Annotated in this window: 53 protein-coding genes; 25 read left to right on the forward strand and 28 right to left on the reverse strand. The window is 56.7% G+C overall.

Features of this window, described 5'->3' with window-relative positions; genetic code table 11:
- Together SD626R_RS11080 and SD626R_RS11085 are read right to left on the reverse strand one after the other, a co-directional pair.
- A partial coding sequence (locus SD626R_RS11080) for a hypothetical protein (protein ID WP_255310154.1) occupies positions 1-331 on the reverse strand: 331 nt, incomplete at its 3' end.
- 79 nt (positions 332-410) lie between these two features.
- Entirely contained in the window at positions 411-641 is a 231-nt protein-coding gene (locus SD626R_RS11085) for a helix-turn-helix domain-containing protein (RefSeq protein WP_092566419.1), read from the reverse strand.
- Positions 642-1,045: 404 nt separating this feature from the next.
- On the opposite strand from SD626R_RS11085, the gene SD626R_RS17515 reads away from it, so the two are divergent.
- Positions 1,046-1,306: a hypothetical protein gene (locus SD626R_RS17515; protein ID WP_092566420.1), complete on the forward strand. Its 261-nt coding sequence runs from the start codon at positions 1,046-1,048 to the stop codon at positions 1,304-1,306.
- Between the two features lie 102 nt (positions 1,307-1,408).
- Positions 1,409-2,431 carry a tyrosine-type recombinase/integrase gene (locus SD626R_RS11095; protein WP_092566421.1) on the forward strand — a complete coding sequence of 341 codons (1,023 nt, stop codon included), beginning with the start codon at positions 1,409-1,411 and terminating at the stop codon, positions 2,429-2,431.
- Positions 2,432-2,790: 359 nt separating this feature from the next.
- Here SD626R_RS11095 and SD626R_RS17285 read toward each other — a convergent pair whose 3' ends face one another.
- Positions 2,791-3,810 (reverse strand): hypothetical protein, encoded by a 1,020-nt coding sequence (locus tag SD626R_RS17285; protein ID WP_241996805.1) that lies wholly within the window; start codon positions 3,808-3,810, stop codon positions 2,791-2,793.
- On the opposite strand from SD626R_RS17285, the gene SD626R_RS11100 reads away from it, so the two are divergent.
- Positions 3,715-4,509 carry an IS5 family transposase gene (locus SD626R_RS11100; protein ID WP_241996804.1) on the forward strand — a complete coding sequence of 265 codons (795 nt, stop codon included), beginning with the start codon at positions 3,715-3,717 and terminating at the stop codon, positions 4,507-4,509. The genes SD626R_RS17285 and SD626R_RS11100 overlap by 96 nt on opposite strands.
- Before the next feature lie 127 nt (positions 4,510-4,636).
- Here SD626R_RS11100 and SD626R_RS11105 read toward each other — a convergent pair whose 3' ends face one another.
- Complete coding sequence (locus SD626R_RS11105; RefSeq protein WP_092566423.1) at positions 4,637-5,656, reverse strand: tyrosine-type recombinase/integrase; 1,020 nt, start codon at positions 5,654-5,656, stop codon at positions 4,637-4,639.
- A 358-nt stretch (positions 5,657-6,014) separates the two neighbouring features.
- Here SD626R_RS11105 and SD626R_RS11110 point away from each other — a divergent pair, with 358 nt between their 5' ends.
- Complete coding sequence (locus SD626R_RS11110) at positions 6,015-7,214, forward strand: threonine synthase (RefSeq protein ID WP_092566424.1); 1,200 nt, start codon at positions 6,015-6,017, stop codon at positions 7,212-7,214.
- 17 nt (positions 7,215-7,231) lie between these two features.
- On the opposite strand, the gene SD626R_RS11115 is transcribed toward SD626R_RS11110, so the two are convergent.
- Positions 7,232-7,684: a DUF6653 family protein gene (locus tag SD626R_RS11115; RefSeq protein WP_092566425.1), complete on the reverse strand. Its 453-nt coding sequence runs from the start codon at positions 7,682-7,684 to the stop codon at positions 7,232-7,234.
- 110 nt (positions 7,685-7,794) lie between these two features.
- On the opposite strand from SD626R_RS11115, the gene SD626R_RS11120 reads away from it, so the two are divergent.
- The 4 genes from SD626R_RS11120 to SD626R_RS11135 all read left to right on the forward strand — a co-directional run bounded on the left by SD626R_RS11120 (position 7,795) and on the right by SD626R_RS11135 (position 10,313).
- On the forward strand, positions 7,795-8,001 hold the full coding sequence (locus SD626R_RS11120; protein WP_092566426.1) for a hypothetical protein: 207 nt from the start codon (positions 7,795-7,797) through the stop codon (positions 7,999-8,001).
- Positions 8,002-8,128: 127 nt separating this feature from the next.
- Entirely contained in the window at positions 8,129-9,127 is a 999-nt protein-coding gene (dhaK, locus tag SD626R_RS11125) for a dihydroxyacetone kinase subunit DhaK (RefSeq protein WP_092566427.1), read from the forward strand.
- Positions 9,124-9,903 (forward strand): dihydroxyacetone kinase subunit DhaL, encoded by a 780-nt coding sequence (gene dhaL, locus SD626R_RS11130; RefSeq protein ID WP_092566428.1) that lies wholly within the window; start codon positions 9,124-9,126, stop codon positions 9,901-9,903. The genes dhaK and dhaL overlap by 4 nt, the downstream gene beginning before the upstream one ends.
- The gene (locus tag SD626R_RS11135) at positions 9,903-10,313 is read left to right on the forward strand and encodes a PTS sugar transporter subunit IIA domain-containing protein (RefSeq protein WP_092566429.1); all 411 of its coding nucleotides are present in this window, start codon (positions 9,903-9,905) and stop codon (positions 10,311-10,313) included. The genes dhaL and SD626R_RS11135 overlap by 1 nt, the downstream gene beginning before the upstream one ends.
- 33 nt (positions 10,314-10,346) lie before the next feature.
- Here SD626R_RS11135 and ptsP read toward each other — a convergent pair whose 3' ends face one another.
- The 4 genes from ptsP to SD626R_RS11155 form a co-directional block, all read right to left on the reverse strand.
- On the reverse strand, positions 10,347-12,068 hold the full coding sequence (gene ptsP / locus SD626R_RS11140) for a phosphoenolpyruvate--protein phosphotransferase (RefSeq protein WP_092566430.1): 1,722 nt from the start codon (positions 12,066-12,068) through the stop codon (positions 10,347-10,349).
- Entirely contained in the window at positions 12,065-12,367 is a 303-nt protein-coding gene (locus SD626R_RS11145) for an HPr family phosphocarrier protein (protein ID WP_092566431.1), read from the reverse strand. Before SD626R_RS11145 ends, ptsP begins: the two co-directional genes overlap by 4 nt.
- A gap of 84 nt (positions 12,368-12,451) precedes the next feature.
- Positions 12,452-13,654 carry a redox-regulated ATPase YchF gene (locus SD626R_RS11150; RefSeq protein ID WP_092566432.1) on the reverse strand — a complete coding sequence of 401 codons (1,203 nt, stop codon included), beginning with the start codon at positions 13,652-13,654 and terminating at the stop codon, positions 12,452-12,454.
- 97 nt (positions 13,655-13,751) lie between these two features.
- Complete coding sequence (locus tag SD626R_RS11155) at positions 13,752-14,009, reverse strand: DUF5789 family protein (protein ID WP_092566433.1); 258 nt, start codon at positions 14,007-14,009, stop codon at positions 13,752-13,754.
- Between the two features lie 138 nt (positions 14,010-14,147).
- Between SD626R_RS11155 and SD626R_RS11160 the strand changes: the two genes are divergently transcribed.
- Positions 14,148-14,690, forward strand: a complete 543-nt coding sequence (locus SD626R_RS11160; protein WP_092566434.1) for a universal stress protein — start codon at positions 14,148-14,150, stop codon at positions 14,688-14,690.
- Positions 14,691-14,699: 9 nt separating this feature from the next.
- Here the strand turns inward: SD626R_RS11160 and SD626R_RS11165 are convergent, their stop codons facing one another.
- Entirely contained in the window at positions 14,700-15,662 is a 963-nt protein-coding gene (locus tag SD626R_RS11165; RefSeq protein ID WP_092566435.1) for a biotin--[acetyl-CoA-carboxylase] ligase, read from the reverse strand.
- Positions 15,663-15,778: 116 nt separating this feature from the next.
- Between SD626R_RS11165 and SD626R_RS11170 the strand changes: the two genes are divergently transcribed.
- Together SD626R_RS11170 and SD626R_RS11175 are read left to right on the forward strand one after the other, a co-directional pair.
- On the forward strand, positions 15,779-16,120 hold the full coding sequence (locus SD626R_RS11170) for a 2Fe-2S iron-sulfur cluster-binding protein (protein WP_092566436.1): 342 nt from the start codon (positions 15,779-15,781) through the stop codon (positions 16,118-16,120).
- 177 nt (positions 16,121-16,297) lie between these two features.
- On the forward strand, positions 16,298-16,867 hold the full coding sequence (locus SD626R_RS11175) for a hypothetical protein (protein WP_092566437.1): 570 nt from the start codon (positions 16,298-16,300) through the stop codon (positions 16,865-16,867).
- 43 nt (positions 16,868-16,910) lie between these two features.
- Here SD626R_RS11175 and SD626R_RS11180 read toward each other — a convergent pair whose 3' ends face one another.
- Positions 16,911-17,867, reverse strand: a complete 957-nt coding sequence (locus SD626R_RS11180; RefSeq protein ID WP_092566438.1) for a DMT family transporter — start codon at positions 17,865-17,867, stop codon at positions 16,911-16,913.
- 182 nt (positions 17,868-18,049) lie between these two features.
- On the opposite strand from SD626R_RS11180, the gene SD626R_RS11185 reads away from it, so the two are divergent.
- On the forward strand, positions 18,050-18,532 hold the full coding sequence (locus SD626R_RS11185; RefSeq protein ID WP_092566439.1) for an Lrp/AsnC family transcriptional regulator: 483 nt from the start codon (positions 18,050-18,052) through the stop codon (positions 18,530-18,532).
- Between the two features lie 7 nt (positions 18,533-18,539).
- Here SD626R_RS11185 and SD626R_RS11190 read toward each other — a convergent pair whose 3' ends face one another.
- Both SD626R_RS11190 and gatE read right to left on the reverse strand, forming a co-directional pair.
- Positions 18,540-19,064 (reverse strand): phosphate-starvation-inducible PsiE family protein, encoded by a 525-nt coding sequence (locus tag SD626R_RS11190; RefSeq protein WP_092566440.1) that lies wholly within the window; start codon positions 19,062-19,064, stop codon positions 18,540-18,542.
- 70 nt (positions 19,065-19,134) lie between these two features.
- Positions 19,135-21,018: a Glu-tRNA(Gln) amidotransferase subunit GatE gene (gene gatE / locus SD626R_RS11195; protein ID WP_092566441.1), complete on the reverse strand. Its 1,884-nt coding sequence runs from the start codon at positions 21,016-21,018 to the stop codon at positions 19,135-19,137.
- Between the two features lie 991 nt (positions 21,019-22,009).
- On the opposite strand from gatE, the gene SD626R_RS16425 reads away from it, so the two are divergent.
- Positions 22,010-22,537: a hypothetical protein gene (locus SD626R_RS16425; RefSeq protein ID WP_137782721.1), complete on the forward strand. Its 528-nt coding sequence runs from the start codon at positions 22,010-22,012 to the stop codon at positions 22,535-22,537.
- Between the two features lie 71 nt (positions 22,538-22,608).
- Here SD626R_RS16425 and SD626R_RS16430 read toward each other — a convergent pair whose 3' ends face one another.
- Positions 22,609-23,514: a hypothetical protein gene (locus SD626R_RS16430; protein WP_137782720.1), complete on the reverse strand. Its 906-nt coding sequence runs from the start codon at positions 23,512-23,514 to the stop codon at positions 22,609-22,611.
- Between the two features lie 341 nt (positions 23,515-23,855).
- Between SD626R_RS16430 and SD626R_RS11205 the strand changes: the two genes are divergently transcribed.
- On the forward strand, positions 23,856-24,464 hold the full coding sequence (locus SD626R_RS11205; protein ID WP_092566443.1) for a transcription initiation factor IIB family protein: 609 nt from the start codon (positions 23,856-23,858) through the stop codon (positions 24,462-24,464).
- 183 nt (positions 24,465-24,647) lie between these two features.
- Here SD626R_RS11205 and SD626R_RS16435 read toward each other — a convergent pair whose 3' ends face one another.
- On the reverse strand, positions 24,648-25,115 hold the full coding sequence (locus tag SD626R_RS16435; protein WP_137782719.1) for a hypothetical protein: 468 nt from the start codon (positions 25,113-25,115) through the stop codon (positions 24,648-24,650).
- A 399-nt stretch (positions 25,116-25,514) separates the two neighbouring features.
- Here SD626R_RS16435 and SD626R_RS16440 point away from each other — a divergent pair, with 399 nt between their 5' ends.
- Both SD626R_RS16440 and SD626R_RS16445 read left to right on the forward strand, forming a co-directional pair.
- Positions 25,515-27,014, forward strand: a complete 1,500-nt coding sequence (locus SD626R_RS16440) for a hypothetical protein (protein WP_141651435.1) — start codon at positions 25,515-25,517, stop codon at positions 27,012-27,014.
- A 378-nt stretch (positions 27,015-27,392) separates the two neighbouring features.
- Positions 27,393-28,118: a hypothetical protein gene (locus SD626R_RS16445; protein WP_137782717.1), complete on the forward strand. Its 726-nt coding sequence runs from the start codon at positions 27,393-27,395 to the stop codon at positions 28,116-28,118.
- A gap of 114 nt (positions 28,119-28,232) precedes the next feature.
- On the opposite strand, the gene SD626R_RS11215 is transcribed toward SD626R_RS16445, so the two are convergent.
- Both SD626R_RS11215 and SD626R_RS11220 read right to left on the reverse strand, forming a co-directional pair.
- Positions 28,233-28,904, reverse strand: coding sequence for a rhomboid family intramembrane serine protease (locus tag SD626R_RS11215; protein WP_092566445.1), 672 nt, complete (start codon positions 28,902-28,904; stop codon positions 28,233-28,235).
- A gap of 279 nt (positions 28,905-29,183) precedes the next feature.
- Complete coding sequence (locus tag SD626R_RS11220; protein WP_092566446.1) at positions 29,184-29,513, reverse strand: hypothetical protein; 330 nt, start codon at positions 29,511-29,513, stop codon at positions 29,184-29,186.
- A 185-nt stretch (positions 29,514-29,698) separates the two neighbouring features.
- On the opposite strand from SD626R_RS11220, the gene SD626R_RS11225 reads away from it, so the two are divergent.
- Positions 29,699-30,241, forward strand: a complete 543-nt coding sequence (locus SD626R_RS11225; protein WP_137782716.1) for a DUF8009 family protein — start codon at positions 29,699-29,701, stop codon at positions 30,239-30,241.
- A gap of 216 nt (positions 30,242-30,457) precedes the next feature.
- Here the strand turns inward: SD626R_RS11225 and SD626R_RS16450 are convergent, their stop codons facing one another.
- The gene (locus tag SD626R_RS16450) at positions 30,458-30,787 is read right to left on the reverse strand and encodes a hypothetical protein (protein ID WP_137782715.1); all 330 of its coding nucleotides are present in this window, start codon (positions 30,785-30,787) and stop codon (positions 30,458-30,460) included.
- A 147-nt stretch (positions 30,788-30,934) separates the two neighbouring features.
- Between SD626R_RS16450 and SD626R_RS16455 the strand changes: the two genes are divergently transcribed.
- The 4 genes from SD626R_RS16455 to SD626R_RS11235 all read left to right on the forward strand — a co-directional run bounded on the left by SD626R_RS16455 (position 30,935) and on the right by SD626R_RS11235 (position 33,482).
- On the forward strand, positions 30,935-31,417 hold the full coding sequence (locus SD626R_RS16455) for a hypothetical protein (protein ID WP_137782714.1): 483 nt from the start codon (positions 30,935-30,937) through the stop codon (positions 31,415-31,417).
- Between the two features lie 87 nt (positions 31,418-31,504).
- The gene (locus tag SD626R_RS16460) at positions 31,505-32,212 is read left to right on the forward strand and encodes a hypothetical protein (protein ID WP_137782713.1); all 708 of its coding nucleotides are present in this window, start codon (positions 31,505-31,507) and stop codon (positions 32,210-32,212) included.
- A 196-nt stretch (positions 32,213-32,408) separates the two neighbouring features.
- Positions 32,409-32,570 carry a hypothetical protein gene (locus SD626R_RS16855; RefSeq protein WP_176697314.1) on the forward strand — a complete coding sequence of 54 codons (162 nt, stop codon included), beginning with the start codon at positions 32,409-32,411 and terminating at the stop codon, positions 32,568-32,570.
- A gap of 162 nt (positions 32,571-32,732) precedes the next feature.
- Positions 32,733-33,482, forward strand: a complete 750-nt coding sequence (locus SD626R_RS11235) for a recombinase family protein (RefSeq protein ID WP_092566449.1) — start codon at positions 32,733-32,735, stop codon at positions 33,480-33,482.
- A gap of 44 nt (positions 33,483-33,526) precedes the next feature.
- On the opposite strand, the gene SD626R_RS16465 is transcribed toward SD626R_RS11235, so the two are convergent.
- From SD626R_RS16465 to SD626R_RS16475, 9 genes are all read right to left on the reverse strand, one after another.
- Complete coding sequence (locus SD626R_RS16465; protein WP_137782712.1) at positions 33,527-34,726, reverse strand: hypothetical protein; 1,200 nt, start codon at positions 34,724-34,726, stop codon at positions 33,527-33,529.
- 169 nt (positions 34,727-34,895) lie between these two features.
- Positions 34,896-35,732 carry a hypothetical protein gene (locus SD626R_RS16470; RefSeq protein WP_137782711.1) on the reverse strand — a complete coding sequence of 279 codons (837 nt, stop codon included), beginning with the start codon at positions 35,730-35,732 and terminating at the stop codon, positions 34,896-34,898.
- A gap of 225 nt (positions 35,733-35,957) precedes the next feature.
- Complete coding sequence (brxL, locus tag SD626R_RS11245; RefSeq protein ID WP_092566451.1) at positions 35,958-37,985, reverse strand: protease Lon-related BREX system protein BrxL; 2,028 nt, start codon at positions 37,983-37,985, stop codon at positions 35,958-35,960.
- A gap of 121 nt (positions 37,986-38,106) precedes the next feature.
- Positions 38,107-40,533 carry a PglZ domain-containing protein gene (locus SD626R_RS11250; protein ID WP_092566452.1) on the reverse strand — a complete coding sequence of 809 codons (2,427 nt, stop codon included), beginning with the start codon at positions 40,531-40,533 and terminating at the stop codon, positions 38,107-38,109.
- A 7-nt stretch (positions 40,534-40,540) separates the two neighbouring features.
- Positions 40,541-44,170: a BREX-1 system adenine-specific DNA-methyltransferase PglX gene (gene pglX / locus SD626R_RS11255; protein WP_092566473.1), complete on the reverse strand. Its 3,630-nt coding sequence runs from the start codon at positions 44,168-44,170 to the stop codon at positions 40,541-40,543.
- Between the two features lie 187 nt (positions 44,171-44,357).
- Positions 44,358-48,002, reverse strand: coding sequence for a BREX system P-loop protein BrxC (brxC, locus tag SD626R_RS11260; RefSeq protein ID WP_092566453.1), 3,645 nt, complete (start codon positions 48,000-48,002; stop codon positions 44,358-44,360).
- Entirely contained in the window at positions 47,995-48,564 is a 570-nt protein-coding gene (locus SD626R_RS11265) for a BREX protein BrxB domain-containing protein (RefSeq protein ID WP_092566454.1), read from the reverse strand. Before SD626R_RS11265 ends, brxC begins: the two co-directional genes overlap by 8 nt.
- Positions 48,554-49,363, reverse strand: coding sequence for a BrxA family protein (locus SD626R_RS11270; protein WP_092566455.1), 810 nt, complete (start codon positions 49,361-49,363; stop codon positions 48,554-48,556). The genes SD626R_RS11265 and SD626R_RS11270 overlap by 11 nt, the downstream gene beginning before the upstream one ends.
- A gap of 9 nt (positions 49,364-49,372) precedes the next feature.
- On the reverse strand, positions 49,373-50,020 hold the full coding sequence (locus tag SD626R_RS16475) for a BrxE family protein (RefSeq protein ID WP_137782710.1): 648 nt from the start codon (positions 50,018-50,020) through the stop codon (positions 49,373-49,375).
- 138 nt (positions 50,021-50,158) lie between these two features.
- Between SD626R_RS16475 and SD626R_RS17290 the strand changes: the two genes are divergently transcribed.
- The 4 genes from SD626R_RS17290 to SD626R_RS16480 all read left to right on the forward strand — a co-directional run bounded on the left by SD626R_RS17290 (position 50,159) and on the right by SD626R_RS16480 (position 56,968).
- A complete protein-coding gene (locus SD626R_RS17290; RefSeq protein WP_241996782.1) occupies positions 50,159-51,454 on the forward strand; it encodes a metallophosphoesterase family protein in 1,296 nt (431 codons plus the stop codon).
- A 236-nt stretch (positions 51,455-51,690) separates the two neighbouring features.
- Entirely contained in the window at positions 51,691-52,737 is a 1,047-nt protein-coding gene (locus SD626R_RS11285) for a hypothetical protein (RefSeq protein ID WP_137782709.1), read from the forward strand.
- A gap of 217 nt (positions 52,738-52,954) precedes the next feature.
- Positions 52,955-55,546: a DEAD/DEAH box helicase gene (locus SD626R_RS11290; protein ID WP_092566459.1), complete on the forward strand. Its 2,592-nt coding sequence runs from the start codon at positions 52,955-52,957 to the stop codon at positions 55,544-55,546.
- A gap of 423 nt (positions 55,547-55,969) precedes the next feature.
- Positions 55,970-56,968, forward strand: a complete 999-nt coding sequence (locus SD626R_RS16480) for a hypothetical protein (RefSeq protein WP_137782708.1) — start codon at positions 55,970-55,972, stop codon at positions 56,966-56,968.
- Positions 56,969-57,174: 206 nt separating this feature from the next.
- Here SD626R_RS16480 and SD626R_RS11300 read toward each other — a convergent pair whose 3' ends face one another.
- On the reverse strand, positions 57,175-57,588 hold the full coding sequence (locus SD626R_RS11300; protein ID WP_176697315.1) for a TRAM domain-containing protein: 414 nt from the start codon (positions 57,586-57,588) through the stop codon (positions 57,175-57,177).
- Between the last annotated feature and the right edge of the window lie 83 nt (positions 57,589-57,671).

Below are 57,671 nucleotides of genomic sequence, written 5' to 3' on the forward strand. Positions count from 1 at the left end.
ATCGTGAATGAAGCCAGACCAACCCCCCATCATACGCTTCAACCCATGCTGTCGGATCGTCCAACTCTCGCTGAAGGAGCTCTCGTTCACCGGAGTATACTCCGTGTTTGTCAAACCGGACGGCGACAAGAGATTTTGAGGCGGTCTCGTAGTATATCGCTCGCTCAGCCTCATGTCCAATACCGACAAGATCGCGACCGTTCTCGAACCTGAAGAGATTCTCAGCCATTTTCGCGCCGTGGACAACCGATCGTTGAATCTGGAGTTCCTCGGCAAGATTCACGAATGTATCGCGGCGCCGAATCTGCTCTTCCGAATTCGTCGTTGCCATATCAGAGAGCACGGTAATCCGTGTAAAAGGAGTGAGCCACGGGCACGGAGTGGAACTGGAAGTGGTACCGATGCGAGAGTTACTCCAAGTCGTCGTTGTCGAGGTCGCCGGCGAGATACGCGCGTCCGCGGTCGGTTATCTTGTAGTATCCCGAGTCCACCCTCTCGACCAGGTCGTTGTTTCGGAGCTTGCGGAGACGCTTGTTGACGTAGTTGCGGGTGTAGTCGGTGTTGTACGCTAAGACCGCGGGAGAGAGAACGATCCCACTGGATTCGAGAGTTTCGAGGATCCGGTCATCTCCCTGAGTCATCCACGAAACCCTTGGGCGCATGTGGAAGTGCTTCCGATACTGACCCTATATGTGTGACGAGTTAGTCCATTCAGATACACACTTAGATTACTGTAGGAACACAAACAATGTACTAAATATAAGTAGGGCCGGTGTTTTGGGTCGACTAACGGAAGCACTCTCGCGGACCCGTCGCTCTCTGATGGGTCCAGTTCGAAGGAAAGCGGACCTCGCTGTTGGAGCCAGCGGGCCCGCGTGGGCTTCCGTGAGGTAGCACGAAAGCCATGCTCGACCACCACGCGACGGGGTTTGAAACCCCCGATCGACCGAGGAACCGCAACACAATCGCCGCGCGCGACTACTTTCAGTTTCACTGCCCGCGTCAGGATCTTTTCTTTTTAACCACCGTCCGTCGGTCGGAAGCGATGCCTCCGAAAGAAGTTGTGCGGATCGAAGACCGGCAGGATAGGTGGCGGTTCGTGTGTCCCCGCGGCCACCGCTCGTGGGAACCGACGAATCACCATTTCTGGTGTCGCAACTGCGCCGCGAGCACTGACTACGACGGCGTGTTTCAGACCCTCCGCGACCGCAAGACTGGCGCCGAGTTGCCCCGCGATCGGGTGCGGCTAGTGACGCCGGTCGGCCCATACGACCGAGATCTCGACGGTAAGGAGGGATCCGCGTGAGCGACGAGAACGGACACGCCGGGCGGATCGCGGAACAGCTGGCGATGTACGACGATGAGAACGGCGAAGGCAAAGAGAGCACCGAGGAGCGCGAGAACACCGATGGGTGACGACGATCTACAGGACATCCCGCCATCGGTCGCTCGGGATCTCTACCTCGATCAACGGCGCGAGGAAGTGAGCACGTCGACGCTCAAATCGCACCGATACCGGGTGGATCAGTTCGTCGAGTGGTGCGAGGAGAACGGGATACGGAGCATTTCGGAACTCGACGGGCTCGATCTCCACAACTACCGGATCAAGCGTCGCGAGGAAGACGGGCTCAAGACGATCTCCCTACAGGGTCAACTCTCGACGATTCGCCAGTTCCTCCGTGTTTGTGCGAACGTTGAGGCCGTCGAAGAGGGCCTTCACGAGAAGATCATCCTTCCGTCCGTCCCGAAGTCAGAGCAGTCGAACGACGAGCTGCTTGCGAAGGGGGAAGCGGAGGCCGCGCTCGAATACCTGGACCAGTATCAGTACGCCTCGCGAGAACACGTCGAGCTGCTACTCCTGTGGCGTACGTCGATGCGTCGGGGCGGACTCCGGGCGCTCGACTTAGGCGACTTCGACCGCGAAGAGTCGGTTCTCGAAGTCCGCCACCGGCCCGAGAGTGAGACGCCGCTAAAAAACGGCGAGTGGTCGGAGCGCGACGTTCAGATTCAAGATTCGGTCCGGGACGCGTTGATCGCATTCATCGAAGGCCCACGGAAGGAAGTGGTCGACGACTACGATCGCGCTCCGCTATTGACGACGACGCACGGCCGCGTCGCCCGCGGAACGGTAAAACAGGACATGTACCGGGTGACCCGGCCCTGTATGTACGGGGTCGAGTGTCCCCACGATCGCGACCCCGACGAGTGCGAGGCGACCGAAGCGCGCAAGGCGAGCAAGTGTCCGTCCTCGCGGTCGCCGCATGCTATTCGGACAGGATCGGTCACGGCCTACCTCGACGAGGGGACGCCGAAAGCGGTCCTCGGCGACCGGGTCGACATGACCGAGAAGACGATGGAAACGCACTACGACAAGGCGAGCAAGCGCGAGCGGATGTACCGCCGGACCGACTACTTGCCGGAGGATTTCTGACCATGAACGCGACTATCGACGAGACAAATCCGATCCCGACCGACGAGGGGCATCACCGATCATTCAGCCGCTACCCGTGTTGGCCCACCTTAATTGAATTCGGGCTCCGCCCGAATGAATTGGTGGGCTGGGACTCCCCAGCCACCCAATTTCGTTGGACAACAAACTGAAGAGAGGTATCTTTCTCAGTTGATTTGAACCACAATACTCGCGAGGGTCTGCGCTGTCCAACGATTAGGGCATAGCCGAGCCTCGATGCGTTACGACGCTGGGTAGGCGTCATCAGGAGTAGACACCCAGTCAAATAGTTAGATAATTTACTGTGAATTAACTCATAAAGTTCATCGAATAACTATCAGTTATAATATTAAGAGTGTTAGGATAACACCAAGCGCGATAGGCAAGATCAGATCCAGCCCAGACCTCTCATTATAGAATCCCACGGCACCGTAGCGTGAATAAAGAAAATCAACCGGATACTGTATTATAATTGCAGAAATAAGGAACACAAATGCCTTGGCGACAGATCCTGTGGTTACTGCAAGGAACCCCCAGAACAGTCCATAAAAGATGGCAATACCCACAATTAAGAAAATTGTCATCGACTTACGATTACGTGGCTTTTCAAGTTCTTTCGGTTGTAATCTAGAAAGTACGTCGGGGATATTGTCAGCGTTTGAGAAATAAACGAACCGTCCTGTCGAATCAATTAGATAGTCAGATAGGGGTGAAAAAATAGTACCTTGAGCAGTTACCGCCGCATTATTAGCCAACATCGCAGCGTAGATGGCAAGGTCTCCAAACAACTCTTCCTGTATAACAACCCAGAAGATGAACATTAGAATAACAAAAGTAGTGACCACGAGTAAGTGAGGAACGCTACTCAGCACGTTGGAGATCATCTGACTAATTGAGAATATCTGTGCGAATATTAGCACATAACTCAAAGAGAGTATGAGAATTCGTGTTCCTTCAAAAATATTTGTGCTATCCTTCAAACTATTAGAAATCGCAATCCGTCTTAATAATGTTACAAATAGTAAGAGATATGCAAAAAACCTCAAAACGGACAGATATTGCGTGACTGGTGTAGTTCCGAGAGTGACCGTTGCGAGTAATGCTGTAAGTGTAATCTCAAAATCAACATCCGAGGTGCTATCTTCATCAAATATGGCTTTGGTGAATCGCTGTAAGGCGGCGGGATAGGTCGTCAAATCAAAGGAAGTGAAGCGGGAAATCGGCGATGATCTATGTCGAAGATCTCCCGCTTCACGAGCAAAGCGGTGTCGTTGGCTAAAAATGCTGTTGGTGGTCGAGGCGAAGCCGCCGCCCCCGAAGGGGGTGGGGGCTTCGCCGATTACGCCGTCGTTTCGCTCCACTGTCTCCGGATTTACCTAGAGAAATCCTACCGCGAGGCGCTTGATCTGCTGAGTGAGATGCCACAAATAGTGGCCGAAATTGGCTTTGGTCCGGGCGACCTCCCGCATCACTCGACGCTAGTAAAGGCGCTTGATAGGTTAGAAATAAAGATCTGGCGAGTGCTGCTGCGCCTTTCGGCGCAGCTGCACGACACCGCCGATCACGCTGCGATGGACGCGACGTTCTTCGACCGCGAAACCGCCAGCAAGCACTACTGCCGCCGGACAAACTACCGCGTTCAAACGCTGAAAACGACCGCGCTCGTCGATACGAAAACACAAGCTGTGCTCGACGTTCACTGTACGACCGAGAAACGTCACGACACCCAGATCGGCTGGCAACTCGCCCTCCGCAACGCGGGCAAGATTGCCAGCCTCGCCGCCGACAAAGGCTACGATTGGCAGCAATTTCGCGAGAAATTGCGCGAAGAGGGCGTGAGACCGCTGATCAAGCACCGTGAGTTCCGACCCATCGACTGCGCGCATAACGCGCGCATCGATGGGTCTCTGTACGGCCAAAGAGCACTGTCTGAGACCGTCTTCTCGACGATCAAGCGCACGCTCGGCCACACGGTGCGTGCCCGAGCGTGGTACCGCGAATTTCGTGAGATCGTTTTGATGTGTGCGGTCTACAACATCAAGCGAGCCGTGAAACCGTGAAGTCGAACGCCTTCTGGCGATTCACCAGAGCCTCAAATATTCTTTCAGGTGAAATTCTTGAAGCCGTGCCCATATCTGACGAAAGGCTGACGATAAGAAAATAGTTGTCGGCAGAAACTCAAGTCATTTAGATATCACTTAAATAGTCACGCCGTTGATTAGATTTCTCTTTCTCAGTGCGTCGATCGTAGTGTTTCTCTAAAACATCCAAACTGACATTCATCCGGTCACCAACCATCTTTTCGGGGACATCTTCTGTCAAGTGGTGCGTGATAGACCCTCTGCGGATGGCATGAGGACTAACGCTCGAAGGACATAGGCTGGCCTTGTATTGGCCCATGGCTTCACACTGGTCTATCTCGCGGTCGTGAGGACAATTGCCTGTATACACACAGGGACGCGTCGCACGGTAGATGCTATCTCGGAGAGAACTTTTGCTTACTCGCCCATACCTGCTGGTGAACAGAGGCTCGCGTCCGAAATCATCCTCCGCCTCGATGCGTTTGTACTCTATGTATACGTCTAAAGCATCGCATACACCATCTGATAACCCAACAAAACGTTCACCATCCTTCTTATTCTTCAGTCGCGTCTCTGTCTCTGGTCGGTGACGGATCTCGACATACTGCTCGTCAGGGTCGTAGTCATTTAGATCGAGTCCGTGTGCCGCACCAATACGCATTCCACCATACCAGAGGAGTTCTATCAGAGCGTGGGTGCGTGTTCCCCACTCGAACTGCCGCATATATTCGAGTAGTTGTTCAGCGTCTTCAGAATCGAGCATCGCATCACGTTGATCCTCGTGCTGGGACAAATCAGGGAGAATGATCTTGTCGTGAAGCCCGTCTTCCACGGCGTCGATGCGTTCACACCACTTGATGAATACTCGCAATGTAGACAGTTGCGTGACCATCGTGACGTTGTTCAGGTCACCATCCTCACGCCGCCACATCGAATATCGTTGGAGATCGCGTCCCGTTAGATTGTTCAGATTGTGTAGATCCTCTTGCTCTTCAGACCACCGGACAAAGTGCTTGAGACGGTAGTGGTGAGCCTGAATCGTTGACTCCGACACCTCCTGCTTACGCTGTTCGAGATACATTTCCTTTGCCTCAGCCACCTCGATGGGTTCGAGATCTTCGTTCATGTCTGATCGAATCCGGATCACAAAGATCGAGAGGCAAACACGGGAGCGCTCACACGCAGGATAGCCACTCGAATTGAGCCTCTCACGCGATAATGTCCGAAGCGCCGAAATGCCCGTTAGGGCACGCGAGAGGCGCTGAGGTCCACGCGTTCAAATCCGTGTTGGCCCACCTGCTTCGCGGGCGGCCTTCGGCCGCTCGGGATTGGTGGGCTGGGACTCCCCAGCCACCCAATTTCGTCGTTCTAATCTCCTAGTGACGCCGCTACATCATCGAGAGCGCGTTCGGGACGTGTCCAATCGAGACGGTCGCCCGTTCCCCGTGATCAGTCATTTGTAGGCCGCGCGCAGAGGAGACGGTATGGACCGACTGGCCTGTTACGACTGCGGCGAAACGTACGCGTTCGGCGACGCGGTCCGCTGTCGCTGCGGCGAGCCGCTCTGGTTCGAGGCCGACACCGCGGCGTTCGATTGGCCCGACGCGGGCGGAGCGCCGGAGAACGACGCGACGCTCGGCGGGGACACCCTCTGGCGCTACGAGCCCGTGCTCCCCGCGGCGGCGCCGACCGGGTTCGCCGCCGCTGCAGGGGGGACGCCGCTGTTCCGGGCGCCGTCGATCGAACCGCCGGACGGCCCGCGGATCCACCTCAAAGTCGAGGGGACCAACCCGACGGGGAGCTTCAAGGACCGGGGAACGGCCGTCGGTATCTGTCGGGTCGACGGCCCGGTCGGGACGGTCTCCCACGGCAACATGGCGCTGAGCGTCGCCGCTCACGCCGCCGCGGCGGACCGCGAAGCGGTCATCCTCGTGGCCGAGGACACGCCCGACTCCCGGCTCGCGATGATCGCCCAACACGACCCGCACCTGTTCCGGGTCCGCGGCGACTACGGGCGGCTCTATCACGACACCGTCGAACGCGACCTCGGCGCCGCGTTCCTCAACTCGGACGCCCCGCTCCGGGTGGCCGGGCAGAAGACGGTCGCGTACGAGATCTGCGAGGCGTTCGCCCCCGACGCCCCCGACGCGATCGTCTTGCCGGTCAGCAGCGGCGGGCAGGCGAGCGGCGTCTGGAAGGCGCTCCGAGAGCTGGACGCGGCCGGCCTGGTCTCGTCGGTACCGCGGATCTACCTCGCGCAGGCCGCGCGGTGCGATCCGATCGCGCGAGCCTACCGATGCGGGGAGTCACGCGTCGAACCGGTCGAGGGGGAGCCGACGGCGGCCGTCTCGATCAACAACGCCGACCCCCCGAGCGGGAACCGGGCGCTGGCCGCCGTCGCGGAGACGGGCGGGAGCGTCGTCTCCGTCCCCGAGGAGGCGATGATCGACGAGACGGACCGTCTCGCGGCCGACGCCGGCGTCTCCGTCGAGCCGTCCTGCGCCGTGGCCACGGCCGCCGTGCGGGAGCTCGCTGCGGCGGGCGAGTTCGACGCCGCGGACGAGGTCGCCGCGATACTGACCGGGTCGGGGTACAAGTACGGGCCGTCCGATCCCGACACCTCGTCGGTTCGGGAGGTCGACCGGGCGGACATCCCCGCCGCGGTCCGCGATGCGGTGTCGTGAGCCGCCGCAACCGGTCGCTATCGATCTTCCCGTCGGTTAGCGGCGTCGTATCGCCGGACTAGCGCGCCGACGAACCGGAACTTCAGCCCCATCGAAACCGCGCCTGCGAGGCCGGCTCGGAGGGGTCGCCGGCGATACGCGGCGACGAACGCGTACGCCGAGACGGGGACGTTGAGCAGGTTGAGCCGGTTCGGATGCGTGAGGTCGAAGAGGCCCGCCTCCCGTTCGCGGGTCCACCAGCGTTCGGCCAGCACCGCGCGAGTCATCCGCGCGTCGTCGGTTTCCGGCGGGGAGAACAGGACCGGGTTCACCGCGGCGAACAGGAGGGCGGCGCCCGCGAGCCGCGGCTTCCGGTGATAGACGGCGAAGAGGAGCACCGGCAGCAGGACCGCGCGGCTCCAGCCGCTCTTCGGATCGGAGTGGCGGCGCCAGAACCGCTCCTCGAAGTCGTTCGGCAGGGTCGGGGCCACGTTCGAACGTCTCCCCGGGTAACGAAATAACCGAGCTCCGAGAGGCGACCGATCCTCGACCGCCGAACTCTTTTACCGGCCGACAGTCATCGACGGACGCCCTCGAAACCATGCTCGACGAGGTGTTCGAAGTCGTCTTCGACGTTATCCTGGAGTTGGTTCCGACCGTCATCCTCAAGATCGTCCTCCTGCTCGCCGGACTCGTGGCGGTGGCGGTCGGCGTCCCGCTGCTCGCCGACTCGCCGCTCGTCGGCGGCGCGCTGACGGTCGTCGGCGCGGCGGCGGTGATCGGCGTCCTCGCGAGCTGGGTGCTCTGAGCCGCGGCGGCACGCTCCACGTCGCCGCGACTAGTGCGATCGCGGTCCGGTTCGTCCGCCGCTCTACGGTCGGTAGCAGACCCCTCCACTACGTTTAACCGGTCCGGACGAGATGTTACCAACGATCATGAAGAAGCTGATCAACGACCCGGACGACGTCGTCGACGAGATGCTCGACGGGATGACCGCGGCGCACCCGGACCGCCTCAGCCGGCTCCCGGACACGCAGGTGCTCGTCCGCGACGACGGGCCGGTCGGCGACAAGGTGGCGCTGGTGACCGGCGGCGGGAGCGGCCACGAGCCGACGCACGCGGGGTACATCGGCGACGGGATGCTCGACGGGGCGGCGGCGGGCGACGTGTTCTCCTCGCCGACCGCCGACGAGTTCGAGGAACTGATCGGCGCCTGCGACGCGGGCGACGGCGTCCTCGCGATCATCAAGAACTACGAGGGCGACGTGATGAACTTCGAGACCGCCATCGAACTCGCCGAGATGGAGGGCGTCGAGGTCGAGAGCGTCGTGGTGAACGACGACGTCGCGGTCGAGGACTCGCTGTACACCTCGGGGCGACGGGGCGTCTGCGGGACGATCCTCGTCCACAAGGCCGCGGGCGCGAAGGCCGCGCAGGGCGCCGACCTCTCGGAGGTGAAACGCGTCGCCGAGAAGGTTGTGGACAACGTCGGCACGATGGGCACCGCGCTCACCTCCTGCGTCACCCCCGAGAAGGGCGAACCCACCTTCGACCTCGGCGACGACGAGATCGAGCTCGGGATCGGGATCCACGGCGAACCGGGTACCGAGCGCACCGAGGCGATGCCCGCCGACGAGGTCACCGAAGAGCTGACCGACGCGGTCCTCGACGACCTCGACCTCGACGAGGGGCAGGAGGTGCTCACGGTCGTCAACGGGATGGGCGCGACCCCGCAGATGGAGCTGTTCGTCGTCAACCGCCGGCTCCAGGAGATGCTCGGCGAGCGCGGTCTGGAGACGTACGACGCGTGGGTCGGCGACTACATGACCTCGCTCGACATGGCCGGCGCGTCGATCACGGTCTGTGCGGTCGACGACGAGCTGAAGGAGCTGTTCGACGCGCCGGCCGACACCCCGGCGCTAACGGTCAAATGAGCGAGGACGACGCGGGGACCGCCGCCGGGGCCCCGGCGGGCGCGAACGCCGAGGGCGCCGCCGCCGTCGCGGCGGTCGAGGCCGTCGCCGAGCGCATCGAGGACGAGCGCGACCACCTGACCCAGCTGGACTCCGCGATCGGCGACGCCGACCACGGCGGGAACATGGCGCGCGGCTGGGCGGCGGCGGCCGACGCCGCGGGCGACCTCGCCGACCCCGACCCGGAGACCGTCGCGAAGACGGTCGGCAAGACGCTGATGGCCGAGGTCGGCGGCGCCTCCGGCCCGCTGTTCGGCGGGTCGCTCGTGTTCGCGGCCGCCGAGCTCGGCGACGGGATCACCCCCGAGAGTGCGGTCGCGTTCGCGGAGACGTACTTGGAGAAAGTCGAGGACAGGGGCGACGCGCGCGTCGGCGACCAGACGGTGGTGGACGCGCTGACGCCCGCGGTCCACACGTTCAAGAAGTCGATCGAGGTCGACGACCTCCCGCCGATCGAGGCGCTCGCGAAGGCGGTCGACGCCGCGGAGCGCGGCGTGGCGTTCACCGTCCCGATCCGCGCCCGGAAGGGCCGCGCCTCCTACCTCGGCTGGCGCTCGGTCGGCCACCAGGACCCGGGGGCGACGAGCGCGCTGTTCATCCTCGAAGAGCTGCTCGCCGTCGCCGCCGACCGCCTCGACGTCGAGATCCCCGAGACGGACGCCTCGTCGCCGACGATCCCGGACGACGAGGCCGCCGAGGACGACCCCGCCGAGGGGGCCGGCTCGGAGGACGGCTGATGGTCGGGATCGTCGTCGTCTCGCACAGCGAGCGCGCAGCGGAGGGGATCGCGGAGATCGCCGCCGAGATGGCCGGCGATACCCGGATCGAGCCGGTCGGCGGCGACGGGAAGGGCGGGATCGGCACCGTCCCGGACGCGATCGAGGACGCAATCGACGCGGCGGCCGGTGCGGGCGGCGAAGACGGGGGAGACGGCGACGCGGACGGCGTCGTGGTCCTCGTCGACCTCGGCAGCGCGGTGATGAACGCGGACGTCGCCGTCGAACTGAGCGACGCCGAGGCGGTCATCGCGGACGCGCCCGTCCTCGAAGGCGCGGTCAACGCGGCGGTCGCGGCCACCGACCCGTCGGCCACGGTCGAGTCCGTCCGCGAGCAGGCGGAGGCGGCGCGCGACATCGAGAAGCTCTGAGGCGGGGCCGTTCCGCTCTCCCCTCGGTTCGGGTTACGGCTCGCGGTCGTCGAGCCCCAGCACGTCGAGGACCTCGCCGCGGGTCTCGCAGGCGACCGCGTCGCTCGCGAGCGACCGGGCGTCCTCGGCGTCGACCTCGCGCACCCGCGTCTTCACCGCCGGCACGGTCACCGCGCTCATGCTCAGTTCGTCGAAGCCGAGCCCGACGAGCAGCTCGGTCAGCGCCGGATCGCCGGCCATCTCGCCGCAGATTCCCAGCCACGCGTCGCGCTCCTCGACGGTCGCGGCCGTGCGGTCGAGCGCGCGCAGCACCGCCGGATGGAGCGGGTCGTGGTACTCCGCGACCGCGTCGTTCCCGCGGTCGGCCGCCATCACGTACTGCGAGAGGTCGTTCGTCCCGACGCTCAGGAAGTCGAGCCGCTCGGCGAGGGCGTCCGCGAGGAACGCCGCCGCGGGCGTCTCGACCATCGCGCCCAGCTCCGGGATCGCGTGATCCACGCCCTCGTCGGCGAGTTCGTCGGCGAGCGACTCGACGGCCGCGACCGCGCGCTCGACCTCCTCGACCCGGCTGACGAGGGGAAACATCACGGCCAGCCCGTCGCCCGCCTCTGTCGCCGCGGCGCGCAGCAGCGCCCGGAGCTGCGTCTCGAAGAGGTCGGCGTGCTCGTCGAGCGACAACCGGATACCGCGCCGGCCGAGGAACGGGTTCTCCTCGACGGGGAGGTCGAGGTACGGGACCGGCTTGTCGCCGCCGACGTCGAGCGTCCGGACGACGACGCGGTCGTCGGGGAACGCCGACAGCGCGGCCGTGATCGCCTCGTACTGCGCCTCCTCGGTCGGCGGAGATTCGCGGTCGACGAAGAGGAACTCGGTCCGGAACAGCCCGACCCCGTCGGCGCCGCGCTCGGCCGCCGGTCCGAGCTCGGCCTCGCCGCCGACGTTCGCGGCGACCTCGACCGGCCGGCCGTCGGCCGTCTCGACGCGCTCGCGGATCGCGTCCGGACCAGTCTCGCCCGCTCCGGCGCGGCGCGACTCGTCCGGGTCGACGACGACCTCGCCGGCCTCGCCGTCGACGAGGACGGTCTCCCCGTCCGCGACCGATTCGAGCGCCTCGCCGACGCCGACGACCGCGGGGATCGCGAGCGACCTCGCGATGATCGCGGCGTGGGAGGTGCGACCGCCCTCGACCGTGGCGATTCCCGCGACCGCGTCCGGGTCGAGGGCGGCGGTGTCGCTCGGCGTGAGCCGCTCCGCCAGCAGGACCGTCCCGTCGGGGAGAGCTCCGAGGTCGACGCCGCCGGCCCCTCTGTCTCCCTCCGCGTCGAGGAGCGCGCGTAGCAGCCGGTCGCGCACGTCGCGCAGGTCGTCCGCGCGCTCGGCCATCCGGCCCTCCATCCCCTCGAACTGCGCGACCGCCTCGTCGAACCGGTCCGCGACGGCGTGTTCGGCGGGCGTCCCGTCGCGGACCGCGGCCTCGACGTCCTCGACTATCGTCGGATCGTCGAGGAACCCCTCGTGGGCCTCGAACACCGCCGCCTCCTCCTCGCCGACGCGCTCGGCCGTCCGGTCGCGGGCCTCGCGAAGGGCCTCCCGCACGTCGTCGCGGGCCGCCTCGAACCGCTCCAGTTCCGCGTCGGCGTCGATGGCGTCTGGGTCGGGGCGGTCGGGGAGCGTCAGGTCGGCATCCGGCCGGTACCAGCGCGCCGTGCCGACCCCCGCACGTGGCGTGCTGCCGACGCCGCTGAGCGTCCTCACGGCGCGTCCTCCGCGTCCTCGTCCGCGGAGCCTTCGACGGGACTCGTGAGCAGTTCACAAACTGCGTCCAGCGCCGGCTCGGCGTCCGGCCCCTCGGCGACGACGCGGACCGACTCGCCGTGCTCGACGTTCAGCCCGCTGACGGAGAGCATGCTGTCGGCGCGGACGAGGCCGTCGTCGCCGTCGTCGTCGCGTCCGATCGACACGTCGGCGTCGAATCGGTTCGCCGTCTGTACCAGCTTCGAGGCGGGGCGCGCGTGGAGGCCGGCCTCGGGTTCGACCGTCACGGTCCGTTCCATGAGGCCCGGTTGGACCTCGGCGGGTAATAGCTGATCGGGGGTCGCCCGGGGTGGGCGGTCCGACGACGACGCCGCTCCGCCCGCTCAGGGGGCCGCCTGCTTCGTGGAGACGAGCTCGATCACGTCGCGGTGGGAGAGCTCGCGGTCGGTCCCGACTTGGCGCCCGCTCCGGCAGTCGGTGCCGTGGAGGAGCCCCTCGCCGATGTCCGAGTGGATGTGGAACGCGAAGTCCTCGGTCGTCGACCCCTCGGGGAGGATGAAGCAGTCGCGGAAGACGCCCTTCTCGTCACTGCTCCCGTTCGCGGAGCCCGGGAAGACGGCGATACAGCCGAGCACGTCGAAGACGGCCTCCTCCAGCGCGCCCTGGACGCCGGTCCCGTCGTACTCGGCGACGAACTCGCCGATCCGGTCGAGACCGGCGGCCTGCTCGCCGGAGACGTCGCCGACGACCTCGAAGTCGCTCTCGCCGGGGGCGTAGTCGACGACGCCGGCGTCGTCCGCGTTCTTCAGCGCCTTCTCCGCGTGGGCGCTCGCGGGGACGAACGAGAGGTGGTCGTAGTCGGGATCGGTGGTGATCTCCTCCCAGTTCGCCTGCGCCTCGGGCGTGTCCATCTTGTTGGCGGCGACGACCATCGGCTTCGTTCGTTTGCGGATCTCACGGGCGAGGTCGGCCCGGTCCGTCTCGTCCCACGTCTCGGGGTCGAGTTCGAGCCCCTCGGCGAGGATCACCCGTTTCATCCGGTCCTTGTCGATGCCGAACGCGGACATCTGGTCGGCGAGCTCCGCCTCGATGGCCGCGTCCGCGCCGTGATACCGGGTTTCGAACTTCTCTAACCCCTTCTCTAACACGTCGAGGTACCACTCGTCGAGCTCCTCCTCCAAGAAGTCGATGTCCTCGCGCGGGTCGTGGCCCTCGGTCGCCTCGCCCTCGATGTCCGTCTTCCCCGAGAAGTCGACGACGTGGATGAGCACGTCGGTCTCGTTGAGGTCGGTGAGGAACTGGTTTCCGAGCCCGCGCCCCTCGTGGGCGCCCGGGACGAGGCCCGCCACGTCGACCAGCTTCACGGGGACGAACCGCGTTCCCTCGCGGCAGACGCCGACGCTCGGCGTGCAGGTCTCGTCGAACTCGGGCGCGGCGCAGTCGACGCGGACGTACGCCTCGCCGACGGTCGGGTCGATCGTGGTGAACGGGTACGCGCCCTCGGGCACATCGTTCATGGTCGCGGCGTTGAAGAACGTCGACTTCCCCACGGAGGGCTTGCCGACGAGGCCGATCCGATAGCTCATTACCACCGGTGGGCGACGCGGCGTAAAAAGCGATGCGAGACGCGGCGTGGCGTGGGTGTCGGTGACGAAGGAGACGCGGAGGCGGACGCGGGCCCGGTCAGGCGTCGCCGTCGGACTGTCCCGGCTCGCCGAGCGCCTCGACGGGGAGAACGTTCTGGAGCGCGGCGAACGCGTCTTCGGCGCTCTCGAACCGCTCCTGCTCGATCGACGCGAAGAGCTCGCCGAGGTCCGCGTCGCCGTCGGCGAACAGCACGGTCGTCCCGGTACACGACTCGGCGAGCGCCTCGCGGGCCACCGGGTACGAGTGGTCCTCGAACTCGTCTTGGACGTGCGAGAGGTTGACTTCGGATGTCATGGGGAAATATCGTCGCCCAGAGGCTTAAACACGCTCCACGGCCGAACGCGGATCGGCAGGGGAGCCGGACCGCCGCGAAAGAACCGGCAAACGCTGCAAAGAGTTATGCGCCGGCGGCTCCTTGTCCCATGTGAACAGATGACATTATACGACCGAATCCTGGTTCCGACCGACGGTTCGGCCGAGGGGGAGCGAGCGGTCGCGCACGCCCTGGACCTCGCCGCGGTCCACGGCGCGGCGGTCCACGCCATCCACGTGGTCGACTCGGCGCGGTACGCGGGGATGCCGATGGAGGCCTCGTGGGAGGGCGTCGGCGAACTCCTGCGGGGCGACGCCGACGAGGCCGTGGACGCGGTCGAGGGGCTCGCGGCGGGGACCGACGTCGACGTGGAGACGGCGGTCGTCGAGGGGTCGCCCAGCCGCGAGATCGTCCGATACGCCGAGGGCAACGACTGCGACCTCGTCGTGATGGGGACCCACGGCCGCGGGGGGATCGACCGGCTCCTCCTCGGGAGCGTCGCGGAGAAGGTCGTCCGGGGATCGGCCGTTCCCGTCCTGACGGTCCGGATCGACGGCGACGACCCGCCGGAGCCGGCCACCGCGGAGAGCGCCGGTGAGGAGACGACGCCGGGCGAGGCGTCGACCGACGACGCCGAGTCGGAAGCGACGGGACGGACGTAGCCCGCGGGGTCAGTCGTCGGCGTCGCGGAGGTGCTCGCAGTCGCCCGCGTGGACCCGTCGCGTCCCCTCGTCGGTGTCGATCACGAGCGCCCCCGGCGGCTCGACGTCGACCGCGGTCCCGGTCACCGCCCCCCCTGGGGTCTCCACCCGGACCCGCCGCCCGAGCGTGCTCGCCCGGTCGCGCCACGCTGAGAGGATCCGGTCGGAGCGGTCCGCCGTCCCCGCGAGCGACGCGAACCGTTCGAGGAGCGTCGCCGCGAACCGCCGCCTGTCGACGTCAGCGCCCACCTCGGCGCGCATCGAGGTCGCGTCCGCGGGCAGCCCGTCGGGGTCGAGGTTCGCGTTGACGCCGACGCCGACGACGAGCCACGACACCCGGTCGGCCTCGCCCTCCATCTCGGTGAGCACCCCGGCGAGCTTGCGGCCGCCGCGGCCGGAGCCCTCGGGTTCGCTCCCCACTAGCACGTCGTTCGGCCACTTGATGTGCGCGTCGACGCCGGCCTCGCGGCAGGCGTCGACCGTCGCGACCGCCGCGGCGAGGGTGAAGAGTGGCGCCCGTGCCGGCGGCGCCGTCGGGCGCGTGACGAGCGAGAGCCAGACGCCGCCGCTCGGCGCGACCCACTCGCGGTCCAACCGCCCGCGGCCGCCGGTCTGCTCGTCGGCGACGACGGCGACGTCGGCGGCGCCCTCGGCCGCCAGCTCGCGGGCGCGGTCGTTCGTCGACGGGAGCCGCTCGCGGTACTCGACCCGGTACGGCGCGTCCAGCCCGAACTCGATCCCGGCCGCGCAGTAAGCGGGGTCCGCGGGCGCGGCGTAGCCGTCCGGCGTCGACTCGACGGCGAACCCCTCCTCGCGGAGCGCCTCGACCGCCTTCCACACCGCGGCCCGGGAGACGTCGAGCTCGGCGGCGAGCGCCGGGCCCGAGACCGGCCCGTTCTCCAAGGCGTCGAGCAGCGCGCGACGCGTGTCCATATCGACGGGGTCGGCGCCGGCGTGCAAAGCCGTTCCGGGTCGCTCGCGGGAGGCCCTCCAGGAGCTCGCGCCGACCGCCCGACCTATGGGTCCGCGGACGTAACCACGGGCGTCATATGACCGACGCCGACACCGTCCCCGTGATCGTCGTCGACGGCGACGAACGCACCGAGCTGACGGTCGAGGTCGGACGGAACCTGCGACGCGTCCTCCTCGACGCCGACCTGTCGCCGTACGCGGCCGCGACGCGTCGCCTGAACTGCGGCGGGCGCGGAATCTGCGCCACCTGCGGCGTTCGGATCCGCGAGGGACCGCCGCCGGATCACTGGCACGGCGGGCTCGCGGCCCGCTTCGGCTACCCGCGGCTCTCCTGTCAGGTGACCGTCGACGGGGCGATGACGGTCGAGCTCGTCGACAAGCGCGTGTGGGGGTCGCGCGAGGCCGGCGGGGACGACTGAGGGCCGAGACCGAGCGTCGGAACCGACCGCGACCGAGAGCCGGGACCGCTCGCACCCTTCCTCGTCGCCGTCGCTCGCCCGCCAGACACCGCGTTTCCGGTGAAATCGGTCGGCGAGGCGGCGAACGGATCCGCCCGTGGGCACAAGACACAAGGTCTCACGGGCGAACGCTCCGGTATGCAACCCTCCAAGGAGGAGTCGTCCGACGGCGACCCGATGGACGACCTCGACGACCTCCTCGACGACGACCTCGCCGACGGCGAGCCGACCGCGTCGTCGGACGGCGCCGGGACCGACGCCGCGCCGGCGGATTCGTCCGAGTCGGCGGCCGTCGCGGACGGCGACAGCGGTCGCCTCGGGGCGAGCGGTCGCTGGTTCTCGGCGAAGGCGTTCGCCCTCTCGGTCGTCGCCGTCGCGGTCGGCGTCTTCGTCGGCGGCGCGATCCCCCTCATCGGCGGCACGATCGGCTCGGCCGGGGGCGTGTTCCTCGCCGCGTTCCTGATCGGGCTGGCCCTCTCCGCCCGCCGGTACGTCGAGACCGGGCTCGCCGGCGGCGCGGCCGGAGCGCTCGTCGCCGTGACGAACGTCCTCGGGGTGGGCTTCCTTCCGATCGGTATCGACTACCTCCAACAGTGGGGGCTCCCCTTGCTCGCCGTCGGCGGCGGGCTCGGGCTCGCCGTCGCGCTCCTGGGCCACTACCTCGGGCGCGACCTCCGCGCCGGGCTCACCGCGGACATCGACGGCTGAGAGCGGGTCGCCCCGACGGCCGTCGGTCGCTCGTGCGGGGCCGTCACTTCCGCCCGATCAGCGCGGGCCAGTGGTAGGCGTCGAACCCGACGTACGCGGCGATCTCGCGGCGTTCCAGCGCGAGGAAGCCGGCGAGGATCGCGACGAACCCGAGCACCGCCTCCGCCTCGATCAGGCTGCCGAGCAGGAGCCAGCTCCCGGCCGCGGCGACGACGGGTTCGGCGTACCCGACGAGGTGCAGCTGCGCCGGCCCGACCGCGTCGAGCAGCGCGAAGTAGATCAGGAACGCGAGGACGCCCGACAGCAGCGTGAGGTACGCGAGCGAGGCGATCGCGGTGTCGTTCCAGACGATCGAGGCGGGCGACTCGCCGAACAGGGCGGCGCCGACGAACAGGAGCCCGGCGCCGAGCACCATCGCCCACCCTTGGAGGGCGGCGATCGGGAGGTCGGTCCGGAGCGGCCGGAGCAGCACCGCCCCCAGCGAGAAGGCGACGGCGCCGGCGAACGCGAGTCCGACGCCGAGCAGGGCCGAGCTCCCGACGCCCGCTCCCGTCGGGTCGGCGATCACGACCACGCCCAGGATACCGAGCGCGAAGCCGCCGATCTCGACGGGTCCGAGCCGCTCGCTCGGGAGGAGGAGGGCGGCGAACACCGCGGTCAACACCGGCGCGAGGCTCACGACGACGGCGGCGACCGCCCCGGAGATACGGAGTTCGCCGACGTACAACAGCCCGTGGTAGGCGGCGATCACGAAGGTCCCCGCCACGGCGACGCCGAGCCACTCGTCGCGACCGCGGGGGACGGTCCGGCCGGACGCGATTGCGGCGATCCCCAACACGATCACCCCCGCGACCGCGTACCGGACACCGGCGAACAGCAGCGGCGGGAAGTAGTGCAGCCCGGCCTCGATGGCGACGAAGGAGGTTCCCCAGAGGACCGCGAGGAGGACGAACGCGACGACGACGGATTCCGGAGTAGAGAGGAGGTTCCGTAGCTTCATTGAGTGTTAGTTCGAAGATTTCTGAGACAGTTAAACTATTCTCTCAGAACTGGTGGTATTCAGGATGAACAATCACACATACGAACGAACTGCAATACGCTCTCGAATCGACCTCGATTCTTGGAGCCGAGTACAACCCTGTCGGTCGGAATATACAACAATCCCTCACGCGAAGGCGGGGTATGGACGAGCGCGACGTGCGGCTGTTGAAGGCGATCTCGGACCTCGGGACCGGGAGCCCCGAGCGGCTCCACGAGGAGACGGGGATCCCGGTGTCGACGATCCACTACCGGCTGAACAACCTCCGCGACGACGGCGTGATCGAGAACGACCTGTACGACCTCGACCACGAGGCGCTGGGACTCGGCGTCACCGTGATCGTCGAGGTGCTCGCCGACTACGAAGGACCGTACGAGGCGTTCGCCGACGAGCTGCTCGCCGTCGAGGGGGTCACGGAGGCGTTCTTCACGATGGGCGAGACCGACTTCGTCGTGCTCGCGCGGCTCTCCTCGTCGGACACCGTCGAGCGCCTCATCAGCGACTTCGAGGCGATCCCGGAGGTCGAGCGCACGAACTCGACGTTCACCATCGCGACCCTCCGCGACGAACCGCGCGCGCCGGCGACGTACGAACTCGACACGCTGCTCGCGGAGCTGACGGACTGACCGGGAGTCAGTCGGCGAGCAGCGAGGTGCCGACCGAGCGCTCGACGAACAGGAGGGCCACCAGCCCGCCGATGATGATGGTGTACGACACCGCGGCGAACAGCGCGTCCTGCGTCGTGGCGTACTCCGTGGTGCGGAAGATGATCACCTTCCGGACCATCGCGATGACGCCGGTGTAGATCACCAGCCTGACGATCCGGCGCGTGTCGCTCTGTTCGATGTAGGCGACGACCGTCTCGTACACCTCGACGATGATGAGCAGCAGCAGGCCGGTCTCGATGAAGCCGATGACCGTGTTCGGATCGGTGATGGCGCCGGTCGGGACCGACTCGGCGATCTGTATCGCGAGATCGACGACGCCGATGCCGAACAGGAGCGCGAACAGCGCCGCCGCCGCGAGCTCGACGCCGTGGATGAACCGGTTCGTCGCGTCGGAGACCCGATCGCCGCGCGTCCTCGCGACGTTCGGGTCGGGCGTGGGGTCCGGCGCGGACGGGTCGTCCGAGGGGTCGGTCGCGGGCGAGTCTACCATCTAGTGTCCCTCGAATCAATACAGTGGCTCGCGACACGTAAAGAGCGGGCCTGACCGACCGGCGAACTCGCTACGACCGCTTGCCGATCTCCTCCCGGAGCGCGTCCGAGACGACCTCGCCGTCCGCCTTCCCGCGGAGCGCGCCCATCGCCTCGCCCATCAGGCCGGAGAAGGCGCCCATCCCCTCGGCCTCGACCTGGTCGGCGTTTCGCTCGACGACCTCGACGACCGCCTCCCGGACCTCGGCCTCGCTCACGCCGGAGAGCCCGGCCTCCTCGACCGCCTCGGCCGCGGACAGCGACGGCTCCTCCGCCAGCGTCGCCAGCACCTCGGGGACGCCCTCCTTCGCGAGGTCGCCGTCCTCGACGAGATCGAACAGGTCCAGGAAGTGGTCGTCGGTCAGGTCCTCGACCGGCTCCCCGTCGCGGCGGATCTCCGTCGTGGTCGACTCCAGCGTCGAGGCCGCGAAGGTGGGGTCGACGCCGCGGTCGACCGCGGTCTCGAACAGCGGGAAGCGCCGGCCGAACGCGACCTGCTCGGCGAGCCCGCGGTCGAGCCCGAAGGCGTCGACGTAGCGGTCGGTCTTCTCGTCGAGCAGCTCCGGGCGGTCCACGTCGGACGGGTCCGGCTCGACCGGCGGCACGTCCGTCTCGGGGTACATCCGCGCCGCGCCCGGCAGGGGCCGGAGGTAGCGGGTGGTCCAGTCGTCGTTGGCGCCGCGGGTCTCCTCGGGGACGCCCTCGATCGCGGTCTCGGCGCGGTCGGCGGCGGCCTCGATCGCGAGGTCCGCGGTCTCCGGGTCGGCGGCGACGATGGCGACCGCGTCGCCCTCGTCCGCGCCGACCGCCTCGCGGAGGGCCTCGACTTCCGGCTCGGTGACGCCGTAGGCCGGCAGCTCGTCCGTGTGGAAGATCCCGCCCGCGCCGTGGCGCTTCGCGTGGTCCGACAGCTCGGTGCCGAGCCGCCGATCCGGCTGGATCTCGCGGCCGACGAGGCCGTCGAAGCCGAACAGCGGGACCGCGGTGACCTTCCCGCCGGCGTCGAGCGCGCCCCGGATGACGCCCGACTCGGTGTCGGCGAAGACGTCGGTCGCGTCCGAAATATCGCCCACGCTCGCGCCGCGCTCGCGGAGTTCGTCGCGGATTTCGAGCAGCTCGGCCTGTCGCCCGACCTCGCCGCGGACGATGTCCTCGATCCCCTGGAGATCCTGGACGCCCTTCACCTCGACGCGGGCGCCGTCCGCGATGGAGACGTTCACGTCCTGGCGGATCGTGCCGAGCCCGCGCTTGACCGCGCCCGTCGACCGGAGCAGCATGCCGATCCGCTCGGCGGCCTCGCGGGCGCCCTCGGGGCTCCGGATGTCCGGGCCCGTCCCGATCTCGACGAGGGGGACGCCGAGCCGGTCGAGCGAGTAGACCACGCCCTCGTCCGTCTCCTCGACGCGTTTGGCCGACTCCTCCTCCAGCATGAGGTCGACGATCGACACGCGGCCCTCGCTCGTCTCGATCTCGCCCGCCTGTCCGAGCAGGATCGAGCGCTGGAAGCCGGAGGTGTTCGAGCCGTCGATGACGAGCTTCCGCATGACGTGGGCCTGATCGACGACGGACACGTCGAGCAGGTCGGCGATCTGCAGCGCCACCGAGAGCGCCTCGCCGTCGACGCGCCGGGGCGGTTCGTCGTCCTCCTCGACGAGGCAGGTGGTGTCGTACGCGAGGTAGGTGAACTCGCGGTCGACGCGGCTCTCCTCCATCGCCGCGTCGTCGAGCTCGCCCAGCTCGCTCTTCGTCGGGTGGAGCCGCCGGGTGATCGACCGTTCGGCCTCGTCGGGGTCGCGCTCGACGGTGGGGGAGTCGCAGAACAGCTTCGTCTCCGTGTCGAGCTGCTGGTGGATCTCCAGCCCCGCGACGAGCCCCAGCTCCTCGTAGTCGTACTCGGGGGTCGCGTCCGTACTCATTACGCTTCACTCCGACGGCGCGCGACTAAAAGGATGGTAGTTCGCGCGAGCGACGTGCGATTCAAACCGGCGACGTGATTTATAAATCACAGATGCGGTCGGCGCGCGCCTCCGAGTGCCCGGAGGGCACGAGGAGCGCGTGCGAGGGAGTCGCTGGCGGCGGCAGCCGCCAGCGACGAGGCCGGGGAGGTATGAGGCTGCGGTGCGGTCTCGGGCGGGCGGGATTCAAAGGGGCTGCCGCGAGGGCGGCGCAGGCGACGCAAGGACCGCAGGGAACGAGCGGAGCGAGTGACCGAGGACCGCAGCGAGCGTGCGCCGCCCTCGCGGCAGGGGCTTTGGAGGTGTTCACCACTGCGATCCGATCGTCGCCGTCACTTCTCACGTAGCATCGAAAGGAATTGTGCGTGGGTGCTGTCGTAGAGACAACACCGTGCATCGTGGCGGGTGTGCCGCCGTGCGATGCGTGGGACCGGATTTGAACCGGCGGACCTCTACAGGACAGCGCCCTCAACGCTGCTTGGCTTGCGACCCCCTGCTGGCGGTCACGGGGTGTCCGCGCGTTTCGGTCGGAACCACGGGGATTCCGGGCGTACTGCGCCTGGAACCGGTGTTTTCTTTTGCTCCCGTCTCGCAGTCGATGCCTGTTGAACAGAGTATCTCACGGTGTTTACTTAAGTACTGTGACCGGCACAGCGTTCTACGCTGTCGACACTCAAACCGGCGTTGAGGGGACTCATTGCTCGTCCGGTCCGCCGCTTCAAATCCGGTCCCACGCAGCGCTTGCGCGCACTTACCTTTCCGTCGATGCACGGGGATTCGTTCCCTGTTGATGCCGGCACCCACGGGAGTTGGGACGGTCCAAGTCTGCCCAACTTTGTTGTTGACCGGACATCCAATGTATCATGTCAAATTAAAATATATTGAGAACTCATAATGTTCTGTGCGTTGCTTACCCTAACCTTTGAAGATTACGTGGTGTGTTCTCATGAGTATGGTTAAAATCAACATTAACCCGGATGACCTCAAGGAATACAAGAAACGAGGCGCTCCGACCGAACATCCGACAAAACGAGTTGCAAAATCAACGACAGTCCGGGTAGGTGACGGAATGGGTACGAGTGATGATACTGAGGATGAGATATTCGAACGGTGGGTTAGTACGGCTGATCTCGGCGGAGATGTGTTTCGCTCTGACGAGAAAACATTCCCACCGGTGTCAAGGCTGGCAGATTTCGTTGTCGTGTACAAGGAAGTTGACGTTGGCGGGTATCGTGTTGATGCGGTGCTCCGCCACCCGAATGGAGCGTGGGAGCTTATTGAGGTGAAGCGCGGCGGGAACGTTGGTCTCTCTGTTCTCGGACACCTCGTTGGAAAAAATATTCTGTTTGAGGATCAATTCAGAGTTAGCAACCCAGTATCCTGTACCGTGCTTTCTGAGTCGATCCCATCACGATTTGAAGACGTTCTCGACAAGGTAGCAGCGCCATCTGATGTAGCCTTCACCGCGAAGTGTCCTTGACTTCTGTTGTTCAACATGCTGCTTGCGTACCCTGAACTCAGCACCCGCCAGTGTCAGGGTTACTTACTTGATCATACTTGCTCTGGGTCAACACCGTACAAATTCGGGCGCTTAAGTGCATTAGCGATGGTTTTCCTCGCACATCCGAGTTTATCAGCTGCAGCTGACTGACTCATTTCGCTGCGCGCCACCCGGCGGAGCGCGTCTCGCACATCGGTGTAGTTGTCGTCGGGTTTCAGAACTCCTGCTTCACTAGTGCAGCCAATCGGCGGGCGGCCAGCATCCCATTCAATACCAGCGAGGAGCTCTTCTCCAGAGAGATTGTCCAGTTCTTCACTGGGGGATTCGTCAATACTGCCCGTGTGCGAATCCTGTTCATGACTATCTTCAGAACTGGATTCGGTGCCTGGTCCGGATTCTGTAGCCCCAGTACCGTCGGCTTCCCATTCCTCTCTGACATCGTCCTGCTCGCTGGATTCAGTGTCATCGGCATCTGCTTCAGTGTCGATGCCGAGCGCGCGGCGCTGCCCATCGGAAAGCGCGTTGGTTCCGTGGTCTCCGCGAATTGTGAGTCCATCATTAAGACCGACAACGTGAGTGCTCTGATGGACAACATATTCGATGGCTTGTGGTGAAATCGCCTCGATATTCGGGGTCATAAGACGATTGCATGTCTCCGTTTCAATCGCTGCAGTCACTTCGTCGCACCACTCTCTCGCTACCCACAGCATATACTCGCTAGTTTTCCTCGTTGGTCGGACGATGTCGTATGCGTTGTTCGTCTCATCAAAATGATATTCAACATCTTGGATCTCCTGGCGGTCAAGCCGCGGTATTACCTCAATCATCTCTTGTGCGTATTGGATCCATTCCGTTTGTTCTCGGGGAAGGAGTAGAATCGCATCTGGGGCAGGCGTCCCGTCAATTGACTCTCGATTTTTTGTGCTCAGGGAGTTTGATGTGACTATTGTGTTCATACGTAGATGTTAGGTTTTTACACACATATGCCTGGTGGGTGTGTACTTACACATAGAGTTTCTAAGACCGCGAAATATTTTTTCGACTGTTCTAAGGACGTGATTGATGATATTTTATTGGGGTAAATACCCGAATGATTTTCCTTAGGTGTCTAGGGGAATAGACGGATGAGGGGATTCACCCCTTATCTACACAACCTGTGCGCTTACTATGACTGACTTACTTTTTTCTAAATCTATACAACAACTGGTACTCCGACAAGGGGTGCTCAGTCGCCGCGCAGCTCAAATACTACTTCGGACGGACTCCGAATTTAAGACCGTACCTCTACCGATTATATATGAATACAGACATACCATCATCAGACTCCACACAAAGTCTTCCGATCACCGACACTGAGAGAATCTACTACCTTATCGACGAACACACCAATATACTTGATCTCCCGTCAACTGTCGTCAAGACGACAAGCAACCTGTTTCGAAGCGCATACGAACGAACCAGTTTGGCAGGCCGTGGATCTACGATCGGCGTCGCCGCAGCAGTCAGAGTCGCGTGCCAAATGAGGGGAGTTGCCCGGTCCCTTGACGAAATCGCTACAGTAACAGACTCAGATCCAACCCTTATCGCTCGGGAAGCTCAGAAAATCAGAGATGTCACTGGAAATCATACAACACCTGTCTCCCCTGCGTTCTTTGTTAACCACTGGGGACAGAAGCTTGGGATTGACCATAACACTCGTCAAGAAGCTACCGAGTTGCTCGCTGACATCCGTTTTGGACGTTCACCAGCAGCGGCCGCGGCAGGTGCGCTGTGGACTGTGATTGCGTCACGAGATGATCAGGATATGACGCAAAACGAGATCAGCAGGAAAACACACACAAGTACGTTTACGCTCCGTGAGGTACAACAAGACCTGAGCAGAACAAATGTAGAACCTGATGGTTAACGAAAATTGCCTCTGTTGAAATCCCTTGGAAGTGACACAGACTGACCGAGTGTGGTCAGTACAGAGTAGTCGTATTTCGTGATGAGCGTGGTGTTAGACCTCGCGTTCAATCGTCTTCGCTAATACTTGGTAAGCGAGCTAATGTAATTAGCACCGTGAATTTTCCTCGAATGGTGGCCTAATTCAGAGGTACTGTATGTTATTAGGAAGGTGAGCGTCGACGGCATTTTCCACGGCTATGGGGACGTTGGAACTGGTGTCGCGGGTGCCATCGATACTAACCTCGACATAGTTCCTATTGAAGACATCAAAGGTGTACTTAGTACCATTCCTCTCGACGGTGAGGGTGGCGTCCTCACGTTGGAAATCCTGTACCGGGTTGCCAGTGATGGGTAGGCCGAGCGCATTGCCGTCAACGTAGATGTCGAAAACATCTGCTATTCGACCAGGAATGTTTCCGCTCGGGACGGTTTCATTACGGAACATCGTCGTGTTGGAATCGGTGTTCGGTTTCTCGAATGAGCGGAATACAGCCACTGCGTGGTTCGGGCGGTCAACCAAGGTGTATTCGTCGTTCCATCCGGTATCATGCTTACTTTCTGTGTCTCGAACAGTAACGCGGACGACGGTGTCTGGTTGCTGAGTACTCATGTTTATTTGAAATTAGTATGCCGGTATAAGTGGTGTGGTGGTTCAAGAGGCCTCACAAATCGGGCAGTACAGGAGAATCACAGATTGGTCATTACGTAACTCCCATTGGCTGGCTGTTTCTGGCAGAGATCTATCCGAAAAGGGATTTCAACGGAGCCGAATATCTAACTTGACGTGAAATCTACGCCGATTTATGACTGAGAATGAGACCCTACAGTTCATTATACTAGTAATCCTGGTGCTATTCGGAGCACTAGTATTCTATGTTGGGTATAGTGTTGTTATTGGATGGATATGCGGTACAGTTGGAGATGGTCTGGCAGCTTGCTGAGTGTATGCCAATCTGGCCATATTTTATATAGCTATTGAGGAAATAGGTATTCAATTGGATTAACGACTATGCCGGAACTATTCGTTTTTACAATCTTTGCAGCCGTTGTGACATTGTATTCGGTTTTACCCAAACATCGACAACTACGTACCGACTTTGCTATCTCCCGTCGCGCCAAATGTGCGGCTACAATAGGTGGATTTAGTATTATTCTACTCTATCTATCTGAGTTATACCTAGAAACCGCATCTCTAAGCTTTAGTTGGGGTTGTAGTCTGATCTGCCTTCCCGCCCAATTCTGGGTAGGAAGTTCTCAGGTTCTTATCGCAACCTCTCTAGCCGGGTATACGTGTTACGTGTTCTTACAAGATGAAGCAACAATCTATGATGACGAAGTTCTCGAAACAAGACTCCGAAACCTCTTTGCGACTCAGCAGTTCAATACACTCTCAGCTTTAATAGAGGACAACTACTCAGTATTTTTTTCGACCAACTCAAGTTCTCAAGCTCTGCGTAGTCGTGAGACGGCTACAGAATTGTTGACGGCGAAAAGTTTCCTTGAAAACCATAGTGAGCTGAATCCCTCTTTAGCAGCTAAAATAATTGGTGACCCAAATTGTACACTTGACCGTACAGTATTCGCTCGTGAGTATCTAAAAGCCCTACATCGTGATCATATGAGTCTTCTCTATCACGAGGTAGAGGCTATCGAGGGACAACATGCTGATCGAAAGGTTCCAGAGTCGAGTTTATTATTGGCTTCTCTCTTCGGAGATTCAAGTATTGCTACTGAATTGCGGATATGGGACCCAATCAGAGAGAGTGTCAAGTCTTATCTCCGTACATTATCGGAACAACCAGACGACAAATATATCGGCCGTTCAGAAGATTTCCCACTCACCAGCCCCGAGCGTCCCTCGCATGATCCCATACTGGTTGGAATTGAATTATTTGACCTCTTTGCTTCTCAGGCCTTGAGACAAGATATTGATAGCCACATATTTTTACACTTCCTTGCCGAGATTGTTGAGGAAATTTGCTCCAATTTTGAGTTAGACTCAACGGCTGATCCAACTGCAGAGTTCCCTAATGCGTACGCATATTTGTTAAAACACGCAATTGCTGTCTATCGTTCACTAGTCACTTTGCCAACCCAGCAGAGTCGGGATTTCAGGATGTCAATTTTAAAAGTCGATACAGAGGTCGAGTCAGACATATTGAAAAATGCTGCTTGGGGGTTTGTACGCTCACAGAAGGCAATTCTACTCACAAATTCAGTACCAGATCAATTCAAATCAGATGTTGTGAATGACCTTATTCAAGCATATATTGAATTAGCTCAGACTAATGATCGAATGGGTCAAGCATATTATGCGACCCTACATAAGCACATTCTCTATGGTACTGGATCCAGCCAGACTCCCAGTGATGAACATTTAGAATTTTTGCGTGAACTGGATACTCAGATCAGTCAATTAAATCAGGCAAATTTCAGTCTAGGTAGTCGAGGAAACTATTATCGACGCCTATCAGCTGATATACAGTCAGTTCTCAATAACTATCCATGAGCAGTTACCCTCTAGAAATCAGATGCGGGTGCATAGAACGGCACTATACCTTGTTATCCGAACTGGGAATCGCTCAGGGGCTACAACCAGCGTAATAACGGGTTCAAAGGTACACGATCTAGTTCGTTATAAACACGGGAATTATGAATTACTCCATACAGGTGGAGTACAGATCAGTCAGTACAGTGAATTTAAACGTAGTTTAATCCCGCCTCACTTGTGGATGATAAAGACAAAAATACGAGAGAACGGCTCTGTTGAAATCTTATTCTTGAGATACACCGTCGTCTGAATAATCGGAATTCAACTGAACCTTTGAACAACATTTACTGGTTGTAGAATTGAAAATACAATACGCGACGACAGAGATATACACTAATGAGACTGTATATTTCGTCAGGAGCCCACGTCGACGAAGTTGATGAACGGATTGTGGAAATAACCGACCACCTTGAGGCTCCGGATATGGTCTTTGGAGAAGGTGGAGAAGCTTCGCTGATTAAGCAGTCAATCACGATCGCTTACTTGTTCCCGAGGGCACCACTAATCGCGCTAGCAGCTGCAATTCAGGTGATTCTTATTTTGGGTTTTTTCGGCAGGATCGTCTCGATTGTGACCGGGGGTACAAAAGGTAAAGATACAGAGATTATGGAACGAATCGCTTCAAAATACAACGCTAAGATTTGTGAGATTGATTCAATACATACTGCCCGTCCAGTATATGACCGACCAATACTCTGGGGGCTGGCAAATTGGATTCCCACTATAGGACTTATAGTGGCGCTTGTATTGGATGCTCAACCACTGAGCGTGGTAATTGTCTCGTTATTAATCGGATATATTCTGCTCCACACCATGCTCTACCTCGTGAACTCGAAGCGAGAAGAAAAAATGGCTGAGACGGTCCAGTCACGAGTTGAGAACGTGGAAACCGCCTGTGTCGTGTTAGGAGAATCTCACCACGTGGGCGTCGGAAAAAGACTCATTGACTCTGGTAAGATTGATGTTCTCAATCCAATACCGGATGATTTGGGGCTGTTGGCCAAGTGTAATATCTATGTGTGGGGCGTTATTGATTCTGCTAGGGATCGACTCAGAGGATAATACAGTTTTCACGCTTGTTGAGGGTTCCAATGGCTAATACGACCTACCTGTAGAACAAAACCGTATATCCAGCACGGTTGCTCAACACGTGGTTGTGTTAGTCTGCTAGCTTAGTTACTGTTTCTTCAATTTCAATCCTAAAACTCCACCTAAAACCATACCTGAAATATGAGAGATACTGTTTGCTGATCCACCTGAATACAAGTCTACAAGTGGCACTATAATCGGCAGCGCGAGTCCGAACAACACAATCACACACTCGAACCAATATGATAAATCGCCCCACTCATCCACACTAATCCACACACGCCACTTCCGTACTACATCAGACCGATAGATCGAAGCGAACACCCACAGACCGTACACTCCCCCACTCGCACCTGCTACGAGCCATTCCCCATCTACAAACAGGATGAGACCAATTACGGGGATGATAATACTGAACGCCAGAGTCATCAGGAAAATTGTCACATACTGTCGTGTTTTCAGATGCGGTTCGATAAGAAATCCAGCAAGCAACAAACTAGCTAAATTTCCAAGTAAATGCCCAGCATCCTGCATATCGTGCGAGAAGGGAGCAGCTATCCACCCCATTCCTAAATCCGGCGTAAAGTAGAACCACTTTTGCGCGGCCTCAAAACCAATCTTATGAGCAATAAAAAGTTGGACAAAATACCATGCGGTGAGGAATAATGCCAACCCAATAGTGAATTTCCGGCGTTCCAGCCATACTATAATCCTTGCTGTCACTTGGTTGAATGAACTATCCGTTATGACTTCAGCCATAGCCAACGAATATGAAAGAGAGATATTGTATATTAAAACACTCCCTTGAACTGGTAGGGATCCCCGTGACTCACACCCAGTTTTCACCGATCTACTTAGTCAGCCTACTTGGTATCTAAAAGGTTAGGTTTTCAGATTTGACTATAATTATACGGGTTTTCGCGGGATGGGTAACATACTGGGGGAGAGGGGGGACCCTCTCCCATACATGAATGTACCCCTAAAAGACCGTATAGAATATACCGGCTGGAGAGTAGTTAAACCACATTTTGTCGTGGATTATGAGTGATCGCTGAGTACGCTCGTGATTTCTGCGGAATCTCGGGTTGGTTCGCTCCAGTCATCGTTTTCAGGCGATTCAATGTAGAGCTGCAATTTGTGGGATCCCTCAAGCAAAAAAAGAGACGCTCTCTTGTCCGGGTCCGACTTGTGCTGGAACCCCACGAGAAACCAGTCTTGAGTCTCATCCTGTGCCATCTCGACATCCGTCTCAATCACAGTCCAGTCAGCCGGAATACTGAGTTCAGAAAGCAGCGTATCACGCGTCTGTTCAGCCGCATTAGCATCGGGATCGGTGAGATTTGACAACTGCTTCTGAAGTGTCCTCATGCGATATTCACGATCAGAACTCACAATTGTGTATATCTTGTGCATCAAATAGCCAATTAACAGTCATATTTTGACGGGTGTCCTTCGAGACTAACGTAGATAGTGTTCTAACTACAATATTCACAGGGTAATGTGGAGAGACCGGGGGGTCGTTTATACCTTTATTTTAGTAAGAATAAGATGTGATGAGCAGAATAAACACGAACGACGACGAATTAGCGATCAAACACCCACTAGCGGACATTAACGAGATCGTCATCTCTCCCGACGACGTAGCCGACTGTATCCAGCGGAACCACAAACAGAGCAACCGCGGGACATACGTGCTTCGCGTCACCCCGCCATTCCGTGGGAGCGTCGAAGCGAACCTATTCTTTAGTGAACCGGAGACACGATATGCTGATAATATAGATCCTGTTCCGATCCATATTGACCCGTTTGCGTTCCTGTGTGGGCACGCAGACGGACTAGATTCACACGCGTACTACCATAACGTCCACAGCGCTGCGAAATATCCGAACTGTCTCGAAGATAAGGACATCTATGAGCGTGACGCTGACGATGACACGACCTGGGACGAGTGGCGCGAAACCACCATAGAGATTTGGCGCAACGAGGCACGCGCGTGTGTTAAGGAAGTGACCACAATCACATTCCCGCCGATGGAAGTCGGACCGAATCGTGTCGCTGGAACCGCCGTCCCAATCACGATCCAGTATGACGAGTGACTGCCATGTGAGCAGGAATACGATCCTGCTACGAATGATTTGTCGGGCAACGAAGATGACGTACCGAACCAACCGCGAGAATAGTATCGATAAACATAGCTATATGCACGTGAGCGGCGGCGGAACCAAGGATCGTACCCTTGGGCGTGCCTCAAGGTGACACAACCTATGGTAGCAACAGACCCAGACTACGTTAGTGGATGCACCCTCTGCGGATCAGACACCGGTCACTGGCTGAATGATTATTGCGAGGACTGTCGAACCTGCCCGCGGTGTGGCGGCGGGACTGAGGATCCAGGCGGCATCTGTCGTGGCTGCTTCGCCAGCGACAGTCGGCAGATCATTCGGGATTCCCCAGTTGGTGACGGTGACTTCGTCCGGTATGACGGAGAGATTTGGACTGCACACATCGGGGAATGGCACATGGTGCATCTCACACCGGTCACAGTACCCCGCGTCGAGCGCGAATGGGGCGTGGACATACGTGATGTTGACCCAGTTGATGAGTCTGAAGTCTCCAGTAACGCTGACTGGTGCATCAATCATCAGACTGCACGGTTAGTTGATCCGGAGATCCGAACTAGCATATAAATTCCACTACACACCCGCAGGCGGTTCCTGATACCGGCGTTCGATTCGCCGGGCGGGCATCAATCGAGACCAACTATGTCAAGCATGAAAGCGCTACACAAGATGACGATCGAGTGCGTCCCGGTTGACGCTCCGGAGTACTACCAATCCCTGCGAGACGAGGATCATTTCGTCTGTACGCGGTGGGTGAGAGGCGAAGACAATGGTGGACGGCTAGTTGGTGGTGGCGTAGATGTCGTTCGCGTACCGGTGCTGTCGGTACCGAACGATGTTGCTGTGTCACTGACAAACGGTGACCGAGTCGATGTAGCTTCAGAGCTTTCTGCTGGCGAATTTAATGAGTTCGTGGACGAATGCGAGACGGTACTAGATGATGTTGAGAAGCCGTTGCCACCGTACTGCGAGGCGCACTTATACGGTGAGCCGGCCGTGGTTCAGCGAACGTTGAACAATCTGTACGAGGTGTACGTCAACGACAACATGGTGTTTGTCGCGGCGTATGGGTTCGACGACGGGTGGGTAAGGCAAGGGCTTGATCGGCACACTGCTGAAGGATTGTTCACCGGCGATTGGCCGGGAGAGTGATCACACGCGTCCCTGGTGGGTTCTCTCACCGGGTTCGATTCCCGGAACGCGCCTCGGCCCGGAACGGTTCACCACAACTAACCAACTATGGCACGAAACACCACAAACGTAGATAACATAGAGGAAAACGTTCCGCTGGAATACTTTGAGGAAGCTAAGCCGCGAGAAAAGAAAACACTTGCCGCAATCATCACAGAAGATGCAGTCCCAACCGGGACGCGTTGGGGCGACGGCGGATACAGGCACCGCCCGGCAGATGTTCACCGCATCCTCACGGAAGCAATCAACGCAGCCGCGCCCAACAGTAAATTACTACGTGAAGAGATAGACCGGGACAGAACGACATATAGTGCTGGGGTGACCGGCTGCGAAGGATACTCTGCAGAATATAGCATCCGCGGATACATCCCGGAAGATGACGTTGACGAGGCAGAAACGGCCGTTCGGAGCACTATCAGCGACCGCGATAGGCTTACCATGTGCGGGTACGAGACAAGATCCATAGACCAAATCCGCAGTGAAACCATCGAACTTGCCAACGAGTACTACCCAACTAACGCGATCACCGGCGAAGAACTCGTCTCAGCTGTTGAAATCGGATACACGCCAGATGCAGAATCACTCGGCTTATCTCAACACTCGGGCAGGGATCTCACAGATAAAGAGAAAGAAATGATGGCGAATCTCCGATGGCTACTTCAAAAGGGCTGTCATGGCACGCTCACCAACGATGAAAGGTGGGTACATTTCACGGTCAGAGTCAAGATTAAAGCCAGCAAACCGTACTACGCGTAACACCCACACGCGCGGCTGGTGCCTCTCCAACCGGATTCAATTCGCTGGGCGGGAATCAAGGTGAGACAACCAGAGTGATTGAGGGTGTAGATCTGGACGGGGTTTTTGTGTTTCAGGGGCTGGCATCCCTGAAACAGAGACTTACCTTATTAGATCAAATATTCAAATCAATATTGTTGGTGGGTGACTTAGAACGATGCCAAAAACCACGACAACAACCGTTACTCGGAACGCCGAAGGACAGTACCAGGTAACCATCCCCAAAGCGCTCGCAGACGCGATGGATCTCGCAGATGAGAAAGTTGAGTGGGATGTGATCAGTTCTAGGAAACTCGAAATAGCGGTGAAAGATGATTGAATTATAGAATCTAGAACGAGCAATACTGCGGATACCTATAGTTCAGCATCTTGTTCCCGTTCACAAGGACAGAGGGGGACGTGCTGACCGATAGATGAAGCACATCGAGGGACTTCAGAGCACAGACTCCAAACAACTTGATCTAGAGTAAGTGGACAGACTATGACACAGAACGCAATCGGTTACACACGACTCAGTCAAAAGAGCGACACGAGCTTAGGAAATCAGAAGCAGAACATCCGGGAGTACTGTGATGAACACGGCATGAAGCTCGATCGAATCTACGATGACGGCCAGCAAGCTTCCGGATGGGACGACTCCCGCGATGAATACCGTGAACTCAAGCAGCGGCTTCGTGAGGACGATGATTTGGATGTGATCGTACTACACGACAAGCGTCGGATCGCCCGGGACGTTGACGAGGTGATGCGCCTCATCCCGGATTTCCGTGAGTACAACGTAGAATTACACACCGTGTTGGATGGACAGTTGGACTTAGCGGATCCGATGCATGCGGCAATCGAGATATTAAAGGCAGCCGCAGCACACCAAGAAAAACTCAAAGAGATTGAGAAGGGATTGGAAATTACTGAAGCTCGTCGAGACAATGGATACTGGATGGGAGAAGCCCCATACGGGCTGAGGTTCGGTGTAACTGAAGAGTATGGAAAGAGGCTCGTGCCGGACCGAGGTGAGTGGTCCGACGTGGAACGCGTGTTAGCACTTCGAGACGACGGCATTAGTTACAGAGAGATCGAGGAAGAGACAGACGTTGCGTACACGACGGCATACAGGATCGTCCAGCGAGAAGAAGTATACAAACAAGCACGTGCACGTGCGGACCGGCACGGGCTCAACATCTCAGACCAGACCGATATGGACGGTGAGACTGCCGACGAGGCGGGTGTATGAGATTCTTGGATACCCACCAGACTCGCATACCGGTGTCGATATTGTTACTTTTCGTGTTCCAGGAGTTCGTCTATTTCAGCGAGTGTTTGCTGAGCGAACGCAACAGTCCCAGCGACGTGAGTTTTTGACGGGATGGTTTCATCGCCCCTTCTCGTTCTGTCCTGGGAAAGCGCGTATTCCTGTTCAATCACACCTGTAGTGAAGGCAATCCGATCACGAACACGTTTGAGCTCCTCGATAGGAATTGAAGTACGCTGTGACTGGATTTTCTCGTCCGAAGTGGAAATTCTGTGTTGATTGTGTTCGGTACCCTCACTTCGAACTTCCGAATTGGCATTGTCTTTACAATTGGAATCGTCCCGTGGCTCACTCTTTAACTCTCGCAAAGCTTTGAGAAAAGCCGTATCCTCTGACCCTATTATTGAGACGTAGGCACGACTGACTGATTTATCACTCGGAAGGTTTTCCGAAGCAATCTCTGCGATGCGTGTATCCGTTAGATCTGGATTCTCCATAATCGCATCAACAATTGCTCGTTGCTTCTCTGTCAACGCATTATACCACTGCCGTAATTCTTCTTCATCTACGCTACCTTTGGACTTGGTACCTTCTGGATAGTCGTCAGAGCCGTTGTTCGTATCTACGTCTGGGTTTTTCTGAGAGGGTGTGGTTTGCTCGATTCCGATATTGTTCGTTTCGGAGTCAGAGTGTCCGTCACACGTACTGGAATCACGGGTTTGAGTCTCGTCCGGAGCAGCGGACATAAACGAACTCTGACTCGTGACAGGTCGATCAGCGGGGATACTGTCACCATCACTAGTGTTATTTAGATCTGCTGTACCCTCTCTACTGTTGCTTCCATTCTGGCCGGTGTATTTCTTGGTGAGTTTCGTGTTAACTCGGTCAAGCAGGCCGCAGTCGACAATTTCGATTATTTCTTGCTGGCTGAGTTCTCGTTCAATCACGTCGGCTACGCCGTCACCGGTTTCGAGTTGTTTGCGTAGCGCGTCAACCACATCTCTATGGTTATCAACGACCTGGGATGGGTAGGATTGTGCGCTTCCGACACGCGTAGCAATAGAGACTGCGGGTTCGTCCGGGTGTTCAAGTGTGGCGATGATTATGGCTTGTTGTTTCGTCGTTAAGTCCGCAAGACGTGAACCAGATTCATCGCCAGTTCCGGTGGTTTTAGCCTGATCGCTACTGCTATTACGGTCGCGGGTTGAATCAATGTTTGCTGTCATACTTGGCAGCCCGGGTCTACGGGTGTCCAAGCACCCGTGACTCGTTTCGATAGAGCCAATTCCCGGTACTCAGGTTCTTGCGATTCACTAACTTAAATAGTGGTTTTTCACAAAATTACGTATTGATGACATTATGTTAACTAAGACAGTGGAAATGGCAGGTGATGCTTTACTGGAGAAACACAGGTACGTTAGAGTCTGTTAACGCACTGGGATCAATCACACTCTCCGACAACCGTGTACCAAGTGTTAATGAGGACAGATCGCCCGATACAGCACGTGTTTTGTCGAATCGACCAACCCGAACTGGTACCGTTGCGGCATCCTGTAACCATACCTCGATTTTACTTGGATCGTACCGCCCATCAACGTCAAACACGAGGTACGCATCGTATCCGGCATCAAACAGTACCGTGAGACGCCGACTGAGATCGAGTTGACTAATCTCAGAGAACACCTCAACTGCAATAGGTGGAGAACTCAGATGCAGGTCTGTTTCGATCCACTGGTCGTTACTTGGGGCAGTCACACGTCTTTCTGGTTCGATACGTGGCACGGAACTGGTTCGATCACCCGAGATCCAGTCACGGGTTAGCTGCTGAGAAGCACGAGCGAGTCGATGTGCAGCGAGTTCAACTGCTGCCCGGTGTGAAGCCCCCATCGATCCATCTCCAAAACAATCCGCGTCACCGTTCGTATGTTCAAACCATTTAAATACGCCTTCAAGATGATCAACCTCTTGATTTCGAACGCTGTTCCGGGTAACTGGTTTCCCACAAACAACACACTCATACCGTGAATCGTCGTTATCACCTACCGCGTCCCCTGTATCCTTACGCTGGGAATTGTGCTTGGGGATGAATTGGGGTGATGTAGGACATTGTAGTTCAACGCCACCATCAGTCAGTATCCCTTCATGTACATCGTGTGATTGAGATTCTGGATCTGGTAAGGATTCTGGGCCGGTAACAACGATTCCACAAGTTGTATCGAAAGCGATCAGCATATATAATATATAAACGCAGATTATAATAATTCTTGTCTATCCTACACTCCAATAACACGCAATATAGAGTGTGTGGAGTCAATAATCACAGACTGTGGGTCCATCAGACGTGTGCTACTCTCGGAATTAAGTTACAAGCTCAAACGGAGCATCAATGCCGAAAGTTACACGGTCGGGAATAGGCTCTTCTGTGAATTAGTTAACACCCTGTGAATTAGTTGAGTGTTATTCCAGTTCAATCGCTTTACTAGCTGCATCCAAAGGATTGGTATAGAACACGAGTTGGAGCTGATCAAGGAGTTCATCGGGAATTTTCGGTAAGTCTTCTTTATTTTTCGCTGGAAGGAGCACCGTTTTGCCCCCAGAGTCCGCAGACAGCTGGAGTTTATCGATCAACGAACTCACTGAGACTAATTCGCCCATCAAACTCATCGATCCCAGTACGACCGTCTGTGGTCGAACTGGTCGATCAAGAATGCCCGAAACAATACCGACGAGAAGCCCGACGCTCGTTTCACCACCCTCATTCGCGTCTGAGGGGTTGAGAATTTGGACGTTGATGTCATACTCTCCCAGCGTCTCTTCACGACTGAGCTCCCGCATATTCGCCTGAAGATAGTCACAAGCGGTTTCGAACGATTCTTTCATCCGCTTTCCAGGTGTCCCTGAAATGTTCGTCTTCCCCGAACCAGGGAGTGTCTGTGTCTCTATCCGGAAGGGAGCGTGGCGTCCCTCACTCTCGCCTATTGTGTAGACTGTACCCGCCTGCTGTGTTCCGGGGGGGATGAGTGCCTCGTCTGCTTCTTCGGGGACTGAGACATAGATCTCCTCTTTCGTATCCAAGTCGAGGTAGGAGAATTCGACGGCGCGATATTCCATGCCACCAATCCGCTTCAATTGCTCTTTGACTCGGCGGCGACCTTCCATCGCAAATTCGAGATACTCTCGGAGTTCTTCTTTCGTGTACTCTCCGTGTGGGTGGAGTAGCTTGAGTAGACCAGAGACGGTCTTGCGTACAGCCTTCTCGTCCCGTTGGTTCAGGTGGTCACCGAACGCGAACTCCTCGTTAATCGCATCACCGTATGACTCCTTTCGGAGTTCCCGGACGAACTCAGCGAAGTAGTCGACGATGAACCCGAACTGGTCGCCAAAGAACTCGGACCGCATTTTCGGGACTTCCCAACCGGGAAGGTAGTAGTGAAACCGGTCGATGAGTGCGAGATCCTGCATATCCTCGGGGAACGGTTCGAAGAGGTGTGAGCTCTTGAGAACGCCTTCAACGTCGAGATCGATGTTCCCGACGTAGACCATCGAGGCTTGGGCGGTGAGCTCTTCAGTCCCACGAGAGAAGCTTCCGGACTCCATGTAGTCTTTGAGCATCTGGACGGCTTCCGAATCGCTGAACTGGAGCCCCCCGACCTCGTCGAACGCGACGACATCCCAGCGACCGACGAGTCCGATCCGCCCTGTATTCAGGTTCAAGAAGAGTTTCGCAACGGTGGTTTTACCGCCGGAGATGAGGATCGAGTGGGGACTGATTTCACGGTAGAGATAGCTCTTTCCTGTCCCACGTGGTCCCAATTCGACGTAGTTGTAATTCGACTCGACAAGCGGGATACACCGAGCTAAGAAGAGGAATTTCTCGCGGTCGCTAAACGAGGAAGGGTCGTATCCGACGGTCTGAAGGAGAAGATCCATCCATTCATCGCGTGTGAAATCTTTACGCCGATCCTTCAGTTGGTCAAGGTCAAGATTCGATACCTGAATGGGTTTGAACGAGTCGATGCCGAAGAGGCTCTTTGGACTGTTCGCATTCTCGGGAAGATACTCCAGATCGATGATAGCCCAGACGCCACCCCCGAGGAGTTTGGGATGCTTGCTGACGAGATGTTCGTTGATCTCGACATCGCTCAAGCCGAGGTTGACGAACGAGCCGATGTAGGCGTCCTGTTGTTCATCGAGCCTGACGGTGACCTTGTCGATGACGCGATAACGCCCCCGCTCTCGAACCTCGCTCTTGACGAATTCAGCTTCGTCGGGACGAACGTAGTGCTTCGACAGAATCTCTTTGACCTTTTCGAGACCCTCTTCCAGAGATTCCTCGTCATCAGTCGCACAGTACTGTCCGATCAGATATTCAAGAACGTAGGTGGGGACATTCACCCCGGATTTGATGTCCTGAACGAGGTCTTTCCGGACGACGCGCCCGGAGAAGACATCCAGGGCTTTCCGATCCACGTCCTCAGTCGTCATTATATAACGGCACTGTAGCCGGGGGCATATTGGTGTCGGTCATCAGGAGTGAGAACTCAAAATAGTGAATGAACTCTGCCCGGATTTGACTACGACAGCCCGTTGTTGTATCCGAGATCACTCACACGTCAAATCCCATATCGTCGTCTCCGAAGAGTAAATCCAGACCCACAGTTTGTCTCGTAATCGTTTCTCTAGTGTCAGTGTCGACGACCTCAAATTGAACGGTATCTTCACCCGAGACAGCTCCCTGCTTGAGCCGAACACGGGCACTATTGTCGCCAGGTGAAATTTCCATCGTTACAGGGTCTGCGACTGGCTCACCATCGATGGTCGCACGAACCTCTAATATTGGTGCGGGGTCGAAGGCAACTTGACCGCTCTTGGCCTCGATCTCTACAGTGAGTATCGAGTTCGTAATCGGGTCCGAAATTGAGACATCGTAGCTGATCGATGCGCTCTCTTCGATCTCGCCTGTGGTCACAGTGAGGCATGGGACGAGTAGTTCTTGAAGCGAAATCCCACCGTGGAAGTACCGCATATTCCCACCTCGTGACTTGAAGCACGCGACACTACGAGGGAACAGCAACTTGATCTCGGGGCCATCAATGCCGAGTTTCGACAGTGCCTCGTGATCGATCTCGACGAACTCATCTGTATCAACGAGTGGCGTCTCGTGGTCGGCAGCAGCGAACCGACGTTTGACGATCGGGGCAAGGTCAGGTGCCTCGACTTTGTGATCGTCGCTCAGACGATCCGTGTACAGGAACCCGTGGTCGCTGGTGATCACGAAGCGGGTGTAGCCAGCTTGCTTCAGACGTTGTACCGTTCGTTCGACATCGTCGACGTGAGATGCGACTTGGCTGAATGCGGCATCGTCATCAAGACTCTCACCGAGTTTGTCGATCGTACCGGAGTAGACGACACGCGGAACAGGATCGGACTCGGTCAGCTCTTCCAGTGAAATGTCGCCAACTTCGTCTATGTCGACGACCTCGAAGCCCGCAGCACTGAGTCGTTCGACACGGTCCGCCTTTCCAGTCATTTGCTCACCCCCGCTGGTGACCACGAGTTCGTCGTCGTCGAGCGAGAGTCCGAGTTCCCCCGGTAGGTGTGCGGCCATACCGACCTCGGTGATCGACGGTAGTGCGGCGCTCATCGCACTAAGGTCCTGCTCGAAGTCGGTTCGTCGCCCGAGGTTTTCACGGATAGCCTCAGCGAGCTCGTAGCGAAGCCCGTCACAGATGATGATCGCTGTTCCGTCCTCTAAGTCAGCGAACTCCTCGTAGAACGATGTTTGCGGCGTACCGAGTGTCGGATCGTCACTCAGACCCTCTGCAAGCGGTCGGTTTACACCTTGAAGGAAGGCCATGTAGTGTTTGGTGACCTGCCGTTTCACCGTGGTTTCCTTCGGATAGGGATATGTGGCCGTCTGGGTCGCGTTGATGTACCGACGATAGGCTGCGTCAACCTTCCACCAGCCGTCATCACTCGTATATTGCTGTGCGAGTTCCGTTGAGCCCATTCCCTTTGCGTCGTCGACATCCACGGTTCCGATCCGGCGGAGCGTCTGGACCGCCTGGGCGGGGACCGACCAGTCGACGAGATCCTCGTTGCTCCAGAAGCTGTCTTGGCGTTTGGTGACAGTTCGGTGGAGTTCTGCTGCCGTCTCTGGGAGATCGGCATACGTCCCTTCCGCAAGTCGCTCCATCACGAGCCGAATGAGGCCCGTGTCGATACCCTTGAACGCAGTGGCATCCCACCGCGTTTGATTGGAGTCGAGTACGGCCTCTGTGAGATCGTAGTCTGACTCAATCTCCCGCGAATAACGCGTGAACTCGGCGGGAGCGTACTGCTGCCAATCGTCGCAGAACTTCGCTGCTGCTTGGGCGTCGTCCGCGGCGAGATTGTCGTACTGTGCCGTCGGGGACCGACTCGTCACTTCACCAAAGAGGAGCTGGATCGCCAGCTCCTTCGGATCCAGCCCGGCGTCGATACCGTACTCTTCGCGGAGCTGCGCGTCCCACGCGTCAGCCATCGCGTTGTTCTCGATCGTCTCGCGGTACGCTTCGGGATCAGCGAGGTAGGCCCGAACCCACTGGTCAGTAGCTGGGCCTGCAGTACCGAAAAGGACACAAAAGAACGCCTTGCGCTGCATCTCGCGGTTCTGTCCCCAGTCCTCGTATGCGTCCGGGATCTCTTCGTCGTGTTCGACGAGGAACTGTGTCACCGGTGTGTCGTCGATGTTCTGGCCGACGCGGTACTGTCGGCCGAGTGCGTGGACATCTCGGAACCACTCGGCATCGTTTCGGGACTCGGGGATGTAGAACAGCCAGTTCTTCTCGTAGTCCGGATCCTCGTTTTGGAGACGTAGCTTCAGCTCGAAGTAACTGCCGTCGTAGCGGGCAAGTGTGACATCGTCAAGTGCAGTTTCGACCTCGTCAAGAACACCTTTGTACTTCTCCTGAGCGTCGTACCACACCCAGACCGGGTGACGGTCGAATTTCTGCTGAAGTTCCGTGATAATGCTGTCCGCAAGATCTCCCATATTTGAATTACCTCGAATAACTCGATTTTAGCTTCGGAAGGCCAGTTTCGAGAACTTCGTACTGATCCCACTCCTTGAGGTTCTCCCAGATTCCCTTTTCAACATCAACAGTGACACCGTCATCAATCATTTCGTCGATGGTATCACGGAATTCCCTGATGTCGTCAAGGTCGTTTTGCACTTCTTCCTTCCTCTTCAGGAGCTCCTTGTCCGGATCATCGCCGCTGGTTTGAGCGTTGAGTGTTTCAAGCTCATTTTCGAGTTCACCGATTCGTGAATCGAGATACTGTCCACGGAGTTTCGGGAGTGTATTGGAACCAATATTATGGTAATAAATAAAACAACTAAATGAACCATTGGGACTTTCAAGCTGCCAATAAATCGGAATGCGCTGGCCGCGGCGGCGATATTCTTTGCAGTGATAATAACGGAAGTAATCATCTGAGAGCCACTGACCAACCGATTCCCCAAGAATACCTGAAAAGTAATCAAGTGTATCGTCTGGATCTTTTACGACCTCATCTAAAGCTGTTCTAAAGAGGTTATCAACGTCGGATTCAGCAGTAACATCAATAATTTCATCGCGCTGGATCGGCGCTTCAGGCATCCACCGTCCGAATAGCACCCCTAATATCACACTGATGAAACGCTTACAAACTGCTTCTTTCTCTTTGTCTCGATAGAGATTATTCCCTTTGCGGAAATGAGCGAGATCGGTGGGCGAGAGACCTAAACGAGTGTAAATGTCTTCCAGACTTTTCCCGTTCTCAATCATAGACTTGATCTCTGATCGAACTTCCTCTGGATCTGTTTCTATTGAAGCGAAGTCTGTTTGGTAGGATCTATTCAATTCTGATACCAGTTCCTCAGAAACAGAGATCATCGAATATATTTCCTTATCAATCTTTGAATGATTCTCAACAATAGTAGCTTCAGATATATCCTTTTCAAAGAGTGCTGTCCTCACCCATTCACGGATATTATTTATTTCACTATATTTATCTATGTCAAATGACCGAGCTACTTCCGTATAACTGAAGTTTGACTGTTGTGCCTCTATATTTTCTTGAACATAATTGGAAATCGTTGTTTCCGTCTCTTCCGATGTCGGTACAGGGATTTCACCGGCGTCACTTGGGTTGAAATTTACTGTAGGATTAATCCCATTTGCTAAATATCTGAACAGGTTTGAATTCACATATCCTAGAATATAGTAGAGTGATAATTCATCTGGATGGATACTATAAACGCTCTTATCATAGACGCAATCCCCTGGATAGTACTTCGCCATAAATTCATTACTAAAGCTTCTAAATGCTATTCCTTCTTGAAAATATTTGGAAGTATCAGAGAGTCCCTGATAGTTTTTCCCGTGTTTATCCCCATACTCAGTAATATTTTGTCCGTCATTTTCCCACCGGATAGTATAGTCAATAATATCGTAATATGGATTTCTATCACCACCCCTTACATGCCATTGATATTTTTCGCCAAGGTCATCGAAATCTACTTCCCAGTATTTGCGCAGGTGATGATCGTTATCTCCCGAAGCAACTCCCCCCGATATATCTGAGAGTTGATCTAGAGGTGGATACTCAGAAAAGAGGTTCAAAACCTCGTCACCAAACCAATAAGCAAATGGCGATCTTCTAATTTCGTTAAAAAGTTCCGGGCTGGTCAAATAAACATTATCTAAGTCGCGTCCATCGGCAAGTCCGGAATAGGTTTCCCGAAGACGGTCTACCTTGTTGTCAGATTCGACCAGAGAAATGAATCTAGCTTGATCAATTGTCCTGCCGGTAAAGCAAAAAGCAGTGTTCATATATCCCTCATCTCTATGCTCAAAATGAGCCATTTCAGTAATTCCGGAATTAGAGAGGAACCATTCTCGGAACTGTTCATAGCTGGATAGAAACATAAATGTCTCCATAGTAATCATTGAAACATATCCTGTTTCCTGAACAAAATTCCTACACCGCTGAATGAACGCTGAATAAAGGTCTCGTTTCCCAATATAGTGATCTTTAACATATTGGTTTAATTCATCCCCCATTTTACTACTAGCAAGATACGGTGGATTAGATACAACAACATCATATGTTCCGCTTATCAGATCCAGGATTTCTATCGTCTTACCGACCTCAGAAGCGAACATTTCTTCAATTGGATCATCCTGCTCAAGAGCCTCTTGAGCAAGTTGATGAGCATTTTCAAGCAATCGTTCTTTGATTTGATCCCATGACTCCACTTCACCCCCCACTACGAATGTTGATTGAGATGTTAATTTCCCATCATTTGTGAACTGCGCTTGACCTGTTTCTTCGAATCTCTCACGATGATCGCTAATTACAGAATCAATCTGCTCTTCAATTTCAACGAGACTCCCCACCTCACGAATATTTGCGAAACTTCGCCAGACCTGCTCTAAAATTTCTTCCTCTAATTCAGATTGTGCCCGATCAAGAATCTCTCGTTTTCGATCGCCATTAACCAGTACTGCATCAGCGGATATTATATTTAGCTGTGGAATTTCGACATCAGGAGAATATTCTTTAGCTTTTAGATATAACGAAAGTGCCGCGATTTGTGCTGCACCGGAGTCAATATCTATCCCGTACAAGTTGTTACGTAATATCTCTCTAGGAATGTACTGCTCGGGGATTGATCCGTCTTCAAGATACATCTGATAGAGGACATCAAACGAATATAAGAGCATATGTCCACTACCACAGGCTGGGTCAAGTACTGTGATTTCTTCGGCTGGTTTAGATTTGCGTGTAGTTAATGAGCCTTCATTCGGAGATAGATAGAAGCACATATCCTTGCTGTCTATGTTAGTGCGTCCATCCTGCATTTCCAGCCATATCCGGCCGAGCGAATTATCTACCATCCACTCGACGATATGTCTCGGGGTAAACAGTTGTGTTTTCGTGGCGATGTCCGTCCCGGCGATCTTGTAGTTCTCTTTATCGACGCGTTCGTCAATCTCTTCACGTTCTTCCTCACCGAAGTACTGGTACACCCAGCCAAGTGCTTCGTCACTCTCCCATGCCTGGTCGTCAATCGCATCCAGTTCGTCGAGAACTTCCTCTCGAACTTGTGCGTCAAGGTCGATGGCAGTGTGTTCGGATTCCTCGAAAATCATCCGAATCTCTGCACCGATCTCTTGATACGCGAGATCGAGTGCGGCACCGAAGCCGTCATCCGGTGCGTTAGTTAGCTCGCCGGCAATCTCAGCCACAGTGTGGTGCATATACGACCGATTTCCGTACTCCGGACGCTCGGTGATAGTTTCCTCGACGAGGCCACGAACTTCGATGGTTTTCAGCGCGACGAATCGGTTGAGATAGGTCTTGGTCGCCTCACGGACGTAGTTAGTAATTGACCGCTTCAGATCCCCTTCCGTGGATTCAAGTTCGCGTTCGATAGCGGCATCCAGCGTTCTCCGGGTGTGAATCTCCTCAACGGAGAGGTGCATCAGGTTCTCCAGTGGGAGTCTCTTGTCCTCATAGATGCCGTACTTTTCGAGCTGTCGTCGAAGCTCGTCTTCGAGCGTGTGACGCGTGCTGAGGATGGTACTTCGAATGGTCGAGCGCTGATCCGACGAGAGACCGGGTTGACCGTGTTTTGTGGACATGGATATTAGAAGACTGTGAGCCGCTGCGAAGCGAGTGGGATGGCGGCTCGCTGTGTCGTGACTCCCACCCGCGATGACATACAACGGTCAAGCAGTCGGTGTGTCTTATAATTGTGGGAGTAGCTACGCTGGGAGCTCTGGCTCGGATACGAGCAGTGTGAAAACGTCGCTGCCGTCAGAGGATTTGCTATCGGAAGCGGATCTCTATGTCACCATCTTGATCGAGAAGTTCTTCGACCTCTGCGCGAAGCTCCGAAATCGGCTGATCGATGTCGTCCGGGTCGGTGACGACGACGGATCCGAAGATGGAGTTGAGGTCCACGCTTTCTCGAACCGTTCCGTCGTCTTCGTCATCTTCTAGGTTGTCAATGTCGGTCTTCGCGGCATCTTCGTATGAATCAACGGTCTGGATATGCTCGATGAGCCGTGGAAGCGACGGTGTCGGATTGATGTGCTCCTCGTTGGAGATATTCAGATCAACCGATCCATCACCCTGCCGTTCCGTCAGATCGGACAGAGCAGCGTCGAGGTCGGTCTCATCGATGTCGGAGCCAGCATACGCCCGAACCGCTTCGATGGACTCAGTGTACGTCTCGTGGCGTTTCTCGTACAGGAATTCGTATGTGGTAGTGAACGCTTCCGCTGCAGTTCGGTAATCCGTTTTGACGTTGTTCCACTGACTGATGACGCCTTCCGTGTCCAGGGTATCAGTAACACGCTGTGCCGCCTCACGCGCCTCATCGCTGATGTCGACGAGCCCAGGATGGTCATCCGCCTCGTCGACGAGGGATTCCCACTCGGTGGTGATGAACCGCTGGATGGTTTCGTACGTCTCCAGCCGATTCTCACCACCGGTCTCACCGCAGAACTGGGCTACGTCTTTTGCTGTTTTCGTGAGCCCTTCCAGTTCGTCTTCGAAGTCAACGAACTGTTTGATGCGCTTGGCCGACGTAGGCTGTTGCAGCAGGTTCTGTAATTGCGTCTGGAATTGCTCTACGTCGTCTGTCAGCGGGAAGTCGACCCGCTGGAGTTGCGAGAGGAGTGTGCTCGTGGTCGAAACCCAGTCGTTCGCTGCCTCTCTGATCCCTTCGTCAACGGCTTGGTCGGTCGATTTGACCTTCCGGTCGAACAGCCGATCGAGTAGCTGCTTCGCATCGGTTCGCGTTTCGACATCGACGGTCTCCCGCTCGTCGAACGAGGTGGATTTGAATTTCGTGACCTGCGTGAACAGCTCTTGTGCCCCGTCCTCGGAATACGTCTCGTACGTTCGCTCCTTGTGTGTCGGTATGACGGAGCCGTTTCTAAAGAGCACGGCAGCGGCCAGGCGAACGACTTCCCGGCTCCACCCGTACGGTGGTTCAGCGAAGTGGTCGATCAGTTCGCTTCCAGAGCGAGATTCTCCGGCTGTCTCGCGTCGCTGAATTTCGTCTTCGACTTCGGAAGCGATGCGGGCCTCTGCGATGAGATCACCGTCTTGGACGACGCCGAGGTCGGAGAACACAGATGGGTTCGACGAGCCTTGGAGATCTCCGAATATCTGCTCGATGTGACGATCTTTGACCGTGGGTGACCCGTGTTTGAAACTGGAGAAGACTTTGGGAATGGCGTTGTTCGTCTTCCGCGACACAAGCGAGCTAAGTGACGTGCTTGTTGTGTCGAATTCCTCGGTGTCACCGTTGTAGATGAGTGTTCCACGCTGGAAGCTTCGTTTGAACTCGCGTTCGACCTCGTTTCGGAGACGTTGGAGATCTTCCTGTTTTTGTCCGAGAGCTTCCTGCTCTTCTTGGCTGAGCTCGTTCCCACGCTTTGATTTAACGACGGTGTTGATCTGGTAGATCGATTTCAGCTTCTCGTAGATGCTGTGTTGCTTCTCGTCGTCGGCAATCCAGTACAGCGTATCGTCTTCACTGAAGCTCTGTGTTTTCAGCCCATCCGGGTCGAGATCTTCGTACCGCTGGTGGATCGGTGAGTAGGTTTTGAGATCGACGTGTCCGTTCGACGTGATGGTTTCTCCGTCGATACTCAGATTCAACTGGAACGTTTTCCCCTCGTAATTGACGCGTGAGGTTTCGTCGAGAATGTCGTTCAGGAACCGTTTCGAAGAGCGACGGATGTCCCCAGGGCCGACCTCGATACTCTTGATTTCGTTTTCGAGTTCACGCTCGGTCTCTCGAAGGAACCGGTAGCCCTCTTCGCTTCGTCCGACGAGGCCGGCTTCGACGAGTGCATCGAGCGTGTCGTGTACGTCGTTTTCTAACTGCTTCGTGGGGCCGAGCTCCGTCTGGAGTGAAGTTGCAATGTTATCGGCGGTGTTCGGGATCCAGGGGAGTTGTTGGAGTAGGTAGAGTGACTTGAGAACGCGGCGGGCGATTTCTGGGTCGGCGTTCTTGGGTGTCGCTTCCCGGATGGATTTGACATCGTTGCTCGGGATGTCGTTGCTGATCTCGTCGAAGATCATATCGAGCGTGACGAGCGCCCCGAGCTCGTCGTCGTAGAGGTGGGCCTCGTCTTTCAGCACGCTCTGTGTGACATCAATGAGTGTTCGCTCGCTGCCCGCGAGTTGGTCATCCGAGCCTTTGCCCAGCGCTTTGAACATTTCCGGGAGAATGTCGAGCTGGTACGGAAGGAACGGGTAGCAATCGATGAAGTTCTCTCTCGTGATTGGCTTCAGACTCTGACCGGAATCCAGCTTGTACCTGGCGGAAAGGATGCCTTCGTGCTGATCGTACAGATTGCCGATGGCTTCCCTGGCGTCGCCTTTCTTGCTGAGAACACGGTCGCGGACGACCTTGTCGAGGTTTTCGGACGTGAGGTCGAACCGGTGCGGGAACCGATCGATGACCTTCGACTCCTCGGCTTCTTTTTCGAGCACGCCGGGGATGAGCTGCTGGAGCTGTTCCTGGGACGTGACTCCGAGGTACACTTTCCCCTTGCCTTTCTGGCCGAACTCCTCAACGATACTCTGGAGCTCTAAGAGGAGTTGCCCGTCATCTCCAATGAATTGGGAGATTTCGTCGATGAAGACGAAGTATCGGGAGTTGTTCCCCGTTTCACGTTCCTGCTGTTCGACGTATTCGACGATGTCTTCCGCGAGGGTTGAAGCGTTGATCAGAACATTGTCCTGAACATCGTCGATCGCACGGGCTGCGTCTTCCTCGTCGTCAAACTCGCCTGTCGCCTCTACGAGTGCGGTCTCCATGTCCGACCGCACGAACATCGCATCCTTCCGAGCCTCTGTCCAGTCTTTCCCAGTGTTTGACTCGATGGTAGCGACGAAGTCGTCGTACACGCCTCGTGATTCGAGTTCCTGTTCCATCTGGGCGACCCAAGGCATAGAAGCGTACCCGCGGGACGTGTTGAATTCACGGTGAATGATCTCGGTGATGGATTCACTCCCAGATGCATCGGCTTTCGCGCCGATCTGGAACATCAGCACCTCGGAATCGAATTTGTTCGTGACCGACGAGACGGCCCCGTCGAGCATCTCGTTAGCCTCGATTCGATCCCGAAACATCTCTGCCGCATACGTATCCCCGAACTCCCGGTTTTCCAGGACGTGCCCGAGGATTTTCATGAAGTGGCTTTTCCCGGATCCGAAGAATCCGGAAACCCACATTCCAACGTCCTCTGTTTGGGCGTGTTCTGTGTCGATGACGGCTTCTAAGGCGTCCGAGAAGTGCCGTTCGAGCTGCGGTGTGAGGATGTATTCTTCGAGTTCTTTCTTGACGACGCTCGGGTCATCGTTATCGACTTTGACGACCCGGTCGATCTTCCGGTTGATCGGCCGGTAGAAGATCTCGTTGATTTGGTAGGTAGAAGTAGTGTCACTCATGTCCGATCACCTTTGCGCGGTAATATGTTCCTTCAGATTCATCGAGGAATCTTAAACTCTTGTCATCAACGGTCGCCGGATAGCAAAACACGATTGGGGTGTCATCTGGCGTGTTCGTCTCTAACTGCCCCATCAGCGTAGATGCACTAGCGAACGGATACAGGATACCCATTCGATATACAACAACGGTGTCTGCGTCTTCGGCCTGCGTGGCAATAGCCGACGCCAGTTGCCCCATCTCACCGTCATCCAGTAGTGAGGACTTCAAACCGCTGAGCAACTGTTCACGGTCCCGCCGTTCGAGGTCGATTACGTTGTCGAGGATACCTCGCTCCTCAAGTACACTGAAGACGAGGTCACGCATATCGATCGCGGCAACCGTTTGGTCGTGGTACTCCAGTTTCTCAATCAGACTCCGAATTTCCCCATCCACGTCGATTTCGTCGGCGGGATCGTACGTGAACACGATGAATGGAACACCCGCTCGCTTTCCGACTTCCTCTCTGTCCTCACGAACGAGTCGTTCGACTTCTTCGAGTCGTGTTTGAAAGTCAGAAAGCATCGATCAACTCGTCTATTGTGTCGTGTTTCATTCTCAATCGTTCTGTCGATCCGCGTTTCTCATAGTTAATGTACTGTGGCGAAATATCGCGGATTCGGCGCTGGACTTCGGATTCATCCATCAAGAAGAGTTTCCAGTCATCGTGTTCGATCACTTCAGATGCGGATGTAGCCTCTTCATCGAAGAGTCGATACACGACGTACGCGATCGTTTCGTCAGGAATGTAGGTGACTGCGAATTCTTTTTTTTGCCTTCCTTCTAACAAGCCAAAGTTTCGAAGTGCAGTAAGATACGACGATGCGGCTTGAGTAATCGTCTCGTCGGATCGATCACAAAGGTCAGAATAGTTGTCTTTGATTGATTGAATGAACGTAACAATGTCTTCACCGTTGACAGAGAGAGTTCCCCGCTCAAACTCGGGATAGAGGAATTCGATCGTAATGAGACGGATAAATGGGTCTTGTGCGAATTCATAATAGAGACACCAATCGGCTACATCACTTCGAACGTCATCTGAGAGAATCCGCATCAACGAGGTCTCAGAGTACTCATCTTTGCTTGGGATGTGTCTCCGGGTGACCTCGCGGAGAATGTTCGCCCGGTACTCGTCGGTATTTTTATTCAGAATATTGTCTTCGACCACCATTCGCTCCAGTTCATCGTACGATTGGCAGTCAGAATATGCCTGCAGAATGCGCTTTGTTTCATCAATATAGCTGCTGTGATGGGCGATTTTCGGGTCGATGCTCGTGGCTTGAACGGCGTCTCCGTCTTCAGATTCCAGGTGCTCGTTGCTCATATGTACTCTTCACGCGTTTTCCGGTTTAAGCTCCGAGTTGAGTTGGTAGTACGGCACACGTAGCCGATCCGTATTCTGCCCGTACCCTCGCAGAAGAGTTACCAGCAGACGCCATTTTTCCGGATCGATTTCTGACTGCCCATACCCCTCTTCGCTGAGCTGATACGAATCAGCCGCTGGTTCTGGAAGTGAAATAGAAGACGCGGTGATATTCGAGGCAGTATGTTCAATAATTGGGTCCGTCCAATTGCTCTCCAGAGACTGGACGGAGAGTTCTTCAAGAGCAGTCAACGAAGGTTTATCGGGAACGTTGAGATCTTCGATGGCGGCTCCGAGTTGCGCTTCGAGTTTTGGACCGAAGGAAAACAGCGATATGGAATCGGCAGGGAGAACGTCTGACTCCGCTTTCCGACCGACCTTCATTGCGAGGTTGAGTTGCGACTGTAACCGTGTTTTAGGGGTCACTTCTTCTAGTCTTGCTCGACCGGTTTCTGAGAGGACGCGTGAGTCCCACCATCCTTGATTATTCGATTCACCAACGCGTTCGATCAATAACCGAGATGCGATGAGATCCAGAAAGAAGTCATCTTCCAGTCCCGTCTCGCGGAGATTCTGCCGTGTTGAGGTGAATACCTCGACGAGATCTTGTGAAGCCATATGTACATCCTCAAGTGGGGATGGCTTAGAACCAGCGTCTCAACTCTTAGAGCACGTCTGTCGTGTCAAGACGGTACGGAACAAATATCCCCATACGACGGGGAGTTAGCGAGTACGATGGCTTCTGGGAACGAGTTGATGGAGTTGTACGACAGCCTTTCTGGTCTCTATAACTCGCTGCCTGAGGAGACGGATGTGGAGTGGAAGCGGGCAGTAAAATCGGTGTTGTACGGTGGTGAACTGCTGGCTGAAGGGGCGTCGAGTTACGGGAAGCAACAGAATAAGCGGAATAATGTGACGCGGAAAGAGTACGTACGTCAGTATGGGGATGGGTCGCGGGTTACGGAGTTTTCAGCGATTACAGTGGCAGAACCACGACCACGGGATCTACAGTATATCTCGTCCGGTGTGGTGATCCCGGTTGCGCCGGAGTCTGGAGAGGTACTCCCGGTACACGTTTCGACGAACGAAGTCGATCAGGCCATCTCGCTACTGGCGGAGTTCCCACCGGAGCCCACAGCGGACCGGCCAGGAGATGGTGTCGACGTGCTGCTTGATCCGGCTCGTGTTCGTCGTGCTCAGGAGAATACGGGACGGGAGCCAGAAGGCGATGCGGTAACGGTGCTGTTTGTGAGTGATACGCACTTGGGGTACGAGAATCGGGCGGTGACGGGGAGCGGCAAGACGGTGTCGTGGATCAGTGAAGTGTCGAGTACCGACGCGTTCACGCGTATCGCAACGATTGCGATTGAACAGGATGTTGATGCGGTTATTCATACGGGCGATATTGTCGACCACGAGGTTGATCAGGAAACGCTCGATAGCGCTGCGTCGAGGCTGGAGATCTTATCCAAGGTAGGTATCCCAGTCTACTGTATCATCGGCTCTCATGACCGAACTTCGTACGCACCGCAGCATGAGAATTCGGTGAACGGAATTGCGTGGTTACAACAGCAGGTTAGAAAGGGCACCCTCGTGGAACTCTCGACGAGTCCGACGCCGGTTGCCGGTGGGCCGCTCGACGCGTATGGGATTCCAGCGGGCAATACTGGGATTGACGACGTTGCGAAGTTCAACCCGCTGGGATGGGAAGCATCCAATATGGAGTTCGGTTCGTCATCACCTGGGCCGAACGTACTCTGTCTCCATGACGGCGTCACACCATACCGAGATCGATCGACTGCTGATATTGATCTGGATCAGTTGCTCACCCGATCCGGAATCTCGTTCGATTGTGTATTGGTCGGGGATGAGCATCGACCGAAAGACGATGACTTCGAGAACGGGTATTCGTTCAAAGCGAGAGACGGAACACCAGTACTCTACACCGGACCAGCTATACGAATTAGTGAGCCATACCGTAATCATGAATCACTTGTGACAGAACTGACGTTCGCTGCTGATGGAGTCACGATGACTCAACACTCAGTATGAACGTGGAATATACTCACTTCGTGGAAATTCTACTTCAGATGAAGCCGACAAACCGGGCACGTGATCCTGTGAATCCGATCCGGATAGGTCTCTCGTGTTTTTCCATCATCGCGGGACGGAACTACGGAGCTGCTTTCAACTGATTTTACGAGGTGTGAAAATAGCGATGACGATCGTGCTTATCGGTTTGGTACTCGGTCACAGGTTCTAAGCAAGTTAACCCGGAACGCATCAGTATGACTACTGGCGTCACGGATTTCATCAAGATTGGAGAGGTGCGGCAGGAGATTGATTCTACGTATCCAAACCCCGGAGAGGACGTGACAGGAGAATTAGCGGTTTCTAACAATGGGTACAGCCATCGGCTTGTCGGACACGCATTCGAGTTTCTGTGCCGAGCGCTTCTCTATCGCCGTTGTGACGAGATTCTGCGGCCGTGGTCTCGATTTGGAGAATATCGACGACAGACGGATGGTGAGGTCCCTTGGATCGGCGTGGAGCGGTATGATGGAATGAAGTGGGAAGACCACCCGAATATTTCTAGTCAAGAAGAGTGGGAAGCGCTACAGGATGAACGTCCTGTGTGGGAGCGTGAGCGGAGTGCGGTGCAGTGGACGGAAGATGAGGAGTTGACGAGAGTCGTTAATCAGTATATCGAGACGGGGATGAATACTGACGGGGTTGTTCGGGCTGCGTTGGTTAATGCCGGGTGGAAGCCTGATGAAACCGTGCAGTCTTGGATTGACCGGGCTGCGTTTGCGGATGATATTCTCGATGAGATGAGCGAGTTGTTTGAGTTGGTGCGCGAGGCGTCATGGACATGCGGGGAGACGGTGATTGAAAAGCCGCAGTTTGGCAATCATCGCTACGTACTCCCTGGAGAAGGCGATTTCATCGTGGATGATCTGCTGGTGGATATTAAGACAACAGAACGTCGGGCCTTCACGAATGCGTTCTGGCGGCAGTTGCTACTCTATTATGTACTGACTGATGTCCAGCGAGTGTTGTACAACGAACGAGACGGCGATGAGGATCATAGTTCGTCAGTTGAATACCCGGAAATCAACAGAGTTGGAGTCTATTTTGCCCGGTACGGAGAGCTCCAGACGGTGGAGATAGACAGTGTCATCGACGACCGAGAGCGGTATGAAGAGTTCAGGGCATGGATTGTTGATCGTGGGATTGAGGAGAATCGACACGCACAGAAAAACTACGAGAGGGTTCGAGGAACCTTGACTGAACCTTATGATTACAAACGGCAACAAACGTTCTCGGATTTCTAGCACCGATAATTGAGCGGATACTGGTGGCCTATTTCCTTCGTCGTTACCTCGGTAGGTGATTGAGAAGCGTACATCAGGTGATTTTAGAGAAGTTTCACAGGCGTGGAGACGATTCCTGCGAGCGATACTATCCTACTCAGGAGCGTCTACGATGTGTACAATCGTGAGAGTGGGATTAACCACCACACATATATGACATGACACGTGACTATTCATAGTGCGACACTTTGGGAATCCTGAGTACTGGTCATTCACTGAGTACCGCGAGGATTTCCTTTCAGACCGCCCCACTATTGAGCAGCTTGCGATACTTGATGAGGAGATCGTCACTAAGGCACTTCTGTCACGGTACCAGGGCCCGATCGGTCCGAACGAGTGGTCCTTTCTCGGGGGGTACTACGGTGAACTCTTCGGGAGCTTCGTATCCGAGCGCGTTGCAGGGCTCATCGATACGACACCGATTGAAACCAGGGAAGATCAGTTCCACGCGTTCCGGAAAGCGATCATCAATCTGAATCAGCAGTTACCGTCAGGTAGAACTGCAGACGGCACGACGATTTCACGTCCAGCGGAACGCGTACTTCTCAAGCGACTGCGTCAGGAGCGGTACGATCCGTCTGACCTAGACGTCTCTCATATTAGTCGCGGCAGTGGGTTGTATTTGCTTGAATTGTTCGCCACGGCAGCTCAGCAGTCAGCTACGACAGAGACGGACCTGCTCAAAACGTTACTGGCACAGACTACTGCGTTCAAGAAGCTTGACGAAGCGGAAGCTCGTGCGTTACTGACCCGACCTGTGCTGATGGTGTCTCTCTGGGAGAATCAGCGGGAAGGGCTTGACCACTGGCTTGCGAGCGACGGCGAAGGGATTCTCGAAATGGCGACGGCGACAGGGAAGACGGTTGCTGGCATCGCAGCGATCGCTAATCTGTGCGGTGACGTGCCGGAGAATCCTGAGCAGACCCCCCAGACTGACGATGCAGAGATCATGATCGTCGCGCACTCGAACGCGATCCTCAGCCAGTGGGAGCGAGAAATTCGGGATAAGCTTGGATTGACGACACGGGCGGGCAGCGGTAGCGGACGCCCGGACAGGTTGTCGTTTTCGACGGCGACGGTGGAGTTTTATACGGCTCAGTCGCTGCTCCCCCGCTATGACCGTGATTTAGCCGATCAATACGACCTCGTGATTTACGATGAGGTGCATCACTATTCGAATCTTGACGGTGGGTACGGCGAGGCGATACGCCGGCCGAATTACGACCGTGCGATGGGGTTATCAGCGACGATCGGGGAGCAAACAGACCCGAAGCGAGACCGGCTTGAAGAGATCCTCGCACCAGTCGTCTATACGTATGACTTACAGGACGCTCAACGTGATGGAGTGATCCCTGACTTTGATTGGACTGTTCATCCGATTGGGTTGGACCCGTACGAGCGTGAAGAGTGGGAGCAAGCGACTAAGTCGATCACGAATCAGTTCCGAGCGCTCAAACACGACGATACGACAACGAAAATGCTTCGCCAGTTGAGTGTACCGTTCACTCAACTTGAGGACCTCGGTGACTTCATCCGCGCACACCGGGCGGCAGAACTCGAACTCGACGATGTGCCGGACTCGTGGGGGCAGCTCCAAGCGGCGATTCAGAGTCGGAACTGGATCCGGCACCGATCACAGCCGAAAATAGAGGGTGCGGTAGCGCTGGCTCGTGAGTACCTCACCGGCGTCGATGACGGTGTCAAGCTGGTGATGTTTGCTATGGACATCGATACCGCAGAGCAACTTGGTGAGGAGTTGTCCGACGCGACAGAGAACGTGTTCGTGGTACACAGCAAAATCGCTGCCTCTAGTAATAAGAAAGACCGGATGGTTAATCGCCGGATAGAGCAGTTCTCAGCGGCTGATCACGGTGTCCTCATCGCGCCAAAGCTTCTCGACGAAGGAATTGACGTTCCGGATGCTGAGGTCGGGATTAACGTCTCGGGGACGAAGACGAAACTCCAACTCGTACAGCGGATGGGTCGAGTGCTCCGCCGACACGGCGATCAGGAACCCCATTTCCATCACTTCGTCGCTGTGCCCGAAGGCGACGATCACCTCGCCGGGTTAGACGACAAGCAGTACGTCCAGCAGCGTCACTGGGTGCGTGAGCTCGGTGAAAAGATCGGGCAACAGCCGACGATCGATGAGGCGAACGTCGACGACGCGTTGCTCGCTCGTGCTGAGGCCCGCGGGAACGAACTGTGGGCTCAGGACCTGCTGGATGATCTTGAAATCGAAACTGTCCAGGGGTCGGTTCGGATGGACGAGATCGTCGAGGGACTAACGCCATCGGCTGTTGAGACATTACTCGACACTGTTGATTTCGACCACGATACGGTGGTTGAATCTGATTGGGAGACAGCAATGACACTACTCCGCACGAATGAGTCCCTACCCCCAAATGCACTGCAACGGACGTGGTGGCTGTTCCCGGTTTACCGTAACCGACCGGACGAACTCCAGGAACTGCTCCGTAAGGTAGCTCAATATCGTACTGCGTCAGATACAGCTGATGACGACAGTACACCAACAGAAACGACGAGCCAGACGAGCACGCGCGGAACCAGTGACACGTCCCCGACAGACTCAGGGAGCACAGATGACACAGGAGAGCTATCAACCAAAGGTACTCCCGAGACAACTGACTCGCCATCGACGGATAACAAGGGGACTTCCGTCGAGCCTGATAACCAAGATGACGATGATTCTGGAGAGCAGTCCGATGACGGAAGTGTCGTTAGTCGGATCATGAGTCTCTTTTCATAGTTAGGATAGATAGAGGGCATTATAGAGCTATTCGCAAGGGTTCTCTTCACACCGTTAACTCAGAATCACCTTTTAGGACGCTCTTGCTTATTGCTCCGTGAGCCGACGACTACCGTACTCATTATCGGTGCAGTTGGTGTCGGACAGCTGCCAGAGTGCTTTGTTGTTTGTTTGGAGAGCAGCCAAGGTTAGTCGCACATTCGTAGCACGTGGTGTGATCGTAGAAGCCATCCAGTTCGTCTCCGCCTTCAGTTAATGCGTTCGCTTCAACGGATCGTTCGGTCGGACCGAAGCACATCTCAATCATTGTAATGTGGAACCCTTCTCTAGTGATGCGCTCTAATTTGAGTTTGATGACTAATTTATACAGCCTGTATCATTGCTGGGATGGTATTATGATACAAAAGAACGATATGCTACTTGATGGTTGATTATGATGAGTCAGCTCTTCGGCAGATGGCTCAGGCTGCACGACATGATTCAGTAACTGTGGAGAATTTGAAATTGAAGAAGAAGTCGGGAATTATATTCACAAAAAAGTGGTTGTCTGCCCCCGTTGTATCTTACCTGACTGCCTCTGAACAGCCGCATGTTATTCTCAAGAGTAGAGATCCTGTTACGATTAATGGCGAAAATGTTGGTGACCGAGGCTATGGTACCGTCTTGGTGATTACTGATGAACGGTTCCTTTTCATTATTGGCGAAGAAAACACTGACCGCGTCATCTCAATCCCTTTTCAGTCAGATGTCGGGTTCGAGTTTGAACCGACTACAAGTGCCCAAAATCAATCGCTGCTTGATGTTTACTTCAGTGTCTCATTTTGGATTCGGCATGAGAACGGAGAAATCGAGATTAAGCCCTCTAATGATCTTGACTATGAGGATATTTGGACGATAGGAGACACGGTTCTTGATTTCAGCAAAGGGGATGTCGATTGGATACAAGAAGAGTGGTGGGAAGACCGTGCAGGAGAACATGATGCACTCTACGAGATGGCTGACGGTGCTCAGAGTGATACCGTAACGGCTCGTCGACTGGAACGCATTTTTTCTTACTTACAAGAGGGCGAGACTCCAGCGTTCATATTAACAGAGGGGGACGTTGGTATTGGGATTGCAGAGGGCACCGGTGATGAATCGACAATCCGCTGGCAACAGGACGATTACTTTGACTGGGTTGCCATCACCTCTGAAAGAATCTTAATTGCATTTGATGAAGAGATTGAGAGCCTCATGTACACTGAACTCGATTCGGTGAAGATCTCGATCCAAGAACACCATGACGAGTATGACGATGAATACTATGAGGTACCCTATCTCTGTATTCTCCTTAACGATTTTATCTATTTTATTGAGGGGAGTGACTTCACGGAAACCGACTTACGTCGTGCGGTAAGGTATATTCGCAATCGGACTCCGTAGGCGGAATCCTTCGTGCTTATTGTCCCAATTTCGACCAGTTAATTGGAAGTAGTCATGAATGATTTTGGCTCGGAATGGAACGTTGAGTGGGCGACACCGAGACCACAGGATCATGGGGTTCTCGACATCTTAATGTTGTATTGATCGCACAGACTCAAAATCAGTCACCCTGTGTGGATTTCAACAAAGCCGGATCAGCAATTCAACTACTCGTAGTAGCTGACGCGCTCAACAACTTCTGCGAAGGCGACATTCTCGCGTACATCGGTGATCTCGATGGTGACACGCTCGCTCTGTTTGGTGTCGGGAACAATAACGACGAACCCGCGTTCAACACGCGTGATACCGTCGCCTTGGTCGCCAATATCTTCGATTTCAACGGTGCGTTGTTCGCCTTCCTGGACAGGGGGCGTCTGTGTCACTTGCTCGGGCTGTGGATCGGCTTCAGTATCGTTGGTCTCGTTGGTCGCGGAAGACGGTAGAACAGCCACACGGTACGTCTCGTCTGCCTGTAGCTCGCCAAGGCGGATCTCTTGCTCCGGTACCTCAACCACATATGACCTATCACGCTCTTCGACCTTTCCTGAGAACAGACACCGAAGTTCATCTGAAATTTCCATTTGAAGACCTTACACCGGGTACGCGACGAAGAACACTTTACTCTGCTGTCTGCGGCTACTCCGGCGCTACAACGTCCTCACAC

This window comes from Halorubrum sp. SD626R, assembly GCF_001261915.1.
Classification (GTDB): Archaea; Halobacteriota; Halobacteria; order Halobacteriales; family Haloferacaceae; genus Halorubrum.

Excerpts from the sequence above, each read along its gene's own strand:
- SD626R_RS11135 (WP_092566429.1), top strand. The coding sequence starts at position 9,903 with ATGGTCGGGATCGTCGTCGTCTCGCACAGCGAGCGCGCAGCGGAGGGG.
- SD626R_RS11225 (WP_137782716.1), top strand. The coding sequence starts at position 29,699 with ATGAGCAGAATAAACACGAACGACGACGAATTAGCGATCAAACACCCA.
- SD626R_RS16480 (WP_137782708.1), top strand. The coding sequence starts at position 55,970 with ATGGTTGATTATGATGAGTCAGCTCTTCGGCAGATGGCTCAGGCTGCA.
- SD626R_RS16440 (WP_141651435.1), top strand. The coding sequence starts at position 25,515 with ATGCCGGAACTATTCGTTTTTACAATCTTTGCAGCCGTTGTGACATTG.
- SD626R_RS11175 (WP_092566437.1), top strand. The coding sequence starts at position 16,298 with ATGCAACCCTCCAAGGAGGAGTCGTCCGACGGCGACCCGATGGACGAC.
- gatE (WP_092566441.1), bottom strand. The coding sequence starts at position 21,018 with ATGAGTACGGACGCGACCCCCGAGTACGACTACGAGGAGCTGGGGCTC.
- SD626R_RS11160 (WP_092566434.1), top strand. The coding sequence starts at position 14,148 with ATGACATTATACGACCGAATCCTGGTTCCGACCGACGGTTCGGCCGAG.
- SD626R_RS11110 (WP_092566424.1), top strand. The coding sequence starts at position 6,015 with ATGGACCGACTGGCCTGTTACGACTGCGGCGAAACGTACGCGTTCGGC.
- SD626R_RS11165 (WP_092566435.1), bottom strand. The coding sequence starts at position 15,662 with ATGGACACGCGTCGCGCGCTGCTCGACGCCTTGGAGAACGGGCCGGTC.
- SD626R_RS11185 (WP_092566439.1), top strand. The coding sequence starts at position 18,050 with ATGGACGAGCGCGACGTGCGGCTGTTGAAGGCGATCTCGGACCTCGGG.
- dhaL (WP_092566428.1), top strand. The coding sequence starts at position 9,124 with ATGAGCGAGGACGACGCGGGGACCGCCGCCGGGGCCCCGGCGGGCGCG.
- SD626R_RS11285 (WP_137782709.1), top strand. The coding sequence starts at position 51,691 with ATGACTACTGGCGTCACGGATTTCATCAAGATTGGAGAGGTGCGGCAG.
- SD626R_RS16425 (WP_137782721.1), top strand. The coding sequence starts at position 22,010 with ATGGTTAAAATCAACATTAACCCGGATGACCTCAAGGAATACAAGAAA.
- SD626R_RS16475 (WP_137782710.1), bottom strand. The coding sequence starts at position 50,020 with ATGGCTTCACAAGATCTCGTCGAGGTATTCACCTCAACACGGCAGAAT.
- SD626R_RS11205 (WP_092566443.1), top strand. The coding sequence starts at position 23,856 with ATGAATACAGACATACCATCATCAGACTCCACACAAAGTCTTCCGATC.
- brxL (WP_092566451.1), bottom strand. The coding sequence starts at position 37,985 with ATGACGACTGAGGACGTGGATCGGAAAGCCCTGGATGTCTTCTCCGGG.
- SD626R_RS11155 (WP_092566433.1), bottom strand. The coding sequence starts at position 14,009 with ATGACATCCGAAGTCAACCTCTCGCACGTCCAAGACGAGTTCGAGGAC.
- SD626R_RS16855 (WP_176697314.1), top strand. The coding sequence starts at position 32,409 with ATGCCAAAAACCACGACAACAACCGTTACTCGGAACGCCGAAGGACAG.
- SD626R_RS11215 (WP_092566445.1), bottom strand. The coding sequence starts at position 28,904 with ATGGCTGAAGTCATAACGGATAGTTCATTCAACCAAGTGACAGCAAGG.
- SD626R_RS16460 (WP_137782713.1), top strand. The coding sequence starts at position 31,505 with ATGGCACGAAACACCACAAACGTAGATAACATAGAGGAAAACGTTCCG.
- SD626R_RS11085 (WP_092566419.1), bottom strand. The coding sequence starts at position 641 with ATGACTCAGGGAGATGACCGGATCCTCGAAACTCTCGAATCCAGTGGG.
- pglX (WP_092566473.1), bottom strand. The coding sequence starts at position 44,170 with ATGTCCACAAAACACGGTCAACCCGGTCTCTCGTCGGATCAGCGCTCG.
- SD626R_RS11180 (WP_092566438.1), bottom strand. The coding sequence starts at position 17,867 with ATGAAGCTACGGAACCTCCTCTCTACTCCGGAATCCGTCGTCGTCGCG.
- SD626R_RS16465 (WP_137782712.1), bottom strand. The coding sequence starts at position 34,726 with ATGACAGCAAACATTGATTCAACCCGCGACCGTAATAGCAGTAGCGAT.
- SD626R_RS17290 (WP_241996782.1), top strand. The coding sequence starts at position 50,159 with ATGGAGTTGTACGACAGCCTTTCTGGTCTCTATAACTCGCTGCCTGAG.
- SD626R_RS11235 (WP_092566449.1), top strand. The coding sequence starts at position 32,733 with ATGACACAGAACGCAATCGGTTACACACGACTCAGTCAAAAGAGCGAC.
- SD626R_RS11250 (WP_092566452.1), bottom strand. The coding sequence starts at position 40,533 with ATGGGAGATCTTGCGGACAGCATTATCACGGAACTTCAGCAGAAATTC.
- SD626R_RS11270 (WP_092566455.1), bottom strand. The coding sequence starts at position 49,363 with ATGAGCAACGAGCACCTGGAATCTGAAGACGGAGACGCCGTTCAAGCC.
- SD626R_RS11150 (WP_092566432.1), bottom strand. The coding sequence starts at position 13,654 with ATGAGCTATCGGATCGGCCTCGTCGGCAAGCCCTCCGTGGGGAAGTCG.
- SD626R_RS11265 (WP_092566454.1), bottom strand. The coding sequence starts at position 48,564 with ATGCTTTCTGACTTTCAAACACGACTCGAAGAAGTCGAACGACTCGTT.
- SD626R_RS17515 (WP_092566420.1), top strand. The coding sequence starts at position 1,046 with ATGCCTCCGAAAGAAGTTGTGCGGATCGAAGACCGGCAGGATAGGTGG.
- SD626R_RS11145 (WP_092566431.1), bottom strand. The coding sequence starts at position 12,367 with ATGGAACGGACCGTGACGGTCGAACCCGAGGCCGGCCTCCACGCGCGC.
- SD626R_RS11120 (WP_092566426.1), top strand. The coding sequence starts at position 7,795 with ATGCTCGACGAGGTGTTCGAAGTCGTCTTCGACGTTATCCTGGAGTTG.
- SD626R_RS16435 (WP_137782719.1), bottom strand. The coding sequence starts at position 25,115 with ATGAGTACTCAGCAACCAGACACCGTCGTCCGCGTTACTGTTCGAGAC.
- SD626R_RS11170 (WP_092566436.1), top strand. The coding sequence starts at position 15,779 with ATGACCGACGCCGACACCGTCCCCGTGATCGTCGTCGACGGCGACGAA.
- dhaK (WP_092566427.1), top strand. The coding sequence starts at position 8,129 with ATGAAGAAGCTGATCAACGACCCGGACGACGTCGTCGACGAGATGCTC.
- SD626R_RS11190 (WP_092566440.1), bottom strand. The coding sequence starts at position 19,064 with ATGGTAGACTCGCCCGCGACCGACCCCTCGGACGACCCGTCCGCGCCG.
- SD626R_RS16450 (WP_137782715.1), bottom strand. The coding sequence starts at position 30,787 with ATGATTGATGCACCAGTCAGCGTTACTGGAGACTTCAGACTCATCAAC.
- brxC (WP_092566453.1), bottom strand. The coding sequence starts at position 48,002 with ATGAGTGACACTACTTCTACCTACCAAATCAACGAGATCTTCTACCGG.
- SD626R_RS16445 (WP_137782717.1), top strand. The coding sequence starts at position 27,393 with ATGAGACTGTATATTTCGTCAGGAGCCCACGTCGACGAAGTTGATGAA.
- SD626R_RS11095 (WP_092566421.1), top strand. The coding sequence starts at position 1,409 with ATGGGTGACGACGATCTACAGGACATCCCGCCATCGGTCGCTCGGGAT.
- SD626R_RS11300 (WP_176697315.1), bottom strand. The coding sequence starts at position 57,588 with ATGGAAATTTCAGATGAACTTCGGTGTCTGTTCTCAGGAAAGGTCGAA.
- SD626R_RS16430 (WP_137782720.1), bottom strand. The coding sequence starts at position 23,514 with ATGAACACAATAGTCACATCAAACTCCCTGAGCACAAAAAATCGAGAG.
- SD626R_RS16455 (WP_137782714.1), top strand. The coding sequence starts at position 30,935 with ATGACGATCGAGTGCGTCCCGGTTGACGCTCCGGAGTACTACCAATCC.
- SD626R_RS11220 (WP_092566446.1), bottom strand. The coding sequence starts at position 29,513 with ATGAGGACACTTCAGAAGCAGTTGTCAAATCTCACCGATCCCGATGCT.
- SD626R_RS16470 (WP_137782711.1), bottom strand. The coding sequence starts at position 35,732 with ATGCTGATCGCTTTCGATACAACTTGTGGAATCGTTGTTACCGGCCCA.
- SD626R_RS11105 (WP_092566423.1), bottom strand. The coding sequence starts at position 5,656 with ATGAACGAAGATCTCGAACCCATCGAGGTGGCTGAGGCAAAGGAAATG.